The 55,781-nt window shown below is 66.0% G+C and carries 55 protein-coding genes and 5 pseudogenes (2 of these 60 running past the window's edge); 31 read left to right on the plus strand and 29 right to left on the minus strand.

Features of this window, described 5'->3' with window-relative positions; all coding sequences use genetic code 11:
• The 5 genes from ACRXBZ_RS02505 to ACRXBZ_RS02525 all read right to left on the minus strand — a co-directional run.
• On the minus strand, positions 1-350 hold the 5' portion of the coding sequence (locus ACRXBZ_RS02505) for an FAD-dependent oxidoreductase (protein WP_433877585.1). 1,732 nt of this gene lie to the left of the window's left edge; only the first 350 of its 2,082 coding nucleotides appear in the window; the start codon lies at positions 348-350; its stop codon lies beyond the left edge, outside the window.
• A gap of 234 nt (positions 351-584) precedes the next feature.
• Positions 585-716, minus strand: a complete 132-nt coding sequence (locus ACRXBZ_RS02510) for a hypothetical protein (RefSeq protein WP_433877586.1) — start codon at positions 714-716, stop codon at positions 585-587.
• A 40-nt stretch (positions 717-756) separates the two neighbouring features.
• Positions 757-1,626: a shikimate dehydrogenase gene (locus ACRXBZ_RS02515; RefSeq protein ID WP_433877587.1), complete on the minus strand. Its 870-nt coding sequence runs from the start codon at positions 1,624-1,626 to the stop codon at positions 757-759.
• Between the two features lie 58 nt (positions 1,627-1,684).
• Positions 1,685-3,037: an MFS transporter gene (locus tag ACRXBZ_RS02520; RefSeq protein WP_433877588.1), complete on the minus strand. Its 1,353-nt coding sequence runs from the start codon at positions 3,035-3,037 to the stop codon at positions 1,685-1,687.
• A 463-nt stretch (positions 3,038-3,500) separates the two neighbouring features.
• Entirely contained in the window at positions 3,501-4,286 is a 786-nt protein-coding gene (locus tag ACRXBZ_RS02525; protein ID WP_433877589.1) for an inositol monophosphatase family protein, read from the minus strand.
• Positions 4,287-4,345: 59 nt separating this feature from the next.
• Between ACRXBZ_RS02525 and ACRXBZ_RS02530 the strand changes: the two genes are divergently transcribed.
• Positions 4,346-5,341, plus strand: coding sequence for a LysR family transcriptional regulator (locus tag ACRXBZ_RS02530; RefSeq protein ID WP_433877590.1), 996 nt, complete (start codon positions 4,346-4,348; stop codon positions 5,339-5,341).
• Between the two features lie 1,071 nt (positions 5,342-6,412).
• Here ACRXBZ_RS02530 and ACRXBZ_RS02535 read toward each other — a convergent pair.
• Together ACRXBZ_RS02535 and ACRXBZ_RS02540 are read right to left on the minus strand one after the other, a co-directional pair.
• On the minus strand, positions 6,413-7,954 hold the full coding sequence (locus tag ACRXBZ_RS02535; protein ID WP_433877591.1) for an MFS transporter: 1,542 nt from the start codon (positions 7,952-7,954) through the stop codon (positions 6,413-6,415).
• Positions 7,955-8,039: 85 nt separating this feature from the next.
• Entirely contained in the window at positions 8,040-9,293 is a 1,254-nt protein-coding gene (locus ACRXBZ_RS02540) for an FAD-dependent oxidoreductase (protein WP_433877592.1), read from the minus strand.
• Between the two features lie 128 nt (positions 9,294-9,421).
• On the opposite strand from ACRXBZ_RS02540, the pseudogene ACRXBZ_RS02545 reads away from it, so the two are divergent.
• From ACRXBZ_RS02545 to ACRXBZ_RS02595, 11 genes and pseudogenes are all read left to right on the plus strand, one after another.
• Positions 9,422-9,598, plus strand: a pseudogene (locus ACRXBZ_RS02545) (LysR family transcriptional regulator); the annotation flags it as partial.
• A gap of 39 nt (positions 9,599-9,637) precedes the next feature.
• Positions 9,638-10,348, plus strand: a complete 711-nt coding sequence (locus tag ACRXBZ_RS02550) for a LysR substrate-binding domain-containing protein (protein ID WP_433883782.1) — start codon at positions 9,638-9,640, stop codon at positions 10,346-10,348.
• A gap of 412 nt (positions 10,349-10,760) precedes the next feature.
• Positions 10,761-11,582 carry a CoA transferase subunit A gene (locus ACRXBZ_RS02555; RefSeq protein ID WP_433877593.1) on the plus strand — a complete coding sequence of 274 codons (822 nt, stop codon included), beginning with the start codon at positions 10,761-10,763 and terminating at the stop codon, positions 11,580-11,582.
• A complete protein-coding gene (locus tag ACRXBZ_RS02560) occupies positions 11,579-12,352 on the plus strand; it encodes a CoA-transferase subunit beta (protein WP_433877594.1) in 774 nt (257 codons plus the stop codon). The genes ACRXBZ_RS02555 and ACRXBZ_RS02560 overlap by 4 nt, the downstream gene beginning before the upstream one ends.
• On the plus strand, positions 12,349-13,527 hold the full coding sequence (locus ACRXBZ_RS02565; RefSeq protein WP_190814412.1) for a thiolase family protein: 1,179 nt from the start codon (positions 12,349-12,351) through the stop codon (positions 13,525-13,527). The genes ACRXBZ_RS02560 and ACRXBZ_RS02565 overlap by 4 nt, the downstream gene beginning before the upstream one ends.
• Before the next feature lie 24 nt (positions 13,528-13,551).
• A complete protein-coding gene (pcaH, locus tag ACRXBZ_RS02570; RefSeq protein ID WP_433877595.1) occupies positions 13,552-14,298 on the plus strand; it encodes a protocatechuate 3,4-dioxygenase subunit beta in 747 nt (248 codons plus the stop codon).
• Entirely contained in the window at positions 14,298-14,870 is a 573-nt protein-coding gene (gene pcaG / locus ACRXBZ_RS02575) for a protocatechuate 3,4-dioxygenase subunit alpha (RefSeq protein ID WP_433877596.1), read from the plus strand. The genes pcaH and pcaG overlap by 1 nt, the downstream gene beginning before the upstream one ends.
• Positions 14,871-15,020: 150 nt before the next feature.
• Positions 15,021-16,361: a 3-carboxy-cis,cis-muconate cycloisomerase gene (gene pcaB / locus ACRXBZ_RS02580; RefSeq protein WP_433877597.1), complete on the plus strand. Its 1,341-nt coding sequence runs from the start codon at positions 15,021-15,023 to the stop codon at positions 16,359-16,361.
• The gene (gene pcaD, locus ACRXBZ_RS02585; RefSeq protein WP_433877598.1) at positions 16,358-17,119 is read left to right on the plus strand and encodes a 3-oxoadipate enol-lactonase; all 762 of its coding nucleotides are present in this window, start codon (positions 16,358-16,360) and stop codon (positions 17,117-17,119) included. The genes pcaB and pcaD overlap by 4 nt, the downstream gene beginning before the upstream one ends.
• The gene (gene pcaC, locus ACRXBZ_RS02590; protein WP_433877599.1) at positions 17,119-17,514 is read left to right on the plus strand and encodes a 4-carboxymuconolactone decarboxylase; all 396 of its coding nucleotides are present in this window, start codon (positions 17,119-17,121) and stop codon (positions 17,512-17,514) included. The genes pcaD and pcaC overlap by 1 nt, the downstream gene beginning before the upstream one ends.
• A gap of 23 nt (positions 17,515-17,537) precedes the next feature.
• Positions 17,538-18,191, plus strand: a complete 654-nt coding sequence (locus ACRXBZ_RS02595) for an IclR family transcriptional regulator domain-containing protein (RefSeq protein ID WP_433877600.1) — start codon at positions 17,538-17,540, stop codon at positions 18,189-18,191.
• Positions 18,192-18,636: 445 nt separating this feature from the next.
• On the opposite strand, the gene ACRXBZ_RS02600 is transcribed toward ACRXBZ_RS02595, so the two are convergent.
• Together ACRXBZ_RS02600 and ACRXBZ_RS02605 are read right to left on the minus strand one after the other, a co-directional pair.
• Positions 18,637-19,563: a methyltransferase gene (locus ACRXBZ_RS02600; RefSeq protein ID WP_433877601.1), complete on the minus strand. Its 927-nt coding sequence runs from the start codon at positions 19,561-19,563 to the stop codon at positions 18,637-18,639.
• A gap of 176 nt (positions 19,564-19,739) precedes the next feature.
• Positions 19,740-20,114: a hypothetical protein gene (locus tag ACRXBZ_RS02605; protein WP_433877602.1), complete on the minus strand. Its 375-nt coding sequence runs from the start codon at positions 20,112-20,114 to the stop codon at positions 19,740-19,742.
• Positions 20,115-20,237: 123 nt separating this feature from the next.
• Between ACRXBZ_RS02605 and ACRXBZ_RS02610 the strand changes: the two are divergent.
• The 5 genes and pseudogenes from ACRXBZ_RS02610 to ACRXBZ_RS02630 all read left to right on the plus strand — a co-directional run.
• Positions 20,238-20,476 (plus strand): annotated as a pseudogene (locus tag ACRXBZ_RS02610) (transposase); the annotation flags it as partial.
• 165 nt (positions 20,477-20,641) lie between these two features.
• A complete protein-coding gene (locus ACRXBZ_RS02615) occupies positions 20,642-20,869 on the plus strand; it encodes a chorismate mutase family protein (RefSeq protein ID WP_433877603.1) in 228 nt (75 codons plus the stop codon).
• A gap of 155 nt (positions 20,870-21,024) precedes the next feature.
• On the plus strand, positions 21,025-21,699 hold the full coding sequence (locus tag ACRXBZ_RS02620; RefSeq protein WP_433883783.1) for a class I SAM-dependent methyltransferase: 675 nt from the start codon (positions 21,025-21,027) through the stop codon (positions 21,697-21,699).
• 186 nt (positions 21,700-21,885) lie between these two features.
• Positions 21,886-22,803: an MFS transporter gene (locus ACRXBZ_RS02625; protein WP_433877604.1), complete on the plus strand. Its 918-nt coding sequence runs from the start codon at positions 21,886-21,888 to the stop codon at positions 22,801-22,803.
• Positions 22,804-22,918: 115 nt separating this feature from the next.
• Positions 22,919-23,218, plus strand: a pseudogene (locus ACRXBZ_RS02630) (transposase family protein); the annotation flags it as partial.
• Positions 23,219-23,759: 541 nt separating this feature from the next.
• Here ACRXBZ_RS02630 and ACRXBZ_RS02635 read toward each other — a convergent pair.
• From ACRXBZ_RS02635 to ACRXBZ_RS02665, 7 genes are all read right to left on the minus strand, one after another.
• A complete protein-coding gene (locus ACRXBZ_RS02635) occupies positions 23,760-24,923 on the minus strand; it encodes an aspartate aminotransferase family protein (RefSeq protein WP_433877605.1) in 1,164 nt (387 codons plus the stop codon).
• A 4-nt stretch (positions 24,924-24,927) separates the two neighbouring features.
• Positions 24,928-26,454, minus strand: coding sequence for an aldehyde dehydrogenase family protein (locus tag ACRXBZ_RS02640; protein WP_433877606.1), 1,527 nt, complete (start codon positions 26,452-26,454; stop codon positions 24,928-24,930).
• A complete protein-coding gene (locus ACRXBZ_RS02645; protein ID WP_433877607.1) occupies positions 26,451-27,632 on the minus strand; it encodes an NAD(P)/FAD-dependent oxidoreductase in 1,182 nt (393 codons plus the stop codon). The genes ACRXBZ_RS02640 and ACRXBZ_RS02645 overlap by 4 nt, the downstream gene beginning before the upstream one ends.
• 242 nt (positions 27,633-27,874) lie before the next feature.
• Positions 27,875-28,618, minus strand: coding sequence for a cache domain-containing protein (locus ACRXBZ_RS02650; protein WP_433877608.1), 744 nt, complete (start codon positions 28,616-28,618; stop codon positions 27,875-27,877).
• Positions 28,615-29,349, minus strand: coding sequence for a FadR/GntR family transcriptional regulator (locus tag ACRXBZ_RS02655; protein ID WP_433883784.1), 735 nt, complete (start codon positions 29,347-29,349; stop codon positions 28,615-28,617). The genes ACRXBZ_RS02650 and ACRXBZ_RS02655 overlap by 4 nt, the downstream gene beginning before the upstream one ends.
• 184 nt (positions 29,350-29,533) lie before the next feature.
• On the minus strand, positions 29,534-30,880 hold the full coding sequence (locus tag ACRXBZ_RS02660; RefSeq protein ID WP_433877609.1) for a flavin monoamine oxidase family protein: 1,347 nt from the start codon (positions 30,878-30,880) through the stop codon (positions 29,534-29,536).
• A 47-nt stretch (positions 30,881-30,927) separates the two neighbouring features.
• Positions 30,928-32,067, minus strand: coding sequence for an extracellular solute-binding protein (locus tag ACRXBZ_RS02665; RefSeq protein ID WP_433877610.1), 1,140 nt, complete (start codon positions 32,065-32,067; stop codon positions 30,928-30,930).
• A 101-nt stretch (positions 32,068-32,168) separates the two neighbouring features.
• On the opposite strand from ACRXBZ_RS02665, the gene ACRXBZ_RS02670 reads away from it, so the two are divergent.
• Both ACRXBZ_RS02670 and ACRXBZ_RS02675 read left to right on the plus strand, forming a co-directional pair.
• Positions 32,169-33,932 carry an ABC transporter permease subunit gene (locus tag ACRXBZ_RS02670; protein WP_433877611.1) on the plus strand — a complete coding sequence of 588 codons (1,764 nt, stop codon included), beginning with the start codon at positions 32,169-32,171 and terminating at the stop codon, positions 33,930-33,932.
• Positions 33,929-35,077, plus strand: a complete 1,149-nt coding sequence (locus ACRXBZ_RS02675; RefSeq protein ID WP_433877612.1) for an ABC transporter ATP-binding protein — start codon at positions 33,929-33,931, stop codon at positions 35,075-35,077. The genes ACRXBZ_RS02670 and ACRXBZ_RS02675 overlap by 4 nt, the downstream gene beginning before the upstream one ends.
• Before the next feature lie 56 nt (positions 35,078-35,133).
• On the opposite strand, the pseudogene ACRXBZ_RS02680 reads toward ACRXBZ_RS02675, so the two are convergent.
• The 5 genes and pseudogenes from ACRXBZ_RS02680 to ACRXBZ_RS02700 form a co-directional block, all read right to left on the minus strand.
• Positions 35,134-35,357: pseudogene (locus ACRXBZ_RS02680) on the minus strand (transposase); the annotation flags it as partial.
• A 397-nt stretch (positions 35,358-35,754) separates the two neighbouring features.
• Positions 35,755-35,943, minus strand: a pseudogene (locus tag ACRXBZ_RS02685) (SDR family NAD(P)-dependent oxidoreductase); the annotation flags it as partial.
• A 128-nt stretch (positions 35,944-36,071) separates the two neighbouring features.
• On the minus strand, positions 36,072-36,242 hold the full coding sequence (locus tag ACRXBZ_RS02690; protein ID WP_433877613.1) for a hypothetical protein: 171 nt from the start codon (positions 36,240-36,242) through the stop codon (positions 36,072-36,074).
• A gap of 26 nt (positions 36,243-36,268) precedes the next feature.
• Positions 36,269-36,544, minus strand: a complete 276-nt coding sequence (locus tag ACRXBZ_RS02695; protein ID WP_433877614.1) for a zinc-binding dehydrogenase — start codon at positions 36,542-36,544, stop codon at positions 36,269-36,271.
• Positions 36,545-36,632: 88 nt separating this feature from the next.
• Entirely contained in the window at positions 36,633-37,283 is a 651-nt protein-coding gene (locus tag ACRXBZ_RS02700) for a GntR family transcriptional regulator (protein ID WP_433877615.1), read from the minus strand.
• A gap of 100 nt (positions 37,284-37,383) precedes the next feature.
• Here ACRXBZ_RS02700 and ACRXBZ_RS02705 point away from each other — a divergent pair, with 100 nt between their 5' ends.
• The 6 genes from ACRXBZ_RS02705 to ACRXBZ_RS02730 all read left to right on the plus strand — a co-directional run bounded on the left by ACRXBZ_RS02705 (position 37,384) and on the right by ACRXBZ_RS02730 (position 41,962).
• Positions 37,384-37,464 (plus strand): putative leader peptide, encoded by an 81-nt coding sequence (locus ACRXBZ_RS02705; protein WP_433883785.1) that lies wholly within the window; start codon positions 37,384-37,386, stop codon positions 37,462-37,464.
• 75 nt (positions 37,465-37,539) lie between these two features.
• On the plus strand, positions 37,540-38,382 hold the full coding sequence (locus tag ACRXBZ_RS02710) for an ABC transporter permease subunit (protein WP_433877616.1): 843 nt from the start codon (positions 37,540-37,542) through the stop codon (positions 38,380-38,382).
• Complete coding sequence (locus ACRXBZ_RS02715; RefSeq protein ID WP_168589293.1) at positions 38,379-39,095, plus strand: ABC transporter ATP-binding protein; 717 nt, start codon at positions 38,379-38,381, stop codon at positions 39,093-39,095. The genes ACRXBZ_RS02710 and ACRXBZ_RS02715 overlap by 4 nt, the downstream gene beginning before the upstream one ends.
• A gap of 32 nt (positions 39,096-39,127) precedes the next feature.
• Positions 39,128-40,195: an NrtA/SsuA/CpmA family ABC transporter substrate-binding protein gene (locus ACRXBZ_RS02720; protein WP_433877617.1), complete on the plus strand. Its 1,068-nt coding sequence runs from the start codon at positions 39,128-39,130 to the stop codon at positions 40,193-40,195.
• The gene (locus ACRXBZ_RS02725) at positions 40,182-41,543 is read left to right on the plus strand and encodes an LLM class flavin-dependent oxidoreductase (protein ID WP_433877618.1); all 1,362 of its coding nucleotides are present in this window, start codon (positions 40,182-40,184) and stop codon (positions 41,541-41,543) included. The genes ACRXBZ_RS02720 and ACRXBZ_RS02725 overlap by 14 nt, the downstream gene beginning before the upstream one ends.
• Positions 41,543-41,962: an OsmC family protein gene (locus tag ACRXBZ_RS02730; protein ID WP_433877619.1), complete on the plus strand. Its 420-nt coding sequence runs from the start codon at positions 41,543-41,545 to the stop codon at positions 41,960-41,962. The genes ACRXBZ_RS02725 and ACRXBZ_RS02730 overlap by 1 nt, the downstream gene beginning before the upstream one ends.
• Positions 41,963-42,257: 295 nt before the next feature.
• Here ACRXBZ_RS02730 and ACRXBZ_RS02735 read toward each other — a convergent pair whose 3' ends face one another.
• Complete coding sequence (locus ACRXBZ_RS02735; RefSeq protein ID WP_433877620.1) at positions 42,258-42,986, minus strand: GntR family transcriptional regulator; 729 nt, start codon at positions 42,984-42,986, stop codon at positions 42,258-42,260.
• Positions 42,987-43,164: 178 nt separating this feature from the next.
• Entirely contained in the window at positions 43,165-44,127 is a 963-nt protein-coding gene (locus ACRXBZ_RS02740) for a dihydrodipicolinate synthase family protein (protein ID WP_433877621.1), read from the minus strand.
• A gap of 608 nt (positions 44,128-44,735) precedes the next feature.
• Between ACRXBZ_RS02740 and ACRXBZ_RS02745 the strand changes: the two genes are divergently transcribed.
• From ACRXBZ_RS02745 to ACRXBZ_RS02755, 3 genes are read left to right on the plus strand one after another with little or no spacing between them, the layout of a single operon-like run.
• Complete coding sequence (locus ACRXBZ_RS02745) at positions 44,736-44,894, plus strand: hypothetical protein (RefSeq protein ID WP_433877622.1); 159 nt, start codon at positions 44,736-44,738, stop codon at positions 44,892-44,894.
• A gap of 9 nt (positions 44,895-44,903) precedes the next feature.
• Positions 44,904-45,734 carry a dihydrodipicolinate synthase family protein gene (locus ACRXBZ_RS02750; RefSeq protein WP_433883786.1) on the plus strand — a complete coding sequence of 277 codons (831 nt, stop codon included), beginning with the start codon at positions 44,904-44,906 and terminating at the stop codon, positions 45,732-45,734.
• 14 nt (positions 45,735-45,748) lie between these two features.
• Positions 45,749-45,907, plus strand: coding sequence for a hypothetical protein (locus ACRXBZ_RS02755; protein WP_168584145.1), 159 nt, complete (start codon positions 45,749-45,751; stop codon positions 45,905-45,907).
• Positions 45,908-45,984: 77 nt separating this feature from the next.
• Here ACRXBZ_RS02755 and ACRXBZ_RS02760 read toward each other — a convergent pair whose 3' ends face one another.
• Positions 45,985-46,410 carry an SsgA family sporulation/cell division regulator gene (locus tag ACRXBZ_RS02760; RefSeq protein ID WP_210435410.1) on the minus strand — a complete coding sequence of 142 codons (426 nt, stop codon included), beginning with the start codon at positions 46,408-46,410 and terminating at the stop codon, positions 45,985-45,987.
• Between the two features lie 722 nt (positions 46,411-47,132).
• Between ACRXBZ_RS02760 and ACRXBZ_RS02765 the strand changes: the two genes are divergently transcribed.
• Entirely contained in the window at positions 47,133-48,602 is a 1,470-nt protein-coding gene (locus tag ACRXBZ_RS02765) for an aspartate aminotransferase family protein (RefSeq protein ID WP_433877623.1), read from the plus strand.
• Positions 48,603-48,710: 108 nt separating this feature from the next.
• Here the strand turns inward: ACRXBZ_RS02765 and ACRXBZ_RS02770 are convergent, their stop codons facing one another.
• The gene (locus ACRXBZ_RS02770; RefSeq protein WP_433877624.1) at positions 48,711-51,239 is read right to left on the minus strand and encodes an MFS transporter; all 2,529 of its coding nucleotides are present in this window, start codon (positions 51,237-51,239) and stop codon (positions 48,711-48,713) included.
• Positions 51,236-51,745: a MarR family winged helix-turn-helix transcriptional regulator gene (locus ACRXBZ_RS02775; RefSeq protein WP_433877625.1), complete on the minus strand. Its 510-nt coding sequence runs from the start codon at positions 51,743-51,745 to the stop codon at positions 51,236-51,238. Before ACRXBZ_RS02775 ends, ACRXBZ_RS02770 begins: the two co-directional genes overlap by 4 nt.
• 543 nt (positions 51,746-52,288) lie before the next feature.
• On the opposite strand from ACRXBZ_RS02775, the gene ACRXBZ_RS02780 reads away from it, so the two are divergent.
• Together ACRXBZ_RS02780 and ACRXBZ_RS02785 are read left to right on the plus strand one after the other, a co-directional pair.
• A complete protein-coding gene (locus ACRXBZ_RS02780; protein WP_168589302.1) occupies positions 52,289-52,627 on the plus strand; it encodes a TIR domain-containing protein in 339 nt (112 codons plus the stop codon).
• A gap of 9 nt (positions 52,628-52,636) precedes the next feature.
• Positions 52,637-53,575: a Ppx/GppA phosphatase family protein gene (locus tag ACRXBZ_RS02785; protein WP_433877626.1), complete on the plus strand. Its 939-nt coding sequence runs from the start codon at positions 52,637-52,639 to the stop codon at positions 53,573-53,575.
• A gap of 140 nt (positions 53,576-53,715) precedes the next feature.
• On the opposite strand, the gene ACRXBZ_RS02790 is transcribed toward ACRXBZ_RS02785, so the two are convergent.
• From ACRXBZ_RS02790 to ACRXBZ_RS02800, 3 genes are all read right to left on the minus strand, one after another.
• The gene (locus tag ACRXBZ_RS02790) at positions 53,716-54,084 is read right to left on the minus strand and encodes an arsenate reductase/protein-tyrosine-phosphatase family protein (protein WP_433877627.1); all 369 of its coding nucleotides are present in this window, start codon (positions 54,082-54,084) and stop codon (positions 53,716-53,718) included.
• Positions 54,081-55,325: a tyrosine-protein kinase domain-containing protein gene (locus ACRXBZ_RS02795; RefSeq protein WP_433877628.1), complete on the minus strand. Its 1,245-nt coding sequence runs from the start codon at positions 55,323-55,325 to the stop codon at positions 54,081-54,083. The genes ACRXBZ_RS02790 and ACRXBZ_RS02795 overlap by 4 nt, the downstream gene beginning before the upstream one ends.
• A 282-nt stretch (positions 55,326-55,607) precedes the next feature.
• Positions 55,608-55,781: the final stretch of an HAD family hydrolase gene (locus ACRXBZ_RS02800; protein WP_433877629.1), read on the minus strand. It continues 498 nt past the right edge of the window; the window shows 174 of its 672 coding nt (coding positions 499-672); its start codon lies beyond the right edge, outside the window; it ends in the stop codon at positions 55,608-55,610.

Raw genomic sequence — 55,781 nt, forward strand, 5'->3', positions numbered from 1 at the left:
ATCTCCACGGCGGCAAGTGCACCGGCGGCGTGGACCGCGTCGGTGAGGGCACGAAAGCCGGGAATGACAGCGTCGTCGTGCAGGCCAAGCTGGTGGGTGCGGCCCTTGCCGTCCGCGCGCACATACGTCGCCTCGGTCGTGACGATGGCCAGCCCGGCCCGAGCCCGCGTCACGAGATAGTCGGCGTACTGCTCGGTGATCCGGCCGTCGGTCGTGCCGTAGTTGCGTTCCATCGGCGCGCTCACGAGCCGGTTGTGGAGGGTGCGCTGCGCGCGGCCGTTGCGGCCGAGCGTGAGTGGCGCGCGGGCGGCCGGCGATGACGCTTCCGGCCATGTCTGGGGTGTTTCCACCGTGGGTGTTCCTCCTTAGAGCCTGTCGGCGAATGCCGTCCGCGCCTTTGGAAGCGGCGCAGCCGCTTGCATTCACCTTGCCAAGACGACCATCGGCGGGTTCTGAGAGGTTTTCTGGCGAGGACGGCCCCTCCGCCGCGTATTGGACATACATCAGGAGGGACACCCGCAGTCCAGGAAACCTCTCAGGTTCCGCTAAGCGACCACCCACCCAGACCATCCACCAACAGGCTCTTAGCGGACGGGGCCGTGACCCGGGCGGGCTGCACGAGCTGACCGGTTCGGGTACACGGCGAGCAGGATCCGCAGCGCGGCCGTCGCGTCGTGGCTGGTGATCATGGGCTCCCGACGGCGGTACCTGCCCATGGCGGTGTGCTCCTGTCTTCAAATGGTTTCGCTCGGTCGCTCAGGCGGCCTGGACAGCGGTGAGCCGCAGGAAGTCGGCCCGCATCCGAGCGCGGTCAGCGACGTGCCCCGTGAACAGTTCGAAGGAGTCCGCGGCCTGCGCGGCGGCCATCCAGCCCCCGTCGAGCACGGCACAGCCGACCGCACGAGCCGCTTTGACGAGCTGGGTCTCTAGCGGGCGGTAGATCACGTCGGCCACCCAGTGCCGCGGCGCGAGGGCGTCGACGTCCAACGGTGTCCCCGGGTGCCCGACCATGCCGACGGGAGACGCATTTACGACGCCATCCGCCCCACCGAGGCACTCCGGGACGACATCGACCGCGATCGACTGAACCGCGAGGTCCTCGTGGTGCAGCGCCATTGCTCGGGCGAGCCCGTCCGCCCGGGCGGCCTCGGCGTCGGCCACCAGCAGCGACCGCACCCCGGCAAGCGCGAGCGCGTGGGCGACCGCGGCCCCCGCCCCGCCCGCGCCCACCAGGACGACCGTACCCAGTGCGGCCCCCGGCAGCCCTTCCTGAAGCCCGGCACGGAAACCCGCATGGTCCGTGTTGTGGCCCATGAGCCGGCCGTCCTCGACGACGACGGCGTTGACCGCGCCGAGTGCGTGTGCGTCCTCGGAGATGCCGTCGAGAGCGTCGAGCACCGTGAGCTTGCACGGATGCGTCACATTGAATCCCGTGAAGCCGAGCCGCGCGGCCTCGCGGACAAGCCGCCCGGCATCGGCCGGTGTCATACGGAAGCAGTCGATGTCCAGCAGCCGGTAGGCGAAGCGCAGACCGTGAGCGGCGGCCTCGTGCTCATGGAGAAGCGGGCTGAGCGAGCCGCCGATACCGGCGCCGACGAGGCCGACAAGATGCGCGTCGGTGACCATGGGGATCCCTTTCGAGGAGTAGGAGTACCCAAGTTCTGAAGGGGTCCGGGCCCCGTGATCAGAGGGAGGACGGGGTGCGCGCAGTCTCACGTTCGATGTCAGCGCGTCGACGGCCGAGCTCGTTCTTGGGCACGCGGTAGGTCTCCCGGGCGGTGAACGCAGCGGCCGCGGCGACTGCGCACGCGAGAGCGGTCATCCATGCGATCGGGCCCCAGTCGGCGGGGTTGCCCGCTGTGAGCGCGGTTCCGATGACGGGGCTGAAACCGGCCATGACCAGGCCGAGCATGAGGCTCACCGCCATGCCCGTGTAGCGCGTGCGGGCCGGGAACAGCTCCGCGAAGAATGCCGGATAGACCGCGTTGCACATCCCGAAGCCGATGGTGTTGAAAGCGACCCCGGCCAAGAAGATAAGAAGCCAGCTGCCGGAGTCCACAGCGCTGAAGAACACGAAAACCAAAGCCGCGCACGCGAGGGTGCCCGCGATGAACACGGGCTTTCGGCCGATGCGGTCGGAAACGACCGCGAACAGCGGCTGCAGAACCACCAGAGAGACGTTCGAGACCGCGATAGCGGCGAGCATCAGGGGCTTGTCGAGCCCGGCCGTCTGGGTGGCATAGGTCAGCGCGAGGACCGTGAAGACCGTGTTGACCATCGTGACCACAGCGCACAAGGTGACACGCACGACGTTCGGGAAGTCGTAGCGCAGGAGCTCCACAAGCGGCAGGGCAGCGGTCTTGGCGCCGTCCTTGAGCTCCTCGAAGACCTCCGGCTCCTCGAGCTGGCGTCGCAGGTAGTACGCGACGAGGGTCACGAGTGCGCTCGCGAGGAACGGCACACGCCAGCCCCAGCTCATGAGCGCGTCCTGCGGGAGCATCATCACTGGAATGAAGACGAGGCTTGAGATGACGATGCCGAACTGGATCCCGCTCATCGTGAAGCTTGTGTAGAAGGCGCGCTTGCCATCCGGTGCATGCTCAAGGATGAGCGAGCTGGCGCCGGGGGACTCACCACCCGCCGACACCCCCTGGAGGAAGCGGAGCGTGACAAGCGCGATCGGAGCGAACACGCCCGCAACGCTGTACGTCGGAAGGCACCCGATCAGGAACGTCGACGCACCCATGAGCACCAGCGTCGCGAGAAGGACGTTCTTGCGCCCCATACGATCACCGAAGTGTCCCCACACGATCGCGCCGAGCGGCCGGGCGATGTATGCGACGCCGAGCGTCGCGAACGACAGAAGCGTTCCCGCCGCCCCGGCATCAGGGAAGAAAAGCTTGGCTAAGAACAAGGCGGCGGCCGAGCCGAAGATGAAGAAGTCGTAGTACTCGAGCGCGCTGCCGAGGAACCCGGAGACGGCCGCGATCCTTGCGTTGCTGCGAGGGCGTCCGGCTGCGGATGTCGACGCTGACATGGTGCTCCCTTCGGGGCGACGCCAATCACCGTTCGATTGGCTCCTCCAGCATCGCGGCTCAGATTATGTTCAGTCCAACACCTATTTCGTCTGACGCATTGTGCAAAATGAACATAGTTCTCGCGGAGGCCGCTCGCAGGAGGCCGCGCACGCGGCCTCTCCGTCCACGACGGACAGATCATGGACCACACCAGGACGCCCTTCGGGCACCACGAAGAATGCCGCCAGCACAGCAAGGACCTACTGCCAATGGATGTCGCGAGGGTTCTACTACTGGGCTTTGCACCGGCCGCTGATGCCGGACGGCCGGCACAGCGCCCACCTTTCTGCCGCGGCCTCTGAACAGCACACGTCGCGACGGATTGGCTGTCGTCCCGGGCCTACCGCGGCTCACCGGGGTGGCTCTCCACGCGGCTCGCTGCTTCTGCCGCCAACGTGAGTAGCCAGGAGTCGGCGGTGCATGTCAGTGCAGTAGATCGGTTGACGCAAGCAGTGCCGCGAAGTCCTCCCACAGTTGCGGTATGGCGCAGACGGCTAGCTGCGGCGTCGCCTCGCCTTCCGGCCCGGTGAGGACGAGACCGGCCTGCGAGGCGAGGAACAACCCGGCGGCGACGTCCCAGAGCCGCGTGCCGAAGACGACCCCGACGTCGAGGCGCCCGGCAGCGAGGTAGGCAAGCTGCAGAGCAGCGGGCAGCCGCCGGAGGTCGCCGACTTGCGGCAGCAGGGCGGCGAAAACCGGGCCGATTCGCTGTTTCGTCGCCAGCGAGGTGTCGTAGCAGATACCCGCGAGAGCCTCGGTCAAGCGGACAGCACGCTGTGCGGTTATCCCCTTCCCGTTGAGGCGAGGCGCCTGCTCGGCCACCGCGGTAAAGGTCTCACCGGCGACCGGATCATGCACGACGGCGAGTCGACTGTCGTTGCCTTCGCGGAGAGCGATCGAGATCGACCACGGGCCAGTGCCCGAAATGTAGTTGCGGGTTCCATCGAGCGGATCGATGACCCACGTCCAACCACTCGTTCCCGCCTGCGTCGCCCCCTCTTCGCCGAGCACCCCATCGTCAGGGCAACGGCGCAGCACACCGTCGACGAGCAGACGCTCGCTTACGAGGTCCACATCGGAGACCAGATCATTCGCGTGGGCTTTCGCGCCTTGGACGACGAGTGCGGCGCGCCGCTCAAGCTGCAGCCTCCCAGCCTGGTGAGCCAGGTCAACGGCGACATCCAGCAACGCCTCCAGATCACGGTTCACGCTGCACCCTTCTTCACTTGATCCCGAGCCGCAACCCAGGTGGATCCCTTACACTGGCTATGTTGATTTCACACTTAATCTGTCATTTACTACACCGGCAGAAAACTATATGGCCTTTAGAGCATGCGCAAGCCCCGCCGAAGGAGTCCCCCATGGAAAGCCGATGGCTGCAGGCGTTCGTCGCCGTCGCGGACGAGTTGCACTTCGGTCGCGCCGCCACGCGGCTGCGCATCGCTCAGTCACCGCTGAGCCAGATCATCCGCAAGCTGGAGAAGGAGGTCGGCGTTCCGCTGTTCGACCGCAACACCCGCAGCGTCTCGCTGACCGCTGCGGGGCGTGCCCTTCTTCCACACGCCTACCGCGTTCTCGACGAGTTGCGTTTGGCCAAGGAAGCCGCACAGTCCTCCCTCGGCACCATCTACGGCAACGTGAGCATCGGCTTCGCGGGCGCGCTGAACCACAAGACATTGCCACCACTGACGCGCGCGGTCCGTCAGCGGTATCCCAACGTCGCCCTGACCCTGATGGGACGGGTCATGACCCGTGACGGTGTGGAGCAGGTCGAACAAGGCGCACTCGATCTCGCGTTCGTTGGCCTGCCCCTGGACCCCATGCCGCCGGTGCAGACGCGATTGATCCGGCGTGAGACCTTCGGCGCGGTCCTGCCCACCGACCATCCGCTCGCCCGCCGAAAAGACATCGATCTCGCCGACCTTGCCGATGACGGATTCATCACGACTCCGGTCAGCGCGGGATCAGCCCTGCAGGACGCCGCGATGCAAGCTTGCGTCAAGGCAGGATTCCGGCCGCGAATCGTCCAGGAGATCACCGATCCGTACATGATCCTCACGCTGGTCTCGGCCGGCGTTGGCATCGCACTGATGACATCCGGCGTGGCCAGCATCCTGCCCTCCGGCTCGATCTTCCTGCCGCTTCGCGGCGAGCAGACCTACATGAACCACGGGCTCGCGTGGTCGGCGGAGAACCCGTCACCGGCACTGAAGGCTGTACTCGACGTCGCCGAAGAGGTACTGCCGACACCGAACGAAGACTGACCACACGGCACCGGAGCCTCGAAATGCGCGCGAAGTCGCACCCCATCCCCGATACGAAATGAGCTGCGGGGGTCCTCATCACTCAGCTGTTCCACCAAGGCGTGTGCAAGGTTGATCTGAGGGCTGCGGCGGATTTCTGTTCAGGTGGGACGCGAGACGAGGGCGCGGTTTCCGGTGGGAGATCATCGGGTTGTCCAAGCCGTGACGGTCTATCCAGGAGCCGCACTCTTGTGTTCTTGGCTTCCCTGGTTCGGGTTGTGCTTGACCGGCCCACCCTCACAGTCGAGTCCTCACGGGGTCGTGTGGATGGACTCTGGCGGTCTCTGGAGGCGGTGGGCGGCGAATCCTGTATGGGTTGCCGTTGCTGCCGGCCCTGCCGGCCCTGCCGGCCCTGCCGGCCCTGCCGGTGAACGCCGGTGCGAAGACGTTCATCGAGTCCGCCTCGGCGAAGAGAACCCGCAAGTTCCATTGAAATCGAACCTTCGATTTCAATGGAACTTGCGGAACGTCGGCGTGTCGCACCCCGACACGCCGATGCCTGTGGACAACCTCCGCAATTTCAATGGAAATCGTGGACGGATACGGACGTGCCAGGACCCGCAGCCTGAAAGGTCCTTGTTCTGAACGGAAACCTGCGAACCGATCTGCTCGGGCCCGGCAGGGCATCCGAATATGACACCGCCCGAACGGCAAAGCCGCCGGTATCGTTGTGGTTTCAGGGTTCGGCGTGTCGCCTTGGTCTATTGTGGACTGCCAGGAAAGCGCCGGTGTGCGATATTAGACGGTGAAGATGTTCACGCGGGGAGCCTCGCTTTCGCTGGCCACGCTCGATGAGGAGGCGCTCGTCGCGCGCTCCGTCGCCGACGTGCTCGGCATCCACGACGAACGGACCGAGACCCGGTGACCGTTCTCGTCGAGCTGCGCGACCGGCAATTGCGGCTGGTCCTGGACGACTGAAAGGCGCCTGGTGGGCGACGGCGGAACCGTCCTGGTGGCCGGCTCGGAACCAGGTGACCGAGCATAAGGCTCCGGTTCGCGGATCAGTACGGCGTGCGGCCGCCGCCCACCGGATCAAGACCGGGGTGCCGCTGTGGACGACACCGGGGACGTGGCCTTGAGCTCATCGCCGACTTTTGCCGTGCGAGATACGGTCGCCGCGACCGCAGCCAGCACACAGATACCGCCCATGTACAACGCGGCTGGAAGCCAGCCCGCCGACCCGTCGCCAATGAGCGCGTACGCGATAGTCGGAGTGAAGCCGTACAGGATTAAGCCGATCTGGGTTGCCAAAGCGACCCCGGTGTATCGCACGTCGGGTGTGAACTGCTCCGCGAAGAACGACGGCCACAGGGCGTTGGGGGCGGCATAGACCACACCCTTGAGCACGATGGTCATCACGAAAACCATGATGATGCTATTCGCTCCGATCGATCCCAAATAGGCGAAGATCAATCCGGCGCATAGCAGGGACCCAACCACAAACACAGCCTTCTTACCTACTCGATCCGCTAGAGCACCGAACAATGGGTGGAAGACGAGCGCGACGATCTGGCTGATTGTGATGGCAGCGAGGACGCTTGTGCGATCGAGCGAATGCTCCGTGGTCGCGTAGGAAAGCCCGAATACGAGGATCATCGGAGCAACGCAGGTCACCAAGGACGACACAAAGACGAGAATCGTGGGCGCGAGGTGGGAACGCAGGAGGGTGATCAAGGGATAGCGCGCGGCGAGCCGATCACGGTGATCGCGGACTGCGGCCTTTGCGGCGAATTCCGGCGACTCGTCGATGCCCCTACGCACCAGGTAAGTGATGAAAACCGTGATGACGCTCGCCAAGAATGGGATCCGCCAGCCCCACGACACGAGTGCCTCTTCGGGGAGTGCAGAGATCGGGATGAAGGCGAGCGTTCCGAGAATGGAACCGGTCGCTACACCGTTGAGCATCCAACTGGAGTAGAGCGCCCGTTTGCGTTGCGGAGCGTGCTCCATGGTCAGCAGGCTCGCGCCCACCGACTCACCGCCGGCCGAAATACCTTGCAGTAGTCGACACAGCACCAACATGGCGGGAGCTGCAGCTCCGATCATGCTGTAGGTGGGGAGGCAGCCGATCAGCAGCGTTGCGGCTCCCATGAGCAACAGCGTGATTGTTAGGGCGCTCTTCCTTCCGGCCCGATCCCCGATGTGCCCGAATATGATGGCCCCGATCGGCCGGGCGAGATAGCCGACCCCGAAAGTGGCGAGCGAAGCGAGCATTCCTGCGGTGGCACTGGAGCTGGGAAAAAATACCTTGTTGAAGACTAACGCGGCCGCTGTTCCGTAGATCAGGAAGTCGTAGTATTCGACCACACTTCCGAGGAAGCCGCCAATGACCACTCGCCGGCTCATAGACGGATTTGAGGCAACTCCTCCCGTGCTGGATTCATCTGCGCGATTCGACTGCTGTGACGGCATTGTCAACTCTTTTCGGTGGGTTCGCTGTGTATCGGCGGCAGAAAGAGGCGGCTCTTGGGAAAGGGCGCCGTTCTCGTGGTTTACACCTTCTATGGATGTCAGGCCGGATGGCAAGCTGAGGACGCCACCCAGCGGCAGTTCCTGGTGGAGCGGTTCAGCCACTTGTCGACGACGTTATGCCGGAGAAGGCGTCGGCGGACGACAGACGATGACTGGCCCGTGTCCTGGACCTCGCGGCGACGGCCGGTCACAGCAAAGCCCCTTGGGCACGTAGTCCCTCCTGCAGCACGCGGTTGTCGACCCGGCCGGTATCGACATGCAAAGCGGCCGCGACACCGCAGGCGTGCCCGGTAGCGAAAGCCGTGCCCATCACCCGCGTCGAACTGAAGGCCTGCCGATCGGAGCTCGTCAGGCGTCCGCCCGCCCAGAGATTTGCAAAAGAGCGCGAGCTGATACATCCGTAAGAGATGTCGAACCAGCCGCCGTCGCGGATACCGTCGTAGGTGATGAGCCCAGGAACCGCGTGGTCCTCCATCAGCCAGCCGCCCCGGGCGACCACGACGTCGGGCCGCTTGCGCCCGGAGGTGACGTCCAGTGCGGTCACCATGTCCTTGCCTCGGAGCCTGCGTGTCTCCCGCACTCCGATCTCTGGCCCGGTGGCCGCGAGGAAGCTCGCTTCCCACCCGGGAACGCCACTGCGCAGGGCTCGGAAGTAGTGCGCGGCGAGGGCGCGACCCTCGGACTCGGCCCGGGTAGCGTCGTCGAGGTCGAGCATGTCCCGGTGCTGGTCGGCGACGAGCACCATGACCTCGCGGGACACCGGTAGGCGGACCATACTGCCGTGGTCGCGAAGGAGTGCCACGCCGTAGCGTTCGCGGTAGGCGCGCACTGCCCGGGTCATCGAGGCAGAGCTGAGATTTGCGTCCTCGGCGACGCCGCCCACCCGCATGACCAGTGTGCTCGCTTGACGTTCATCGGGGGCGAAGACGACTGTGTCGGCCCCTGTGGCGGCGAGAAGAGCTCCGTCCCCACTGCAGTCCACGAACGCGCTGCCGGAGATGGTTGCACGGCCGCCAGGATGGATGACCTCGACGGCCGCCACTCGGTCCCCCGCCGTTGTCGCATCGAAGACGGTGGCGTGCAGGAACACCGTCACGCCGGCGTCGATCAACAGAGAATCAAGGACGCGTTTCGTCGTTTCCAGGTCGAGCAACACGACTTTGTTCCCCGAGGTCGCGGTTGTGTGGGTGAGGTACAGATCGAGCTCCGCCAGCCGATCGAGGAACAGCTGCCCGACTCCCGCGACGACCTGGGTGTGGGAGGCGTCGAAGAACCCGCAGTAGGTCAGCACCGAACTCGCGACGGCCGCGCCGCCGAGATAGCCGTGGCGCTCGATCAGGCAGACGCGGGCTCCGCTGCGTGCGGCACCGACTGCAGCCGCGACGCCGCCCGCTCCTCCCCCGACCACGACGACGTCAAACTCCTGGCACTGGGGCCCCATTCGAATCCTCCTCAGGAAAAACGAAACCACGCACGAACACGGGTGTGTCCATCGTGGACCGGGCAAAGTCACTCAGGAAGCTTCGTTGTGGGCTTTTCGGCTATGCCCTCAGGGCATACGGTGCCAGCATGGTTGAACTCAGACACCTGGTCTACTTTCGCACTGTCGCCCAGCTCGGATCGATCGCAAAGGCCGCGACCGCCCTCCACATGACCCAACCCACTCTGAGCCGGCAGATTGCCCAACTTGAGCGGACTCTCGGACACCAACTACTCCGCCGGACCAGCCACGGGACCTCGTTGACACCGGCTGGTGAGAGCCTGCGAACGCACGTCGGAGCGATCTTGGAGCTAACCGACCGCATCCCGGAAGTACTGCACCGCGCCGAGCGCGGCACGCGCGCAATCCACATCGGTATGCCACCCGGAGTACCGCGGGAATGGTTCGAGGCACTCCAAACCGCCCTGCGCGAGGCCCGGCCGGACCTGCGGATCTCTCTCCGGGAGGCGACAAGCGAAAAGCAACGAGTTCTGCTTCAGCAGGGTGTCATAAATATCGGCCTGCTACACACAGAGCCGCGCGAGCTGCAATCGGTGCAGGTGTTCAGTCAGCGATTCGGCTGCGCGGTGCGTGACGCCTCGCGGTTCGGCGAGCGGAGATCCGTGATGCTCGAGGACCTCGCGGGGTTGCGGGTCATGGCACATTCCGTTCAGGAGAGCCCGGGGAAAGAAACACGGCTCCGCGCCGCGGCGGAAGCCCGCGGGGTACAGATCGATTGGGCCTTCCGGGGGTACTGGGAGCACGCCGAACTCGTCGCGGACAGCGCAGAGGCCGATGTTGTGCTCGCCACCGCCACATCGTCACGACGTCATTTCCCAGCGTGGCGATGGATTCCGCTTGATGAGTCAGAAAAGGCTAACTCAGTGGTCCGCACATGGGCGGCTTGGTTGGATCCGGACCTACTCGACCTGGAGGCCTGCCTGTCAGCTATGCATCAGGCAGCTATCCGGACTGCGCCCGACACGATGCCAATCAACACGCCCACGGTGGAGTAGAAAACCACCAGTGCCATCTCACCACAGGAGATCACGAATTCGTCCTCCGCCAACGACAGCGATCAACCCCCGAAGAACTTACGGCCAACTTACGGCCCCACTGTTTGTCACCGCAGAAGCCGATCCGCCGCGACCGCGGCTTCCACTCGCTCCGGCAGCGATGCTCGCACGGTGCCGGTAAAACGTACGTGGATTCACGCCATTGCCCCGGCACCACTCGGCCACGTTGCCGATCTTCGCGCCAGCCACAACAGTCGCGTCCTTCAGGCCGAAACGCCGCAGTCGGCGAAGCACCCGAGCAGGCCTCGACCTGGCAAATCCGCCGCCCTTTCCTTGACCCGTGCCGTCGAACTGACGTATCGTTCGCAGAAAGCACAGACGTTCACTATGCGAACAGCGAGGAGTGGTCGGGGTGGCACGCATCCTGCAGCTCGACGAGGCCATCGCGGAGCTGGTCCATGACGGCGACACGGTGGCCCTGGAGGGCTTCACCCACCTGATCCCGGTCGCGGCCGGGCACGAGATCATCCGCCAGCGCCGCAAGGACCTGACCCTGATCCGGATGACGCCCGACATCGTCTACGACCAGCTGATCGGGGCGGGCTGCGCGCGGAAGCTGATCTTCTCCTGGGGCGGCAATCCCGGCGTCGGCTCGCTGCACCGCTTCCGCGACGCCATCCAGAACTCCTGGCCGGTACCGCTGGAGATCGAGGAGCACAGCCACGCAGGCATGGCCAACCGCTACGCCGCCGGCGCCAGCGGGCTGCCCTTCGCCGTGCTGCGCGGCTACGCGGGCACCGACCTGCCCGAGCAGACCGACACGATCAAGACGATCGAATGCCCTTTCACCGGCGAGCGGCTGGCCGCCGTGCCAGCGGTCAACCCGGATGTCGGCATCATCCACGCCCAGCAGGCCGACCGGGCGGGCAACGTGCAGATGTGGGGCATCACCGGCGTGCAGAAAGAGACCGTGCTGGCCTCGGCCCGTTCGCTGGTCACCGTCGAGGAGATCGTCGACGAGCTCACCCCGCGCCCCGGCGCGGTCGTGCTGCCCCAGTGGGTGGTCACCGCCGTCGCGGCGGTCCCCGGTGGCGCCGCCCCGTCCTACGCGCAGGGCTACTACGAGCGCGACAACGCCTACTACCAGCAGTGGGACCCGATCTGCCGGGACCGCGAGCAGTTCGAGAACTGGCTGGAGACCGAGGTCTTCGGCGCCGAGAGGAGTGCCCGATGAGCTCCCCCGAATTCACCGCCGACGAGATGATGACCGTCGGTGCCGCCCGGTCGCTGCGCGACGGCACGGCGTGCTTCGTCGGCATCGGCCTGCCCAGCACCGCAGCGAACCTGGCTCGGCGCACGCACGCCCCGAACCTGGTGCTGATCTACGAGTCGGGCACGCTCGGCGCCAAGCCCGGCCGGCTACCGCTGTCCATCGGCGACGGCGTGCTGGCCGACACCGCCGACTCGGTGATCAGCGTGCCCGAGACCTTCAACTACTGGCTGCAGCCCGGCCGCATCGACACCGGATTCCTCGGCGGCGCGCAGGTGGACCGCTTCGGCAACATCAACACCACCGTGATCGGCGGCGACTACGCGAACCCGAAGGTCAGGCTGCCCGGCGCCGGTGGCGCCCCGGAGATCGCCGCGTCCTGCCGCGAAGTCCTCATCGTGATGCGGATGAACCCGCGCAGCTTCGTGGAAAAGCTCGACTTCATCACCTCGGTCGGCTACGGCACCGGCAAGGGCGATCGGGAGGCGCTCGGCCTGCGCGGCCGCGGCCCGGTCAAGGTGATCACCGACTTGGGCGTGCTGGAACCGCACCCGGATACCTGCGAGCTGACCCTCACCCAGCTCAGCCCCGGCGCCACGGTCGAGCAGGCCCGGGAGGCCGTCGGCTGGCCACTGAAGGCCGTCGACGAACCCGCCGTGCAGCAGACCCCGACCGAGACCGAACTGGCGGTGCTGCGGGAGCTCAAGGCGACCATCGCGGGAGGCGCGAAATGACCGACGTCTTCGTGCTGGACGCCGTCCGCACCCCCATCGGCCGCTACGGCAAGGGCCTCGCCGGGATGCGCCCCGACGACCTGGCCGCGCACGTGGTGGGCTCGCTGGTCGGACGGCACTCCGGCCTGGACCCGGCCACCATCGGCGACATCCAGTTCGGCGACGCCAACGGCGCCGGCGAGGACAACCGCAACGTGGCGCGGATGGCGGCACTGCTGGCGGGGCTGCCCACGAGCGTGCCGGGCGCGACAGTCAACCGGCTGTGCGGCTCCGGGCTGGAAGCCGTGATCAACGCCAGCCGGACCGTGCAGGTCGGCGATGCGGACCTCGTGCTGGCCGGTGGCGTGGAGTCGATGAGCCGCGCGCCGTGGGTGCTGCCCAAGCCCGAGGGCGGCTACCCGCGTGGCCACGAGACCCTGCACTCCACCACGCTCGGTTGGCGGATGGTCAACCCGAACATGCCGGATAAATGGACGATCGCGCTCGGTGAGAGCGCCGAAATCCTGGCCGACCGCTACAAGATCAGCCGGGACGAGCAGGACGCCTTCGCGCTGCGCAGTCACCAGCAGGCGGCCGCCGCGTGGGAGGCCGGGCTCTTCGACGCCGAGGTGGTCCCGGTTCCAGGTACCGAGGTCGCCAGGGACGAGGGCGTGCGGGCCAACAGCTCGCTGGAGTCGCTGGGCAAGCTCAAGCCGGTGTTCCGCGCCGACGGCACGGTGACAGCGGGCAACTCCTCGCCGCTCAACGACGGCGCCGCCGCGCTGCTGGTCGGCAACGAGCGGGCCGCGCAGCGCATCGGGGCGGAGCCGCTGGCGCGGATCGTCAGCCGCGGCGCGGCCGGGGTCGACCCCGACGTCTTCGGCATCGGACCGGTGGAGGCGGCCAAAACCGCGCTGCGTCGGGCGGGCATCGGCTGGGGCGACCTGCGGGCCGTCGAGCTCAACGAGGCCTTCGCCGCGCAGTCGCTGGCCTGCCTGGCCGAATGGCCCGAGCTGGATCCGGAAATCGTCAACGTGCAAGGTGGTGCGATCGCGATCGGCCACCCGCTGGGCGCCTCCGGCGCTCGCATCCTCGGCAGCCTCGGCCACCAGCTCCGCCGCGCGGGTGGCGGCTGGGGCCTGGCCGCCATCTGCATCGGTGTCGGCCAGGGACTGGCAGTCGTCCTGCATGCCTGACAGCTTTGTAGCGAAGGAGCTGTGATGACCACACACGAGACCCGGTCGCCCGCCGGGCTGATCCTGCCGGCCTACGGTCGCGATGCCGATTCCCATCCCGAGCTGAACACGCCCGAGTACCGCTCGTCGGCGCTGCGCTACCCGAAGCAGCCGCTGCAGTACCTGCCGCAGTACCTCACCGAGGTCACCGGGCCGCTGCTGGGCCAAGAACGCTGCGGCGAACACGACCACGACCTGACCGTGCAGCACAACGGCGAGCCGCTTGGCGAGCGGATCATCGTCAGCGGCCGGGTGCTGGACTCCGGCGGCAAGCCGGTGCCGAACACCCTGGTCGAGATCTGGCAGGCCAACTCGTCAGGTCGCTACCTGCACCAGGGCGACCGGCACCCCGCACCGCTGGACCCGAACTTCTCCGGCACCGGTCGGTGCACGACCGACGCGAACGGCAACTATAAGTTCATCACCATCAAGCCTGGCGCCTACCCGTGGCGCAACCACGACAACGCCTGGCGCCCGGCACACATCCACTTCTCGCTGTGCGGGCAGGCTTTCACTCAGCGGCTGATCACCCAGATGTACTTCCCCGGCGATCCGCTGTTCTACCAGGACCCGATCTACAACTCGGTGCGCGACGAGAAAGCCCGAAACCGCATGGTCTCCAGCTTCGACCTGGACACGACGGTGCCGGAGTGGGCGCTGAGCTACAAGTTCGACATCGTGCTACGCGGCCCGGAGGGGTCAGTATTCGAGGACGAAGAGGAGGACGACTGATGGCTGCTCCCACTCCCCCGGCTACCACTCCGTCACAGACGGTCGGCCCGTTCTACGCCCTGCCCGGCGGCATCCTCTGGGACGACGGAGCCGAGGTGGTCGCCGCCGACCGAGCGGGCACGTTCGTTCTGCACGGGTGGCTCGCCGACGGCAATGGCGATCCCATCCCGGACGGCGTGATCGAGATCTGGCAGGCCGACGAGCAGGGTCGGTTCGACCATCCCGACGACCCGCGGCCGGAGTCCTCCGGGTGGCAGGGCTTCGGCCGGTGCCCGACCGACGCCGACGGCGGGTTCTGGTTCCGCACCGTCAAGCCTGGCCCGTTGCCCACCCCGGAGGGGGCGACCGAGGCGCCGCACATTGACGTGACCGTGCTGGCCCGCGGCATGCTGAACCGGGTCGTCACCCGCGTCTACTTCCCGGACGAGGAGCAGGCCAACGCTGCCGATCCGGTGCTGTCCGCGGTAGATCCGGCGCGGCGCGCCACGCTGGTCGCGGCGGCCGACGACCGCGGCTACCGCTTCGACATCCGATTGCAGGGCGATGACGAAACCGTCTTCTTCGCTCTTTGATGTTGCTTGGTGGTCCTGCAGCGGAACCTCAGACGCCTTCCCCGACGACTCTCGTCGGGCGTAGGTGGGAGAAGGCGGATTCGCCGCTTGGCTGCCGCCAAAATGAATTCCGAGCGCCCATTGCGCTCAAACTCATAGAGAGGCTTGGCTGTGGGCACCGACAGCCTGTTCGTGCCGATGTTCAGCACGCCTGCGGCGACCGAGCGAACCAGCGGTTCGGCGTGGTTGCAGGCGATGCTGGACTTCGAGGCGGCGCTGGCCGCGGCCGAGGCCAAGGCCGGCCTCGTACCGGCCGCTGCCGCCGAGGAGATCGCCCGACACTGCCGAGTCGCGCTGTTCGACGTCGCCTCGATCGCCGACCGCGCGACCTCGGCGGCGACCCCGGTGATCGCGCTGGTGCGCGATCTGTCCGCCCTGCTGAACGCGGACGCGAGGCTGCACGTGCACTGCGGTGCGACCAGCCAGGACGTGATCGACACCGCCGCGATGCTGGTGGCACGCGACGTCCTCGGGCCGGTCATCGCGGATCTGCGCGCTGCGGCGGACGAATGCGCCCGGCTGGCCGAGGAGCACCGGGACACGCTGATGATCGCCCGCTCGTTGCTGCAGCAGGCGCTGCCGACGACGTTCGGGTGCCGTTGCGCGGGTTGGCTGACCGCGCTCGACGAGGCCACCGCCGCGCTGGCGCGCGTCCGCGACGAGCGGCTGGCGGTGCAGCTGGGCGGGCCCGCGGGCACGCTCGCCTCGCTCGGGTCCGACGGCGTCCGGGTGGTCCAGCTGCTCGCCAACGAACTGGGGCTGGCCGAACCCGTGGTGCCCTGGCACACCGACCGCACCCGCATCGCCGAGCTGGCCGGCGCGCTGGGCGCGGTCGCCGGGGCGGTCGGCAAGATCGCGCTGGACGTAGAGTTGCACGCGCAGACCGAGGTCGGCGAGCTCGCCGAAGGCAAGGCCGGCGGCTCGTCGGCCATGCCGCACAAGCAGAACCCGGTGTCGGCGGTACTGGTCACCGCCGCGACCCGCCGGGTGCCGGGCCTGGTGGCCACGCTGCTGTCGGCGATGCCGCAGGAGTACGAGCGTGCCGCCGGGGCTTGGCAATCCGAGTGGGAACCGCTGACCGAGCTGCTGCGGCTGGTCGCTGCGGCGGCCGCGCGGACCCGGCAGTTGCTGGCCGGGCTGCGCGTGCATCCCGAGAAGATGACCGCCAACCTCGACCTCACCCGAGGGCTGGTGATGGCCGAGAGTGCGGTCGGCCCGCTGCTGGGCGCCCTCGGTCGCACCGAGGCGCAGGACCTCGTCTCCCGGCTGTGCCGCCGCGCGGTGCAGGAGGGCACGACCCTGCGCTCCGAGCTGCTGGCCGACCCGCAGGTGCGGGCGGTGCTCTCGGAGGCGGAGGTCGTCGCGGCCACCGAATCCGCCGACTACCTCGGCGCCGCACCAGCTTTCGTCGACCGAGCCCTGGCCGCACACGCCAAATTGGAGAGCCGGTGAACGTTAACTACGAACTGACCGGACCGGACGGTGCTCCGGTCGTCGTGCTGTCCAACTCGCTTGGCACCGACCTGACGTTGTGGGACGAACAGGTTCCCGCCCTGGCGCAGGAGTTCCAGGTGCTGCGCTACGACCAGCGCGGCCACGGCGGCACTCCCAGCAAGCCGGGTCCGTACACGCTCAAGCAACTCGGCGGCGACGTGCTGGCGCTGCTGGACACGCTCGGCATCCGCCGGGCGCACTTCGCCGGGGTGTCGCTGGGCGGCATGACCGGCATGTGGCTCGCCGAGAACGCGCCGGAGCGCATCGACCGGCTCGCGCTGATCTGCACCTCGGCCGAGCTGGGCCCGGCGACGATGTGGCGGGACCGCGCCGTGGTGGTACGGGAGAAGGGCACCCAGGCGATGGTCGAGCCGTCCCTGCCGAAGTGGTTCACGCCGGAACTGGCCGGGCGCGCGGACGTCGTCGAGAAGTTCGGCGGCATGCTCGTCGCCGCCGACGACGAGGGCTATGCGGGTTGCTGCGAGGCGATCGCCGACATGGACCTGCTGCCCAAGCTCGGCGAGATCACCGCACCGACCCTGGTCATCGCCGGTGCCGAGGACCCGGCCACTCCCCCGGCGCACTCCGAGCGGATCGGCGCCGCCGTCCCGGGCGCTCGCGTGAAGGTGCTCTCGCCCGCCGCGCACTTGGCCAACGCCGAACGGCCCGAGGACGTCAACCGGCTGCTGCTGGACCACTTCACGAGGAGCGCATGATGCCCGACCGGCTCGACGACGAAACCCGGTACGCGCAGGGCATGGGCGTGCGCCGTGAGGTGCTCGGCGACGAGCACGTGGACCGGGCCAACGCCAAGATCACCCCGTTCACCGAGGGCTTCCAGGACTTCATCACCCGCTACGCGTGGGGCGAGTTGTGGAGTGGCGACGGGGCCGAGCGGCAGACCCGCAGCATGTTGACGCTGGCCATCCTTGCGGCGGTGGGCTGCGAGGACGAGTTCGCGATGCACGTGAGGGCGGCGCGCCGCAACGGCGTGGAGCCGGAGCAGCTCCGCGAGGTGCTGATGCACGTCGCGATCTACGCCGGGGTGCCCCGCGCCAACAGCGCCTTCGCGATCGCCAATACGATCCTGGGCGAAGAGCAGAACGACTGATCGCCCGAGAGCAGGAAACGATCATGGAGTCCCTGTCCGAGGTGAGCGGCGGGTACGTGCAGTCGCTGGCGCGTGGGCTCCTGGTGATCCGCGCGTTCAACGAGTCACACCCGGAGATGACGCTGTCCGAGGTCGCCCGCGCGACCGACATGTCGCGCGCGGCGGCCCGCCGGTTCCTGCACACCCTGGTGCACCTCGGCTACGTGTGGACCGACGGCCGGGTCTTCGCGCTGACTCCGCGCGTGCTGGAGCTGGGCTTCGCCTACCTGTCCAGCGTGTCGCTGCCGGAGATCACCCAGCCCTACCTGGAACGGCTGGTGGCGGAGGTGCACGAGTCGGCGTCGGTGTCGGTGCTGGACGGCCCGGACATCGTCTACGTCGCCCGCGTGCCCACCTCACGGATCATGACGGTGTCGATCAAGGCGGAGCTCGGCAGCATCCGCGAGCAGGGCTGGGCCCTGGTGGACCAGGAACTCGAGGCGGGCCTGCGCTCGATCGCCGCCCCGATCCGCGACCGGTCGAACCGGGTGGTGGCGGCGGTGAACATCTCCTCGCACGTTTCGCGCACCAGCCCCGAAGACGCGCGCCGGAAGCTGCTGCCGCCGCTGCTGGAGACCGCGGCCCGCATCGGAGCCGATCTCGCCGTAGCCCCCGGCTCCCGCGTCGCGTCCCGCTGAGTTCGCCGAGCGGCTGGGGCCCGCCGACGATGCCTGCGCCACCGCGGAATTATTGGTGACAACCAACTTGATTACATTGCCCATGACGCAATCCTTATCGTCGGTGACCGCAGACCGCTGTGGTCTCGGCTAACGCATATCGGCCGCCGCCGGAGCACGCTCGCGCGTTCAGACCGTAATCGCGACATCCTCATTCATATGGGAATCTTTTTACCTGTCGGTCCATCGGGTCAGCGTTTCGTGTCAGTGGTCCCGGTAACGGGAAGTCCGCACCGATGCCCACTCCAACATCAGCAAACTAGAAAGAGGTCATCCATAACACAGACGACGCCAGACCGACTTTCAATTAATTGAAGAACTTGAAACAAAGGCGAGTAAATTCCTCACCACGAGCGGCGCCCAGCACAGTGCCGTTGCGGCTCCTTTGAAATCATTTTGTAGCTCCCTAAAGCCATGGCACCACCTGCACATCTATCGCGCCAGCCGGTTGGTGTGCCCCACATAGGCCAAACTGCGTTCCTGAACGTGAAAATCGATGTGCTCGCCCGCAAGGCAGGTCGCGGCAGCCGAGGTCGGCGTGGATCTGCTCAACCCGCAGCAGCGCAGCGCACCTCTCGTCCGGCCAGTCATGGACGACGTCCCGAAGAACGTACAGGTCGCCCCCGGAGGGGACGGATTCGAAGAAATCCCCGATGACCACCTCGCAGCGCTGCGCGAGTCCGGCGGCGGCCATGCGACTTCGAGCCAGCTGCGCCACTGAAGCCGTTTCCAGCACTACGCCGCGGGATTCGGGACAGGCGGTTAGCACGTGTTCGAGCAAGGCACCGTCCCCCCCACCCACATCCACTACGGTGCGGTAGGACTCCCAACCGACCACGACCAGCTCCGCCAGCGTGATCTCCAGATCAGCCGCCTGGGAGCGGTAGAACACACCCTGCAGGTCCGCCTCGCCGTCCAGGTAGCTGAACACGTCGACGCCGAACGTTGCGTCGAACGCCGGTTCACCGGTGCGTACGGCCGCCAGCAAGTGGTCCCAGCACCGGCCAATGGGACCTCCCACGAGAAGCGCGGAGTGGCGGGCCGTTCCCGGAACGTTCTCGCGGAGCGTGTTGCCCAACGGAGTCAGCGTCAGCACGCCGTTTGCCGGATCCTCGCTGATCACCTCGAGGTTGATCAGCACTCGGACCAGCCGCCGCAGGGCCGGTTCATTCACGTCGAGGTGGACGGCCAGCTCCTCCGCGGTACAGGGGTCTTCGTGCACGACGTCGGGAATCCGCAGGACGACCGCCGCGTGCAGCGCGGACGACACGAGACGGCCGAGGAGCAGCTGACGCATCACGATCTCGTACGGAATTTCTTCCGAAGTGTCCATCGTTCTCCTATCGAAGGTGACGGCCGGATACCTGGATTTGCCGATTCGGACCGGAAATCAGATCTACACCCACGCGAACGAACTAAGTCGTCGACGGCCACCGCTCGCTCCACGCGAAAGATCACGACGAAGATCTATCGGATGATCAACGCCGGGAACTCCCGGATACTCACAAGTCACCCGACCGGGACAACAAGATCGTTGATGTGGCTGAGGCCAGAACCGACCTTCAGATAACCGGCACCCTGTCGAAGACGGTGTTGACCGTGTTTGAGGCCGGTCGCGATCGCCGACACCGTTTTGGGTTGACAGGTTGCCCGTTTGCGTTCCAGATAGGCGATCACTGTCTCGCGGATCGGCGGCTGGAGGTCGGCGAGCCGGTCGGCGAACGGGACCGGCCCGCTTGAGCGAGGCGGCTCATCGACGATTCCCAGGTGAAACAACAATACCCGTTGGGCATTGCGGGCTGCCGCCAGATAGTGCCTGTGGCCCTTGCCAGTTCGCGTGTCCCGCTCCTGGCAGGCAGCCCGGAACTCGTCCAGATCGGCCACGGTGAGCCGATCCAGCCCTCGCCCGGTTGGATCAGCAGCCGGACGGGAACTTGGGAGCCGGTGGCGAACCGGCCCCGTTCGGTGAACCCGAGCTCGGCGGCCGCGGCCATGAACCGATCGAGATCCGTCGCCACCGGGGTTCCGGTCTGCTTCTGCAACCCGGCCAGCCCTTGGCAGCGCGGCTCCAACGAGAACACGAACGGCCTCCTGCGCCAGTACTTCCCAAAAGGCACCGACTCGTCCGTCACGCCCCGGGGCACCTGGACGCCGTCGCCGCCGAACTCAACGGCCGCCCACGCAAAACGCTCGGCTGGGACACCCCAGCCGAGCACTTCGCTATGCTCCTGGCCGAAGCCCGTTGACCAATTGTGTTGCAACGACCCCCGGAATTCGCCCAATGTGAGGACATCGTGCTGATAACGCCCACACATCACGACCTGCCATCCGCCCGGAACGATGATCGCGGATGCCTCGCCACCCTGGACGCCCGCGCCGACTCCCTGCAAAGGCAGGTTAGGAACGGGGACATGGAGATCATCGCCCTGATCCGTCAACGCACCCACCTCGCCGCATTGGCGGCCGCCGCGCATCGGCGTGACTACCACACAAGTTTCAGCCACCAACGCGACCTCAATGCCACGCGGCGTTACAGCCAACTCGGCGCGTGTGGGCGCGACATCGGCCTTCGCCTGCTCGACCTCGCGCGCGCCAGCCACAGCCGGGTGCCCACACAGCAGTCGGGAGACCTGGCGTGACTGACACACGAGCACACCGCGGTGCGGCTTCGGCGTTAGCGCACTCCGAGTGGCTGCCCACCCGCTACAGCGACGGCGTCTTCAGTCACGCGCTGGCGACCGAACACGAACGGCTGAGGCTGCTCGAGTCCGTCCTCGATCCCCATACCGAGGACATGCTGAGCCAACTGGGAGTCGGTCACCGGTGGCGATGCCTGGAGGTCGGCGCAGGCGCAGGCTCTATCGCCGTATGGATGGCCCGACAAGGCGCCTCCGTGACCGCCACCGACCTGGATACCACGTACCTGGACCGCCTCGATGAGCCGTCGATCACGGTGCGGCAGCACGACCTGTACACCGACGATTTCCCATCCGAATCGTTCGACCTCATCCACACCCGATACGTCCTGACCCACCTTCCTGACCAGGATGAGGCGATCTCCCGGCTGGTCGGCTGGCTCGCCCCCGGCGGCATACTGCTAGTGGAAGAACCGGCGTTCTTTCCCATCCAGAACGCACCGCACCATGCCTACCGGACGGTGCTGTGCGCGTTGCGCGACTATTTAGAGGACACGGTCGGCACCCGAACCGAGTGGGCCAGAAGCCTGCCTACGCCCCTATTCGGAAAAGGGCTCACCGGCATCGACATGCGGGCGCGCTTCCAACAGATCCGCGGAGACGACGCCGAGTCCCAGTGGTGGCGCCTTAGTCTCGAACAGTCACGCCCCGGCATCGTCTCCGCCGGGCTGGCGCCGGACTCCCTGTTCGAGCGCGCGTACGCCGAACTGAGCGACCCAACCTTCCGGGACCTCTCACTGGCCGTTTTCACCGCATGGGGCCGCAAGGAGTAACACCCCGGCTGTGTGCCCAGGGTTCTCCGGAGGTAGATTCTTGGATTCTTGTGCCACTCGATCCTGAGAAGGTGGCATGGGGCTGTGAACTGTCGAGTCGAGGATCAAAACGTGCCAATGTGATGCATGCGACGCTTCGTCGCGAAGAAATCCGGTCTTGCCGCAGCCACCTAGGAGCGCCACACCGTGAGCACGTCCACCAATGAATCAACGGTTCCCGCCCGCCCCGACCGCACAGCGAAACGCCGGGTCCTGCTGTCCAGCCTCGCCGGCACGACCATCGAGTGGTACGAGTTCTTCATCTACGGGCTCGCCTCAGCCCTGGTCCTGAACAAGGTCTTCTTCCCGTCCTTCGACTCGGTCGTCGGCACCCTGCTCTCGTTGTCGACATTCGCCGTCGCGTTCGTCGCCCGCCCAGTCGGCGCGGCCATCTTCGGTCACTTCGGAGTCCGCCTCGGCCGCAAGAACGCGCTGGTCATCACCCTCACCATGATGGGTGGTGCCACCTTCCTCATCGGTCTCCTGCCGACCTACGCCACGATCGGTGCGCTCGCCCCGATCCTGCTGGTCTTATTGCGTCTGGTGCAGGGCCTGTCGCTGGGCGGCGAGTACAGCGGCGCCGTCCTGATGTGTGTTGAGCACGCCGGCCCACGACGGCGCGGACTGTTCGGCGCCATCGTCAACTCCGGCTCGGCACTCGGACTCATCCTGTCCAACCTGGTGTTCATCACAGCCTCGGCGATCGCCGGACCCAGCTTCCTAACCTGGGGCTGGCGGCTGCCGTTCCTGGCCAGCGCCGTCCTGGTCGTGCTCGGTCTCGTCGTGCGGCTCAAGGTGGAGGAAAGCCCCGAGTTCGTGGGCGGTGTTGGTACTGGTCAGGCTACTGTTGGCGGTGATGAGGCGGCGGCATGCACGACGCCCGGTCCTCCCAGGTCTCATCAACGAATACGAACCCGCAGCATGAAACCGCAGATCAGCCCCATCGGCCGAGTATTGGAACCTCCGGCAGCTCTGACCGGTCCAGCAGGGCCAGGATGTCGGCGGCCGGATTTTCCGCTACCAATCCCACGCACCGCCGCGACGAAGGTCGCCACCTGGCCGTGAGTGATTTTGGGCGCCATAGCACCGAAAACCGCTCACGGACCTCGGTCCCGCACCGCACACACCCAATCATCCGATGTGGACACCGCACGACCGGCTGCCCCAGACGTCGCGACCGCGATATCACGATGAGCGTCGCTGGATTCGGCATATCCACAGTGATCAGCAATGGCGTGCCCTGTTCCCCGTATCCGCCACAGCAGTCCGGATACAACAAGCGTTTGAGGAACGCGGAACCATTGCTATGCAAAGCGATTATCACACTGGCCGCGTGCTGTCCATCCTGGTTCGACGACCTGTGATCACAGACGCCACGCCCGTTCCGTGCGGCGTGTCCCGCGAGACCGTCAAGCGTTCCGATCTCGCGGGACACGCCGGTTACGGCTACTGTGCGTCACATTCCCGCTGGTACTGGGGCGAGTCTGCCGAACGACAGGACCTCCCGCAGGGCCGGTTCGCAGAGAGAGCCCGCAACGAGTGAAGTGAGTGCGGCCCGCGTAAGACCAAGCCGCCACCGGCGTCGGCCGCCGCGGGCGCACCGGCCTAGGTCGCCGGGCCCACTGATGATCCCGAGGCCGCCCCGGTTGGCCGTATCCGCCGGCGACCGGCCGGTGACCGCACGCACCTCGCACTTCGCCAGTACACAGCCGGTCGGTTCAGCCACCCAGAGCACGACGCACAGCGGCGCTGCGGTGTGGATAGGTGGGTCAGGAGGTGGTCTTCCAGGGATGTCGACACCGCCCGCACCAGAGCATCGCCAACATCCGCCCGCTGAACCCCTTATCCACGCCTATCGCAGATCCCGGCAAGATCGCTTGCCTGAACATACGCCGACGCGATCGCCTCGGCGGCATCCTCCACGAGTACGAGCATGACCTGCACGGATGAGGTTTTCGGCAAAGGCACCGCCATACGGTGCCGCGTACCAGGAACATCTACCCGCGATTCGCCGTTTCCGGTCATGCCGATGACATCGCGCCGATTACTCGGTTGGCGATCGTGGCGACATCTTCTTCCTGCATGGGTGTGGAGAGGGCGAGCAGCCCGTTGGTTCCCACCAAGACTCCGGCTTCGTAAAGCTTCCACCACCCGGCCTGGTAGTCGTCGAGGATGAGCCGGCTCAACGATCCAGCGCCGTTGACCCGCAGCCCTGCCGAGGCGAGCTCCTCTCGAAAGAGATCCCCGAGCTTGTTCAGCCGCGTCATCTCGTCGTGGGCGAACAAGCGGAGTGCGGTCTGGCCGGCGCGCATGCTCACCGGATTCGCACTGAACGTGCCACCCCAGCTCACTCGACCATTCGCCGTCGGGTTGAAGGAACGCAACACTTCCGGCGTTCCTCCGACCGCGCCCACCGGGAAACCGCCACCGATGATCTTACCGACTGTGGTCAGGTCCGCGTCGATGCCGTAACGCGAACGCAGACCGCCGATGCCCAGTCGGAAGGTGATCACCTCATCGACAATCAGCACGATCTCATGGTCGGTCGCAAGGTGCCGAACGAGAGAAGCGAACTCGGTAGTGACAGGTCGTAGCCCGGCCCTGTTGGGCATGAGGTCGATGAGGATGGCTGCGACGTCGTCACGATGCTCGACGATGGCGTTCCGCAACGCGGTGGCGTCGCCCTGTGGCAGTACTAGGACATCGGATGCCACAGAACGTGGCACGCCTGCGGTGGTGGGGTCAACGACTTCGTTACCGGTGCCGTGATAACTGCCATGGAACCGGATGATCCGGTCCCGCCCGGTGGCCGCGCGAGCGGCCCGGATCGCCATCGTCACGGCCTCGGTACCTGAGTTGCAGAACCGCCAGAGCGGAACCCCAGTGCGTTCGCTGAGAATCTCCGCCAACTCGATCTCTGCTTCAGTCGGCAACCCGAACGCGGTGCCGGAAGTCAGCGCCGCTGACGCGGCTCGGATGATGTCTGGATGGGCGTGTCCGTGCAGCAATGAGGTGTAGTTGTTGTTGCAGTCGTAGACCTCGTTTCCGTCGGCGTCACGGACGATGCAGCCTCGACCGCTGACCGCATAGGGAGGGTGTGGCGGAACGAAGACCGTACTGCGGGTGTTCCCGCCCGGCAGGACCCGTCCGGCCCGCTCATGCAGATCGCCACTTCGCGAAGACATGGCTCTATGCACAGACGGTGCGGCTCTGCTCGCGGCAAAAGCCGGGCAGGTACCACGGACCGAGTCCGCCCTTGCCCACCGATCCGCTGGCCTTCCAACCGCAGAACGACTGGATTCCCGGCCATGCCCCGGTTGTGGCGCCCTCTCGCCGATTGACGTACACGATGCCGGCCTCGATTTCGTTCAAGAAGCGCTGCCGTTCGTCGGCCTCTTGCGTGAAGATGCCGGCGGACAGTCCGTAGTCCACGGCGTTGGCCTCCTCGATGGCTTGATCCAAGCCATCGACCGCGGTGACGGTGAGAAACGGACCGAACAGCTCGTTCCGGGTCAGCGGATGCCCCAGGGGCAGGTCGGTAACGATGACGGGTGCGAAGAAGTAGCCGGTGAGGCGGCCCCCGGTCCGGACATTGCCGTCGCGGGCGGCGGTGACGAGCGCGTCATCGATCCGGGACGTGATCGCGTCGTCGATGACGGGTCCCAGGTGCGTCCTAGCGTCCGCGGAATCTCCAATGACCAAGGCAGCCGTTCGCTCAACCAGCTTGCTCACCAGTTGGTCATGCACACTGCGGTCAACGACAACCCGTCGGCATGCACTGCATTTCTGCCCGGACAGTCCGAACGCGGATCGGACGATGCCTTCGGCAGCAGCGTCCAGGTCTGCGAAAGCGGTGACGATTGCTGGGTTTTGACCTCCCATCTCGGCGAGCACAGGACGCGTCCAAGAACGCTTGGTTTGCTTCCGTACCAGGTTCCAGCCGACCTCCGCGGAGCCGGTGAATGCGATTCCGTCCACCGCAGACTCGACCAGCGCCTCTCCAGCGGGTATCCCGCCGTGCACGAGGTTGAGCACGCCCTCGGGAAGGTTCCTTGCCAGGATGTCAGCGGCGGTCGACGTCGAGCGAGGCGTTTTGTCGGACGGTTTGAGTACCACGGTGTTCCCGGTGACCAGTGCCGCGGTGGTCATGTTGACGGCTAGTGCCACGGGGAAGTTGAACGGAGCGAGAACGGCGAAAACCCCGTAGGGTAGTAGCAGGTCGGTATTGATTTCGTCGGATTGAGAGTCCATCGGGGTGACGAAGCCCTGGTTCTTCTCCAGTTGTACGCAGTAATGTTCGATGAGATCGACAGCTTCCTGAGCTTCAGCGATGGACTCGAGCCGCGTCTTGCCCGTCTCGGCAGAGATGATGCCAGCGAGTTCGATGCAACGGTCGGTGAATTCGGCCTTGGCGGACCGAAGAAGCGCGATCCGGTCCTGGTAGTCGCGGATACGCCACTCACGCGCGGCCGAGCGCGCGGCGGCCACGGCCGCGTCGATGACATCGTTGGACGCGGTATGCGCGGCGGAAACGACGTTGTCCGGGATTGCCGGGTCACATCGCTCGAAAACCGTGCCGGTGGCATTGGCGACCCCGTTCACGAGATGCGGAAGTGGCTGGACCGCGCCATGTCGAGCTGAAGTCAGGGCGGCTTCGAATGCCCGGTTGAGTTCCTCGTTGAGGTACGAGGATGAGTAGTTCACGGTGGCAGTCATGTGTCGTTCTCCTGATCATGCTGGGGTGAAGGAACCTGCAGCCGGTCTGGTGACCAACCAGGGTCTGCGGAGAAGGCCGTTGAACGGCCGTGAACGATCGTCTCGGCCGCGACACGAGCGATTGCGGGGGACAGCTGAATGCCGGAACCACCGGCGCCCAACGCGCACATCACGTCGCTCGCTTCGGGGTGGAAGCCGACGATCGGCGTGTTGTCCTCGGTCATCGGGTAGACGCCGGTCCAGCTGCGCCCGACCGTGATTCCGTCGCAGTCGGTCAACCGCGCAGCCATGAGAGTCGTAATGCGTTCGACGACGCTGTGCGAGACCGGACCAAGTGGTGTGTCTGGCGGGACTGCCTCGTGGATCGCCTCATCGGTGTGAAGGCCGGCGATCAACTGATCCGGTCGCTCGGAGCGGAAGTAGATCCCGTCAGTCCGCGAGCCGGGGACATAATCCATCACGAATGGCAGCAGTGGGCGCCAAGGTTCGTCCAGTTCTATCGCGACAGCACCATGTAACTGTGGCCTCATCGGCACCGGTGCACCGAGAAGGGTGCCAACATTGCCTGCCCAGCCACCGGCGGCGTTGACGATCAGGTCGGCCTGGAAACGTCCTTTCGCGGTCACCGCGACGCGGCCATCCAAACCCGACTCGACGTCGCGCAGGCCCGCGCCCGACACCACGCGCCCACCGGCGGCCTGGACTAGCCGGACAAGCAGCGTGCACACCTCATATCCGTCGACGTACGCGTCCGACGGCCCGAACAGGCCGCCGGCCCGATCGTGCACGGCAATGCGCGGCCACCGGCTGGCGATCTCCGAAGGGGCTAGCACCGTCGAATCGCGTATGCCCAGTTCCGCTTGGATGGCAACACTTTCCGATAAGCGCACGAGGTCGGCTGGATCGTGCGCCAAACGCAGGTATCCGATCCGCGCCATGCTCAGGTCGTGATCGCGGTGCAGGGCAGCGAATCTTTCCAGGCCGAATGCCCGCACCTCGATGGCGGAACGTTCTATGTACTGGGTTTCGACCATTCCAACGGAACGCCCCGAAGAGCCTGCTCCGGGATGTCGTTCCTCGAGCACGGTCACGTTCTGTACGCCGAGGTGCAGCAGCTCGGCGGCGGTGAACAAGCCGATAACCCCACCGCCGACGATCACCACCCGTACGTCACTCATGGTCGGTCTCTTTCACAGGTAAAGCACCCTCCATGGCAGCCGAGGCATGCAGGCAGAAAAGGACACACCAATGCCCGGCAAGAATCGAATTTAGCGACCGCCACCCCGACCAAGGCCGGGTTGGCCGGATGCGACGGACCGACCCGGGAAGATCTGCGATCCCGCCTCACGGCTGTAGGCCCGCCACTTACGCTAAAAGATATAGTGCTGTCGTTTACGTGTCAATGGCGCCAGACGACTGATCAGGATGACAATAGGACGACAGCCCAGCCGTAGGCCGTTGCGAACCGTGCCAGCTCGGGCTGACGCTCGCCCCCGCCGACCCGAGGATTCATTCGCAGTCCTGTGGAGAGATGGGGAATGCCCGACGCGACGACCCGATCCTCACCGTTGACTAGCACCGCAGGAGTGTCGATTGCCCGCAGCTGCGCTGAGATCGCCCTCTCCAGCCGGCGCACGGCAAGATCGGCTGCGACGACACCGGCGAAGGATCCGTGCACTCGCACCGGCATGGCTGCCGTGATAGTGAAATCATCGGTGCCCCAGGAATCTATATATGGCCCGGAAACGCAGCGTTCATCCGTTCGGCGAGGTTTGTCGAACCATTCGGCGTGCCGGTAGTCGTAGTACGCGTCGGAGGACGGATTCAGGGTGTGGTGCTTCTGTTTGACGGTGCCGTCGCGCTCAACCCACCATGCCATCCACGGCTGCGACGGCAGCACCTGACCATACTCGGACGCGAAGCCGACGCCGGCCACGGACACGTTGCGCCTGCCGTCGAGAATCGCTCTGCCGGGAGTCTCCAGCGCGGCCCACACCATGTCCGCGTACTGTCCCGGCTGGCTCGTGGTCATGGCATTCTCAACGGTGACGGCCAGCGTCGACAGGTCGTCGAAGATGCCATGAATGAGTGTGGTCACGGTGTTGACCAGCTGCTCTACCCGGCTGCCTGCGCCGCCCAGGCTCGCGTTCATCGAATCGCTCATGAAGAGGACTCCTCTCCAAGGCCTCTGATCACATCGACGCGTAGCTCCAGGAGCGAGTCCCTGGTGAGTACCACTACTTGCTTCGTCAAGACTCGCGCGCGTTCGGGCTTTCCGTCACGGACACATGCGGCGATGCTGCCGAAGAGCTCAGCCGCTGAGGCTCGGGCTGCCGAGTCCTGGTAGACGAGTGTGACCAGCGGGGCGTAGTCAACCTGCAGGCTTATCGCCGCGCCGCTGAGTCGAGCCGACTGGGCCGCAGCTGCCAGCTCGATGTGGAATCGCGAATCAGCACGTCGCGCGGACACCTCGTCCGACGCGTCAGCCGCCTGGTGGGCGGTCGTCATCAACATTGCTACGTTCTGGTCGGAGGCACGTTCAGCGGCGAGCTCTGCCGCGTACGCCGAGATCGCGATACGCCAGTCGGCGAGGTCGCGCAGATCCACCGGCGACAACGCCGCGAGTCGAGTGCGCGCATGCTCCAGATGCAGCCGGTCGGCACGCAATACGAAGGTACCGCCCGCGCGGCCGCGCCGGGTCTCGACGATCCCCTCGGACCGCAACGCACCAAGTGCTTCGCGGAGGGTCACGGGTGAAACATTGAACTGTGCCGCTAACTCCGCCTCGGGCGGGAGCTGTTCGCCTTCGCCGAGTACCCCGAGCGCGATAGCTGTGCGCACTCGATCGAGAACCGCCTCGGTCCGCCCTGATGACTCCAGTGGTGCGAACAGCACTTTCCTGGTCAGAGTCAACAACAGATCTTGAGGAACCGTGATCGCGCGCTCCTGAGCGTTGTTACAGCCCTTCGGCTACCGGATGTATTGTGAAGCTACCACATTCTGTCGACGGCTTCCGCCAGTCTCGCCACGAGTGTGACTCGCGGAGAGACTGACGGAGGGCTGACGATTGGGCGTGCACCTAGGCCAATACCGCGCGCATCTCCTCGCTCGCGAGCTGCGCCGTCCAAAGTGCGCCTTCAAGTCCCTGACGTCGGTCAAAGTCGGACCCGGCGAAGACGATCCGGCCTCGCCGCTGGCGGGCCGCCGCGCGGACGGTGGTTTGTCCTGGGCGCAGATATGACCACGTGCCGCGGGAGAACGGATCGCCATGCCAATCATGGGTCGCCACCGATTCGACCACGATGCCTGGTGAATATTCACGCAGCTCGCGTTGCACGGCGGCCATGTCGCTGACATCGAGTGGGCCCGGCCCTGCGGTGAACGCGACGACGGCGGCGCGGTCGTCCTCGTGCCAGGTCGTCGATGCGTGCGAGAATCCATCAGCCGAGGTGAATCCACGCGCGAGGAACGGACGGGGACAGTGTGACACGAAAGCGGTGACCTTTGCTCCGCGACCGGTTACGCCTTGTTCGGCGAGTGGTCGAAGGTCGTCCGAGAGACTCGGTTCGAAAGTCACCGATGGCAGTACACCGATCGGAAGGGCGCAGACCACGCCGCGCACGTTGATGTCGCCGCGGGAGGTCGCGACGTTCACCCGGTCGCCAGAATCCCGCACACTGGTGACCACCGTCTCGAGCAGCACGTCCGCCGATGAACCGCCCGCCATCGCCTCGAGCAGAGACACAGTGCCCCGGGCGAGCTGCGGACCGAGAGTCCGGGCCATCGGTGTCTGGACCGGCGCGGAGACGAACAAGGCCGCCATGAGCGAGCCGGCCCTGGCGACGCTGTGCAGCAGGGGCAACGCCGACGGCACTTCCCACGGATCGCCGGACACGCCGGCAACGTGTTCCCGCCAGAGGTCGATGGTGTGCGGCTCGAGCTTCAGGGACTCGAGAAGCCGCGGCCATGGAACGTCAAGTTCCGCGACATCCTGCTCTTCAATCGGGCGATTCGGGTCGATGCGTGCCGCCAATCCGTTGACATGCAAGACAAGCCGCTCGAGCGACGGCAGCTCGTCGAACGGCACCGGCAGCGCGCCCACGCGTCGTTCTCCCTTGGTGATCCAGATGAGGTCGGTAGGCTGGGGAGAGCCCCAGGCGAGCGGTAAACCGGCATCGTTCACCTCCTTCCACGTCAGGGGGTAGCTTTCGGGGTCGAGTATGAATGCGCCGCCCAGCTCCGCCTGGTGCCCCTCCCAATAGTCCGGAACCGTCCACATTCGACCAGCGAGCCGGTCGCGCGCCTCCACGATTAGCACGCTGTGGCCAGCGCGGCTCAACGTCCGCGAAGCCGCCATGCCCGCGAAGCCCCCGCCCAGCACGGCTACGTCGTACGCGCCGGCGGGCTGATCAACTACCTGCACCATGGAATTCATTCCTCCGTAGCTGTTGACCTATCTACCCGGTTCGTTTGTCACCTGGCCTGGAATGACGCAAGTGCGGCGGAGAGCTCCGGCAGGTGTTTGGCGTAGTACTGGGAATCCTCGGTGACGGTGTCCTCGACATTGCTACCCGCGGCGAGATACCGCCTGACCTGCGGCGAGTAGGACTCGGGGCCCAGCCCGATGATCGGTGTGGTGTAGGTCGTCTGGTTGACGAAGCCGATCTGTCCCTTGCGATCAAGGATCCACATGGCTATCGCCGCGTTACCCAGCTCAGGATTCGGCGCGTTCTTGGGGATTCCCCAGTATGCGGCAGTTGTCACGCCGCCCTTCCAGGTAAAGTCGAGTGGCAGTTTCTGGTTCTCGATGGCGTCGAAGACCCGGCCGCTCCATACCAGCCCCATGGAACACTCGCCGTTGGTGAGCAGCTGGATCACGGTTGACCCCGAGTTCCACCAAACGGTTCGGTCCTTGATGGTTGCAAGCTTGTTGAAAGCGCGCGGTACATCCAGTGGATAGATCTTGTCTGGGGGAACACCATCGGCCCGGAGCGCGACCTCGAGCGTACCGGCACTCTTCGGGTGCTTGTAGAGACAGCGCTTGCCCGGGTAATTGGCCGTGTCGAAGATGTCCATCGTAGACGTCGGTGTCTTGCCGCCGAGGGCGTTCTTGTTCCATACGAGTACCGCGCCGTTCTCCTCGACGCGGATGCCGTGTGGCGTGACGGCGGAGGGAGGCAACTTGTCGACCGGAACCTTTGTGGTGTCGAGCTTCTGCAGCAGGCCGTCGTTCTCGGCCTGGAAGAAGTCGCCACCCGTGCCGAACTCGACCAGGCTCCACGGAACGTTGCCGTTCTGTTCGGCGGCACGGAGTTTCGTCGTTTGACCGTTGTTGTACTCCGCCTGGACGGGCACACCGGTCAAGCTTGTAAAGTTCTGCCAGACCGTGTTGTTCTTGGCTTCGGTGGTCAATCCGCCTGAGGAATCGTACCATGCCAAGGTACCGCTCAGCTCGGAAAAAGTGGAGCGGGGAAAGACCGCGGGGTCAAAGCTGTTGGCGCCGGACGCCGTCGGCGCCTCGGAGTTTCCGCACGCCGCAAGCGTGGAGCAAATCACCCCAGTCAGTGCGGCAGCAACAGCGCGGCGGCGGTGGCGCAACCTGGTGAGAGTCATGGGCCGAATCCCTTGCAGAGGACTGTTGGACGGACTGTTGGACAAAAACCAATAGTGCTGTATCTTTAGCACCTCAGCCGTCCGAAGGGAAGACCTGACCAGTGGAAGAACTGTTGGAGCTCCGGGCGCAGGCGACGAGTCGGAGCAGAAACCGTACCTCGCATGCATGGCGGAACGCTGTCCCGCTGGGTATCCTCGCCGTCCTCTATGGCGTCTTCTTCTTTTGGCCCATCGCGAGTATCGCTGTGCGCAGCTTCAACCCGGACGGTGCTAGCTCGCTCGGTGGCGCCACACTGTCTAACTATCAGTCCATTGTCCGCGACCCGCTGTTACGCGACGTCATCGCGAACACGGTTCGTGTCTCGATAATCTCGACACTCTTAACCTTTGTACTTGCCTTTCCGACCGCGTACCTGATGTCCCGACTCCGGCGCGTCACGGCAACCGTGCTGCTGTTGCTGGTACTTCTACCGTTCTGGGTGTCGATTCTCGTACGCCTGTTCGTCATGCTCGAGCTGCTGTCCACCGACGGGTTGGTCAACAGCGTGCTGGACGCACTCGGTATCGGCCGCCAGTCGTTGCTGTTCAACACGACCGGCACGGTGATAGGAATGGTCAACTATCTCCTGCCGTACATGATTCTCATCTTCTACTCAGCGATGTCCGGAGTCGACACGAACCTCGTCCAGGCGGCGAAGTCTCTTGGGGCAAGCAGCTGGAGTGCCTTTCGTAAGGTTTATCTACCGATGGTCCGAAACGCGGTCGTGGGTGGGGTGCTGGTCACGTTCATCCTCGCTTGTGGATTCTTCCTTACGCCGGACATCCTTGGTGGCCCCAAGGACGTTACGGTGTCCACGTACATGGCTCAGCAGGTTCAGAACTACCAGTGGGGTCCGGCAAGCGCGTTGGGCATCGCGCTGCTGGTGGTAACCGCCGTAGGCTTCGCCGTTGGCGGACGACTCTCGGGTATCACAGGCGGTACGGGTGTTGCACTTGGCGGGACGAAGGGTGCGGCCCGCGCCGCGCCAATGCGTTTCGGCCCGACGAAGGTCGTCCTGTGGGTGATGGCCGGTCTGGTACTTATCGTGCTTCTTGTGCCACTTCTGCTGGTGTTTCCCTTGTCCTGGGGAGTCGACCGCACGATCACCTGGCCGCCGCGGGGATTCACGCTTGACTGGTACCGCGTCGCGTTGACGGACACGCAGTGGACGTCGTCGATCATCAAGAGCATTACCGTCAGCATGGCGGTAGCCGCGCTGAGCCTTACGCTCGCCGTGCTGGCCGCACGTGCCATTGCCGCGTTGCGCCGCCGGCCGACGCTGCAGTCGATTCTTGTGAGCTTCCTCTGCCTGCCGCTCGTGGCGCCGGTGATCCTGCTCGCCATCGGAACTTTCGACGTGCAGGCGCGGATCGGCGCGATCGGGTCCTGGTGGGGGCTGGTCATGGTCCAGACGGTGCTCGCGATGCCGTACACCTACTTGGTCGCGTCCGCGGCGCTCGCCAACATCGACCCAAACCTCGAAAAGGCGGCCTGGACGATGGGGGCGAGCCGGTTGCGTGGCCTTTGGCGGGTCACCTTGCCGCTCTTGGTGCCCGCTCTCATCGGCGCGGCATTGCTCGCTTTCATCAACTCGTGGGATGAAGCCGTGGTCGCGCTCTTTCAGACCAGTTTCGACAAGACTCTCCCCGTGAACTTCTACTCGTTCGTAAAGAGTGGATCCACGCCCGTAATCGCCGCCATCGGCGGCATGTTGATCCTATTCATAGTGGTGGCCGGGGCCCTCGTGCTGGCGCTCAATTCCCGCGGGCGGAAGCGCGGCGACTCGGCGGCTGCTCCTGTCTCATCTCTGGAGGAATCCTCGTGACCGGCCTGTCAGCTTCGATCGCGCCGGCCGCGATCGAAATCCGTTCCCTCCACCACAAATACGACGGCGTCACGGCGCTGCACGACGTGTCGCTGGACGTGCGTCCGGGTGAGTTTCTGACGCTGTTGGGCCCGAGCGGGTCCGGTAAGAGCTCGATATTGCATATCTTGGCTGGTCTTGTGGAGCCAACTGAGGGGTCGATCCTGCTGGATGGCGAGGACATCACCAGTAGGCCGCCGCAGCGTCGCGATATCAGTCTGGTGTTCCAGAATTATGCGCTTTTCCCACACATGACGGCACAGGAGAACATTCGTTTTCCCCTTCAGATGCGAAAGTCCGGCCAAGCGGAGACTGCCGCTCGAGTCGAAGAGATACTGGAGCTGGTGCAGCTCACCAGCCTGAGATCGCGACGGCCTGAGCAGCTCAGCGGCGGTCAGCAGCAGCGCGTCGCTGTTGGTCGCGCGATCGCGGCCACACCGAGAGTATTGCTGCTCGACGAGCCCCTCGGCGCACTCGACCGAAAACTGCGCCAACAACTCGGACGTCAGATCCGCTCCGTGCAACGTGAAACGGGAATAACCGCGATCTACGTTACGCACGACCAGGAGGAGGCATTCACCATGTCTGACCGCATTGTCGTAATGGACCAGGGAAGTGTCCGACAAGTCGGTACTCCTGAGGAGATCTATCTCGAACCACGTGATGCCTTCGTAGCCGGCTTTGTTGGCGAAGTGAACCTCGTTCCAGTGACGCTGCAGGAGATCTCGTCGGGGCGAGTGAAGGTCCATACGGATAGCAGCGCCATCTTCGAGGCCAGTATTGCCAACAGCGAGCAGCCGAAGGGGCCAGCCGTCGTCGCGGTACGACCGGAGCGTGTGTCGGTGTGGGCGCGGGAGTCGTCACCGCCCGCCGGTGTCCAGGCGATTGGCGCCGGACGGGTCATGTCTTCGGATTTCCTCGGCAGCTGCCGACAGGTGGTGGTTGAGTCGGACATCGGCCCCGTCCGGGTTCTCGAGTACGGCGACGCCCCAGCTCGCCGCAGTGGCGACGAGGTGACCTTCGGCTGGCGGGCAACCGATGCGCGGGTTGTCGAGGCCGATGTGACCGCCCCCAGCGAAGGCAGGACGTTGGAGCTCGCTGGCTGATGGCCATACAGTGGCTGCGCCTCAGGTGCTGACCACGATTCCAGTGGGTGTACGGCCAGTCCCAGGAAGGCTTCGTGGATGTCGTCGCGGCGTTCCCAGCGGATGCGCAGGCGTCGCATGCCGTGGTACCACGCTATTGTTCGTTCGATGACCCACCTGATCGTGCCGAGTCTGGAGCCGTGCCCGGTCCGCGTTCGGCGATCTGCGGGTCGATTCCCTTGTCGCGCAACTCGTTCCGGTGGTTTTCGGAGTCGTAGGAGCGGTCGGCGTAGCGGGCCCTGGCGAGCAATGGGTTCCAACCTGCCCAAAGCACTGGGGTCCAGACCCTCCATTCTGGACGCTCTCATCGAGACGCTTGGCACCCTTCCCGTGACCGGAGTCGTCGCGATCGGTAAGGACACGCGACGCTCGACACCGTCGCCGACGCACCCAGCCAGGTGCTGACCGACAACGGATTCCACAACCGAGCCAAGGCACTCCAGCGCGCAACCCTCACGCTCCCACCCGCCGACCATCTCATCGACGATCTGCAATCCTCGCTCCGATACAACCAGGTGAAGATCCGCCACTCGCAAGCACGACAACCCCACCGAGGCATACGGCCAGCGGTGCTTGCCCGCGGCCCTGACGATGTTGATGATGCGCCCGAGCCCTGCTGGAGCGACGTCCGTTTCCCAGAGCGGCCCCACCGGGCCGGCCACACCTGCGTTGTTGACCAGGACATCCACCGTGCCGAAGGTGTGCACGGCTCGGCTTACGGCCCGGGAAGGGGAATCAGGGTCGGTGACGTCAGCTTGGCAGGCCAGCACGTGAGCGGTGCGGCCGGACAGCTCCTCGGCCACCGCGCCGAGAAGTTCCGAACTCAACGGCCATCGTCGTTACCTCCGATTTCAGACCTGAGTGCAGCCGGGCGATTTCGCGCGAAATCGCCGCTTCTCCAGCGTGCAGCCGGGCGATTTCGCGCGAAATCGCCGCTTCTCCAGCGTGCGGTCTGTCAATTTCGCGCGAAATCGCCGCGGTCAGATGCGGACCGGTGCCTTGATCGCGGCGCGTTGGACATGGCCAGGTATGCGGCGGGGATGCCGCCGAGATCGACGGTCATGCCGAACACCGGGGACGGGTCGAGCTCGCCGGGCATCACGTCGTCGAGGAGCGTCGGTGTCACGTCCCGGACCGGTGTCAGCCCGCCGGTCAGGGTGAGGTTGCGGCGGAAGATGGGGAAATGTCGTCGACCGGGCCGTGGGGACCGCCGACCATCGCGATCGATCCGCCATCGCGAACCACGGCCAGTGCGGTGTCGAGGGAGGATCGGGTTCCGACGCATTCCACGACGCAGAGCGCTCCTCGCCCACCGGTCAGGCCCCGAACTCGTTCCCCGCCTCGGCGCCGCGCTCCGAGACGATGTCCCGTAGCTCCGAACAGTTTGGGCTCACCGAAACCCGAGACTGGTGCGGGAAAACAGTCCATACCGGGCGGTCGCCGACCTGCGCGGAAAGCGGATCGCGACGCCACCCAACAACAGTGATGCCTACCGTTGCGCGCAGCTGGCCGCGGCTCAGCTGCCGTGGCGGACGAGGGTCGCGATGCGCAGGTCGCGCGCCCTCCCCTGATGCGCCGTCATAGCCGCGCGTGCCTTCTCTGCGTCCCGGTCGCGGACCGCGTCGAAGATCTCGCGGTGCTCGTCGAGGATCCGCTCCAGGTTGTCCGGCGCGGACGTGGACCGAGAGTCGTGGGCGGCGAGCCGGGCCTCCAGACCGTCGAGCAGGCGGCTGATCGTCTTGTTGCGGCCGGCCGCCCGCAGCGCGAGGTGGAACTCGTGATCAAGGCGCAGCCGGGTGGCGATGTCCTCCGCGCCCGCCGCCTGTTCGAGGAGATGCTCCAGCCGCGCGAGGTCCAGTTCCGAGACGTGCTGCGCCGCCGCCTGCGCGGACGCGGCGTCAAGGGCGATGCGGGCATCGCAGATCTCCAGGATCTCCTCGGCCGAACGCAGCGGGACGCGGTAGCCCGTCGCGGTGCGCTCGACGAGTCCTTCGAGTTCGAGACGGCTCAGTGCCTCCCGCACCGGTGACCGCGACACCTGCAGCTCGCACGCAAGCCCGCTGGCCGTGACAGTGCTGCCCGCGATGAGCTCGCCGTCCAGGATCCGGCCACGGATCTGCAGATAAGCCGTCGTGTCACCGGCCGGCACGGTCACGGAATTCGCCATGTGCTCATTCTGTCCGACGTGTGGACGACTGTCGTCAGGTGTATTCATGTGTCGCCGATCGCATTGACACGTCGTTCACAGATCGGCGAGGGTATGCGCCATGAACCCCATCGCCGGACTGCTGCTGACCAGCCGCCGGCACATCGACCTGGTGCGTACCGCTGGCGCGTTCTGTCGCTGAACCGCGGTCGCGCCCGCGTGCGCATTCGCCGCTTTCCGGTCTCCTTTTCGGTTCACCCTCACCGAAGGCTGCGCGATGTCCGAACCCGTGCTCACGGTCGATTCTGTTTCCACTCCCTCAGCCCCCGCGCGCCGCGCGCGGCCCGGTCGCGTCTGGCGCGCCGGGCTGCCGTGGGTGGTGCCTGTCGTCCTACTCGTCGTGTGGCAGACGGGCTCGTCCACGGGGCTGATTCCCGAGGAGGTACTCCCGCCGATCAGCGAGGTGCTCGACACCGGTCGCTACCTGGAAGGCACCGGCGAACTGCAGCGGCACATCCTGACTTCCTTGCGGCGCATCTCGATCGGCTTCGGCATCGGCGCGGCGACCGGGCTGCTGCTGGGGTTCGCGGTCGGCATGTCGCGGCTCGCCGAGGGGTTGTTCGACCGCTCGTTGCAGATGGTGCGCACGATCCCGCACCTGGCGCTGGTGCCGCTGATGATCGCCTGGTTCGGCATCGGCGAGCTGCCCAAAGTCTTGCTGGTCGCGCTCGGCACCCTGTTCCCGGTCTACCTGAACACGGTCAACGGGATCCGTGGTGTAGAGCCGAAACTCGTCGAACTCGGCCGCTCCTACGGCCTCGGCCCGCTCGGCGTGATCCGCCAGGTGGTAGTGCCCGGCGCGCTGCCGTCCATCCTGACCGGAATCCGCTACGCACTCGGCGTGGCGTGGCTGACGCTCGTGGTGGGGGAGACGATCGCCTCGCGGGATGGGATCGGCTTCCTCGCGCAGAACGCACGCGAACTGCTGCGTACTGACCAGATCGTATTGGCGGTGCTGCTGTACGCGATCGCCGGCTTCCTTGCCGACGCGCTGATCCGCGGCGTCGAACGGGTCACGTTGCGCTGGCATCCCCATTTCCGGCGAGGAGCTTCCGCATGACGACGACGGTGTGCCTACGTGGCCTGACAAAGACCTACGACCATCCCGTGCTTGCCAGTCTCGACCTCGACGTCGCGGCAGGCTCCTTCGTGTCGCTGATCGGGGCGAGCGGAACTGGAAAGTCCACTTTGCTCCGCCTGGTCGCCGGGCTGGAACGGACCGACGACGGCGAGATCGGTCTCAGCCGGCCCGAGGGCGGCGAGCCGCGAGTGCGAACGATGTTCCAGGAGGACCGGTTGCTGCCGTGGCAGCGGGTCGAGGCCAACGTACGGCTAGGTCTCCCGCGCGCAGCCGACGTGAGTGAACTGCTGAACGCGGTCGGGCTCGCCGGGCGGGAGCGCGCCTGGCCCTCGGACCTTTCGGGTGGTCAGCGGCAGCGCGTCGCGCTCGCCCGCGCGCTGGCCCACCGGCCGGATCTGCTGCTGCTCGACGAGCCCTTCGGTGCGCTCGACGCGCTCACCCGTGTCCGCATGCAGCTCCTGCTCGAAGGGCTGTGGCAGGAACGCGGCAGCACCGTCCTGCTGGTGACGCACGACGTGGACGAGGCGCTCGCATTGTCCGACCGCGTTCTCGTACTCGCCGGCGGCCGAATCGTCCGCGACCTGGCCGTCGACCTGCCGCGCCCACGGCGGCGCGATGACGAACGCCTCGCGCGGTGGCGCGCCGAACTGCTTGACGAGCTACTCGCGCAGGAAACCGTCACTACCGCCTGACTTTTCCCTTCCCCACGAACGGAGTTCTTGCCATGCCCGCAATTTCGCGCCGCAGGTTCCTCGGCCTGAGCGGCGCCGGCGCCGCCACGCTCGCCCTCGCCGCTTGCGGTTCCGCACCCGTCGGCCCGGTCGGGGCCGGAGCCCAGTCCGCGCCGTCCCAGCTGCGGTACGCAGTGATCGGCGACGGCCGCCTCGGCATCCCGGCCGCGTTGCGCGCCAAGCTCGGCGGTCTCGACCTCGAAGCCGCGCTCGGTGGCGTGAAAGCCACCTGGCAGCCCGGATTCACCGCCTCGCTTCCGGTGATGGAGGCGCTGAAGGCCGGGGAGATCGACTTCACGTTCGCCACTGCGACCGCCGTGATCTACGGTGTCGGCGGCAAGGTTCCGCTCGTCCCGCTCGCCGCATTCCCGCTGCCCGGCGACGAGGTGGACATCCTGGTACCCAAGGGCTCCCCCATCACCGGCGCTGCCGACCTGCGTGGGAAGCGGATCGCTGACCAGCAGGGCACCACCGGCACCTACAGCCTCATCAAGTACCTGCAGACCGCCGGGCTGACCCTGCAGGACGTGCAGTACCAGAACCTCGCCGCCGCCGACGCCGAAGCGGCGTTCGCGAATGGGTCCGTCGACGCCTGGATCAGCTGGCAACCGCAGATCGAGCTAGCCAAACGCCGTCACGACGCCGTCGCGCTCCCCGGGGTACGCACCTACGACTACGCCTACTTCATCACCAGTGAGGACTTCGCGGAGTCGCATTTGGACACCGCGGTCAAGGCGGTGCGGGTGGTCCGCGACTCGCAGAACTGGATCAACGCCAACCCGGATGCGGCCGTACAGGCGTTCGCGGCCGCAGGTGGCTTCGGCAACGACCAGCTCACGCAGGAGGTCTACCGCGACCTGATCGTCGCGCGGCGGCTCTCCGAGTCCCTCGTGGGCCCCCAGCTCGGCCCCATCGGCGACGCGGCGGCCGCGAACACGCAGGAACTGGCGGACAACTTCCACTCCCTCGGCGTCTACCCGCAGCAGATCGCCGTCCGCGACTGGCTTGCGGACGGCCGGTTCGACCACGTCAAGAAAGCGGTTTCCGATGTCCTCGCCTGAGCAGCAGATGCACCTCGCCGCGTTCGTCACCGCCGGCCCGGGACGGCCCGGCGGCTGGCGGCACCCGAACTCGGTCTCCGACTGGCGTTCGGCGAAGTACTACCAGCGGATCGGCCGCACCCTGGAGCGGGCTAAGTTCGACCTGATCTTCTTCGCCGACATCCTCTCCGTGCCCTACCGCTATGGCGACTCGCTCGACCCGCAGCTGCGCTACGGCGCGCTCGGGTCGATGCGCCTGGACCCGACGCCGGTGCTCGGCGCGCTCGCGGGCGCCACCGAGCACCTCGGGCTCGCCGCGACCGTGTCCACCACCTACGTCGAGCCCTTCACGGTGGCTCGCTCGTTCGCCACGCTCGACCACCTGTCCAGCGGGCGGGCGGCGTGGAACATCGTGACCTCGTTCCAGGACGCCGAGGCCCGCAACTTCGGCAAGGACACCCACCTCGACCGCACGCGACGCTACCAGCGCGCCGAGGAGTTCCTCCAGGTCACCGCGAAACTGTGGGACAGCTGGGACGACGACGCGCTGGTGCTCGACCCGGCGGCACCTATTTTCGCCGACCCCGAACGCGTGCATCGCGTGGACCACCACGGCGAATGGTTCAACGTGCAGGGCCCACTCAACGTGGCGCGACCGCCACAGGGATACCCGGTGCTGATCCAGGCCGGCGCCTCGCCGTCGGGGCGGGATTTCGCCGCGCGCTGGGTGGACGTAATCTTCTGCAGCCACGCCTCCCTCGACGCGGCCAAGGACTTCTACGCCGACATCAAGGGCCGCGCTGCCGCGCACGGTCGCGACCCGAGACAGATCAAGATCCTTCCCGCGATCACCCCCGTCGTCGCCGAGACCGCCGAAGCCGCGAGGGAGAAATCGCAGCAGCTTTCGGACCTTGTAGTACCGGAGGCTGGTCTGTCCACATTGTCCTATCATCTGGACATCGACCTCGCACCGTTCCCGCACGACGAGGTGTTGCCCGAGATGCAGGTGCCGGGCGTCCAGGGGCATTACCAAGAGGTGCGCGAGCTGACCGAGAAGCACGGAATGACACTGCGGGAACTCGGCAAGCAGTACGGCGGCACCCACGAGGGCGACTTCGTCGGCACCGGCTCCGAGGTGGCCGACGCGCTCGAACAGTGGTTCACCGAGGACGCCTGCGACGGGTTCACCGTCAGCGGTATTTATCAACCCGGCGCGTTCGATGAGTTCGGTGACGAGGTCGTGCCGCACCTGCAGAAGCGCGGTCTGTTCCGCACGGAATACACCGGTTCGACGCTGCGCGAGAATCTCGGCTTGGACCGGCCCGCGAGCGGGGACTGGCACCAGCGCGCGGCGCGTGAGGAGGACTGATGACCACGGCACACAACGGTGTCGCCACTGTCACCGGAACGCTGACCCCGACGGAGGGACGTTTCCTGCTCAGCGCCGGAACGAACCATTTCGTCTCCGACGCGCGGGTCGGGCCGGGCGAGGCGGTGACGGCGGGCGAGCTGTTCATCGCCGCCGCGGTCTCGTGCGCGCTTGCCAACGTCAACCTGCACGGCCGCAACCTCGGCGCCGACCTCACCAGTGCGTCGGTCAGTGCTCAGTCCGAACGCGATCCCGATGACCCCACCCGATACCGGTCCGTGGTGCTGACCCTCTCGCTCCCGCGCGTCCCGGAGGTGGTGGCCCGGGAGATCCTGCACCACTTCACCACGACGTGCCCCATCTACAACACCATCCGCCGCGGCGGAGCCATCGAAACCGTACTGACCGCCCAGGGCTAGCCGGTGAACCCGGTCGGGCACAGAGGTAGCGGGAGCTGAAGGCCGGATAGCCAGCACCGCCAGGTGACGCCGTGACGACCGCCTGAGCCGATGGTTCGACGTTGAAGGCACAGAATCCGACACGTTGCGGGGTGGTCCTGAAAGAACAGGACCACCCCACCGGAGCTGTTCCATCGGACGTCCACCGCAAACTCGCCCGCGACGGTTTCACCACCGCCCGTCCATCTCGAGCGTCAGCCGTCTGCGTGGCGCGATCGCCCTAGGCAAAGCCGGAATGGCGATGGAACGGCGCGGGTCAGTGCTTCGAATCGTCTCCAGGTGCCTCGTCCGCAGCTTCCCCGGCGCGTTTCTCGCTGGCCCAGATGCCGCGGACGTGGCCGATGTGACGCCGCATGAGTTCTTCCGCACCGTCGGCCTCGCGGGCTTCGATGAGGTCGAGCAGCTCGGCGTGTTCGTGCGACGACGGGATCAGCTCGTTGCGTTCAGCGAGGGTCTTGAGGCCGTAGATGCGGGACCGTGCGCGCACCGACCGAACTGTCTCAACGAGGTGTGCGTTGCCAGCAAACCCGAGCAGGGTGAGGTGGAAATCCATGTCGATCGTGACGTGGGCGATGAAGTCATGGCGGGTGGCGGCGTCCTCGATCCCTGCTGCGAGGGGACGCAGACGCTCGATGTCCGAAAGTGCTACCCCTGCTTCGGCAATCCGGCGCACCGTCGGGACCTCGATGAGCAAGCGGAGTTCGGTGAGGTCATCTAGTTCGCGCTCGGTCGGCTCGGTGATGCGGAAGCCCTTGTTGCGGACGGTATCGACGAGGCCTTCCTTGGCCAGGTCGAGCATGGCCTCGCGGACGGGCGTAGCCGACACGCCGAACTGCTCGGCCAGGCTAGGTGCCGAGTAGACGACACCCGGACGTAGTTCGCCCGAGATGACCGCTCCACGCAGGGTCTCGATGATTTCTTGGCGCATGCTCCGGCGGCCCTCGAAGGAAGGCAGCGTGAGGGCTGCGCCATCATCTGCGGTCATCGTTTTCTCCATTGGTGATCTTTTCTATCCGACGTTTACCAGCATAAGCAACGGTTCGCGCTGACGTTCCAGAGCAGCACGTGGGAAACAAGCGCGAGCCGCTGCGCCTTGCTGTGGTGACTCGGGCAGTCGGCGGATGTGGTCGAGGTTGTCGACCCGGCTGCTGCGCATGGTCAGCTCAGTCCTTCCGCGAGAGCCTTCTCCGTGGTATGGCGCACTGCGCTTTCCTGTGTGTCGGTGAGCGGAACGCGCGGGGTGCGGCAGTGCACCACCGCGTCATCCACGTAGCGTTCGAACGGGATTTCGGGGTGCTCCCTCGACACGGTGCGCCGTAGCGGCCCACGATGTCCATTCTGAGCTTGATCGCCTGGACGAACTCGGTCTTGGAGTCCCACCGCAGCAGCGGGTGCAGCGTGCGGTAGAGCGACAGGGCATCTTCCAGATCACCGGTGCAGGCTGCCTCCCACAGGTGGACTGAGGCGCGCGGGAAAGCGTTGGGACCGCCCGAAAACCAGCCCGGCGCGCCAGCAATGGCCAGTTCCAGCACGAGGTCGTCGGTTCCACAGAGTACGTCCAGCTCCGGGGCGAGTTCGGCGATCTGGTAGATCCGGCGCACGTCGCCGGAGAATTCCTTGACGCCGACGATTAAACCCTCGCCGCACAGCTCGGCCAACAGCTCTGGGGTCAGGTCCACCTTGGTGTCGTGGGGGTTGTTGTAGGCCACGATCGGGAGTCCGACCTCCGCCACCGCACGGTAGTGCTCAACGACCGACACGCGATCGGCCCGGTAGGCGTTGGGCGGCAGCAACATCACCGCAGGAGCTCCAGCCTCCGCGGCCGCCTCGGTCCAGCGCTGCGCATCATAAGATCCGTACGCGGCCACCCCCGGCATCACGGTGAAGCCTTCCGGAGCCGCTTGAATGGCGGTGGTGACTACTCGGGCGCGCTCCTGCGGCGTGAGCGACTGGTACTCCCCCAACGATCCGTTCGGGGTCGCACCGTGGCACCCGCTGCTCGCCAGCCATGCAATGTGCTCAGCAAAGCTCTCGTAGTTCACCTCGAGCTTGCCGCACTGACCCTCGCGCAGCGGCAACGCGGTCGCCACCAAGACACCGTGCCAAGGCTTGACCTGCGCGCTCATCTGCCCTCCACCGTTGAAGTATCTCGAACCCCTTCACACAGTGCAATATTACATTGCATTAATATCTGTACGTGTGTCACGTGTGCCATTGCACTGTTCTTGGCATGGCTGGAAGCGATATAGGACACACAAAGCCGGGGGCGTCCCGTGCGCAGCTCGCCGCGCTGGTGTCAACATCGCCTTCGGCACGGACCTCCTCGGGGCCATGCACCGGCGACAATCCTAGGAGTTCGCTTTGCGGGCACGGGTGCAGTCCGCCAAGACGATCCGGCGCTCGGCCACCACCGTCACCGAAAGAACTGCTCCGGAGCGAAGCTGAACTCGGCGTCGTCCGCACGGGGGCACAGGTGGACGCCGAAGCGATGTCCCGCCTGCTGCGCTCGATGGCGCACGGCGCCATCGAAAGCGCGCCGAGCTGACGCCCGCATCACCAGGAGCCGCGCCAATTTCGCGAGAAATTGACCGCCACCTGGGGGAACGCACTGCGAACCAGGACGGAGCGTGACATCTGGCGTCACCCGAGGCCGTGCCAATTTCTCACGAAATTGCGCCCTCTCCGGGTGACGGGGGATGCTGATTGCGGCCCGCCGGGGCCGGGTTGAGACTGGGTGGACCCGGCTCTGGTGCCCTCGCGATGCCGCAGGAGACTGGCAGACATCCTGCTCGCTGGCGGGAACCCGCTCCAGGACCTCAACGTTCTCGCCCATCCGGAAAGCGAGATCGCCGCCGTGATCAAGGCCGGCACCATCCGCATCAACAGGTTCTAACCTGCTTCGCTGCCTGGACGGCCAACCGGACATCCAGGCAACGAAACACGGACCCACAGCCGAGCAGTAGTAGGCGCACGCGGCGCCCGCCGCTGGACCGAGCAGGCCGCCGAGGCCGGCACGCCCGCGGTCATGCTGCTGCCGCCGAACGCCTACCGCGCCGACCGCCACGCGATCGTGGAGCACTACCGGATCGTCTCGAAGGCCGGCCTGCCGATCGTGGCCTACAACAACCCGCACGACACCAAGATCGACCTCACCCCGGACCTGCTGGCCGAACGGCACGGCGAAGGCCTCATCGTCAGCGTGAAGGAATTCTCCGGAGACGTACGGCGCTACTACCAGATCACCGAGCTCGCACCGGAGCTCGACGTGCTGTGCGGCACCGACGACGTCGCCCTGGAGTTGGCCATCGCGGGCTCGCCCGGCTGGATTTCCGGTTACCCCAACGCGCTTCCGCAGGCATCGGCGCGGCTCTGGAAGGCCGCATCCGAGGGTGACCTGGAGACCGCGCTCCCGCTGTACCGCTCCTTGCACCCGCTGCTGCGGTGGGATTCCCGAACCGAGTTCGTCCAGGCGATCAAGCTCAGCATGTCCCAACGAGCTCGCGGTCCACTCCGGACAGCGAGTCACCGTGCGTGCCCACCCGCGGGACGTGCACGTCTTCGAACCCGAAGGCACCAACCTCGGGACAGCCGACGAACTGCTGGCCACCCGGGAGTTGACACCGTGAACAACCCCGCTCTTGGCCTGTTCGACTGGCACGGGAGGCCAGACCGGGCGCGGGGCAGCTGCTCGCCACGCTGCGCGCACCGGGGCTTTGACTTCCAAAGCGGATGATGGGTGCTACGTGGGTGGCGGCCGGTTCCAGCGCGGTGCACCTCGTCACGGTCGTCGAGAAAGTGGTGGTGCCTGCGCTGGCGTCCCCCCTCGCGCTGGCGGCGGGCGCCTTTTGGGTGTCGCGACGAAATCCGATCAATGCGACGAACGTCAACGAAGTTCCCGTGAGCTGAGAAGGGCGGTGTTCAGGGCCACACCAGGTCCCGCGGCTGGGCCGCCTGGCGTGCGGCGCTTCGGGAGAACCGGGCCACTACAGGTTGTGCGAGAGCAGCCGGCTCAGCGCCTCGTCGAAGCTCATCCACCGGTGTTCGTCACCGGGTGCGACCGCGTCGTAGGTGTCGTTCAAGAACTCCGCAAGCTGATCAGCATTCACTTCGAAGGCGGCCTGCCCTGACGGCGAGCTCAACTCGATCACGACCAACCCCGGATCGTCCAGTCGAGGGCGGATTCGCACGTCGCCTTCGCCTGCCTCGGCGACCAGCCCGTCGGCCAGCAGGTCGCGGGCGATCACCCAATCCACCTGACCGGCCTTGCCCACGTTGAGCTTCATGCTGACCTCGTACGGGTTGCGGCTGTCGTACCCCAGTTCCACGCCAACCGGCGCGATCACACCCGCCGGGGCTACCAGGTTGAAGACCATGGTGGCGAGCACCGTGCCGTGATCGTTTGCCATCATGTCCGCACTCCCAAGCGTCGGCTTCACTTCCTAGATACCAGCATGCCCAACCCGGGTTCATGTCTTCTTCACGATGTCTTCAGATCCCTGGCGGCAATCCACCCCCGGGCTCCCAGCGAGGAACCTTGACGGGCCCCGCCCCTTCATGGATGACCGGCCGGGGCCCGGTCCAGCAGGCGATCGAGCGCTGCGCACTCGCCGCCGTGAGCGCTATTGGGTGCTATAGCACCCACAAACACTCACGGCCGTTCTGCCTCCTCGGTTGCTGCATGACCATCGGAGTCGGCGCTGCCGTGCACGGTGCTCAGATCACTCCCGTCGAACGAGCACTGGCGGCGGCCACGGACCTCCACACCAGCAGTCCCCGTTCGGCCGCGCGTTCGCACAGGTCGACGATGAGCAGGCCGCCCAGTCCTCTGCCCTGCTGGTCGTTGTCGACGAACGGTAGTCGAATTCGCCTTCACCGTCAGTGCTGCGGCCCAGAATCATCAGCAGGGGCTGGTATTCGCCCTGGAAGGCGATACTGGAACGAACCAGCGCGGTCAGCAGTGGGAGGTCCTGCGCGGTGGCGTCGTCGACGATCGTCTTAAACGGACGTTAACTCGCCCGCCAGGATGGGTAACCAGGCGGGAGACGACACGCCCGCGAGTCGTGTGGGGGGACAACGCCAGCGGGACCGAGGCGCGTGTACCAAACGACGGCGCGCTTACCTCGGAGGCTTCGTGTTGATCAGAGAACAGCTGATTCCCGCACACCCGGAGCTGCTCAGCGTCGACGAGGCGACGCGGCTCGGTCAGGACACGGTCGCCGAGATCTACCGGCAGTACATCAGCCCAGGCCAGTGGACGGCGTTCGGGCTGCTGGGATTCGACCGGATCGCCATCGACCACGCCGAGAACGTGCACTACGTCGACCGTTCCGGCCGCCGGATTCTCGACTTCTTCGGCGGGTTCGGCGCGATGGCACTCGGGCACAACCATCCGCGTGTGCTAGAGGTCCGCAGGCGCTTCCAGGAACAGCAGCGCCATGAGCTCGGGCTGACCCTGCCGTCGCAGTACGTCGCCGCCCTGTCGCGGAACCTGGCCACACTGGCGCCGGAGGGCCTGGACCGCGTGATGCTCCACTGCACCGGTTCGGAGGCGGTGGAGGCTGCGCTCAAGCTCGCCGAGCGGGCACAGGGCCCACGCCGCGCCAAGGTGGCATACGCGCGCAACTCCTTCCATGGCAAAACGATCGGCGCGTTGTCGGTCACCGACTCGGAGTTCTACCGGGGACGTTTCGAAGTCCTGCCGCACCGCCAGGCCGTTCCCTTCGGCGACGCCGCGGCGCTGGAGGAACTGCTGCGTCGCGACCGAGGCATCGGCGTGCTGATCCTGGAAACCGTGCAGGGCGGCGCCGGAGTCGTGCTGCCGCCACCGGGCTATCTGGAGCAGGTACGACGGTTGTGCGATCGCTACGGGGTGCTGTGGATCGCCGACGAAGTGCAGTGCGGCGTCGGCAGGACAGGCCGGTTCTTCGCCTTCGAGCACGCCGGGGTCACTCCCGACATCGTCACGCTGGCCAAGGCACTCGGGGGCGGCAAGACAGCGATCTCGGCCGTGCTCGCAGGCCACGAGATCCACGACCGCGCATACGGCGGTGCTCGCAACGCGCTCGTGCACGGACCGGCGACCTTCAGCGGCATGGGCGAAGCCTGCTGCACAGCGATCGAAACGCTGCACGTCCTGCACGACGAGAACCTGCTGACCAACGCCGCTGAGCAGGGCAAGCACCTACTCAGCGGGTTGCGCTGGCTGCACCGTCGCCACCCGAAGCTGATCCGCGACGTTCGGGGCAGCGGGCTGATGGCCGCCGTCGAGTTCGCCGACCTCAGCGGCTGCCTCCCGGGTCTGACCGGACGTGTGGCGGGGGTGCTGGACCGGCCGCTGCGGGGCAGCGTAGCCATGCTCGCCGGCAGTCAACTGCTCTCGGAGTTCGGCATTCTCGTGGCCTTCACCGATTACAACCGCAACGTCGTGCGGCTGGAACCGCCGCTGACCATCCGCCCGCAGCACGTCGACATGCTGGTGGAAAGCTTCGACGACCTGCTGGCGCAGGGCCTGAAGGGCCTGGCCGCCGGATATCTCCGCCGCCGCTACCGGTCGCAAATCAACGAGCCGCTGGCCGCCTGCTCCAGCGCCGACATCCCGTAGTGGCACGGAAGTGGCGGTGCCCCTCCCCGCGCCACCTGATCTCGTGATCCAGACCGCCAACGGCGGTGGGAGCGGGGCCCGCTGCCCCTTGGCGTTCAGCGTGCGAACTCAGGGCTGTTCCGCCGGCTCCTCGGCAGCGTCGTAGCTGAGGTGCACGTCGTGCGTTGCGGCCTCGCCGAGCAGGTTGACCCGGCTCGACACCGGCGGATAGCCGCTCGCCACCACCGTGTAGTCACCCACCGGAAGGTCGCTGATCAGGTAGCGGCCCTCGGTGTCGGTTCTGGCCACCGCCGCTGTTTTGCCATCGGCGTCGATCACGGTGATCAGCGCGTCCGGCACGATACGGCCGTCGTTGCGCGCCGTGCCGCGCAGCGGCACCGCACCGACCAGTTCGATGTCGCGGTGCAGCAGTCCGCTATCCGGCACGGTCAGGGTCACCGCGATCGGGCGGTAGCGATCCCCGCTGGCCACCAGCGTGTAGTTGCCCGCTCCCACGCCGCGGAACGAATACGCGCCGTCTTCCTTGGTGACGAATGCGCCGTTCACTTCGCCGCGCTCATCGGTCAGCGTCGCGGTGATGCCTTCCAGCGGAGTGCCACGACCGGACGACCGGACGACGCCGGCCAGTTCGCCGGAGCCGGTCAGCGTGATGTCCAACGTCGTCGAAGCCTCCGTGACAACCACGCTGGACGCCTGGGGCTGGCAACCGGTCGCGGAAACGATCAGCACGTGGCTCCCCGCACCGGGGACGGCGACCGTGTAGCTGCCGTCGGCGGAGCCGACAGCCCTGGCCACCTGCCTCCCGTCCTGGTCGATCAGGGTCAGAACTGCGCCTTCAACGGAGGTCCCGTCCTGGCGACGCACATGCCCGCTGATCGACCGAGTCGCCTCCAGGTCGCCCGACATCGCGGCAGCGAACCGGGGTCGGTACTCGCCGTGCCCGTTCGACAGGGCGTGCTTGCCCGCGTCCACCAATTCGTTGTCCGATTTGGACTCCGGCTCGGTCCAAACCGGCTTGGTCGGCTCCTCGTCGAGCAGCGCTTCGCCGCCCTCCACCGCCGACGCAGCAGGCGCCGGGCCACCGGCGAGCGGGATCTCCTTCATGAACAACAGGACGAGGCAAGCCAACAGCGCGACCCCGGCCGCGACGTAGAACACCGTGGTGATCGACTCGGTGAAGCCGATCAGCACCGGAATCCGCAGCTGGTCGGGCAGTTGTGCGATCACACCCGTGTTGGACTGCAGGGCGCCCAGTTGTCCGCTCGCGGCGGCCGGCAGGTTACCGCCGAAGGCCCTCTCGATGTTTCCCGGGAGCACGTTGAACAAGACGGTCAGGAACACCGCGACACCGATCGTCCCGCCCATCTGCCGGAAGAACGTCGCCGCCGCGGTGGAAACACCCATGTCCCTGCGTGGCCCCGCGTTCTGCACCGCGATGATCAGCGTCTGCATGCAGTTTCCGAGGCCGAACCCGATGATTCCCGCGGCCACCAACGGCAACCACAGCGGGCTGTCGTACTCGACCTGGGCGAACACCACCGCGCCGACCGCGACCAGGAACGTGCCGATCACCGGCAAGAACTTGTACCGCCCGGTGCGCGAGGTGACCTGCCCCGAAATGACCGACGCGGACATGATGCCGGCCATCAGCGGAAGCGTCAGCAGCCCCGACTCGGTGGGCGTGTAGCCCTGCACGACCTGCAGGTACTGCGGAATCATCGTGATCGCACCGAACATCGCGACGCCGACGATGACCCCGCCGAGGATCGCGACGGTGAACGTGGAGTTCTTGAACAGGCGCAGCGGGATCAGCGCCGCATCCTTCATCACGTACTCGATGAAAAGGAACAGCACCAAGCCGACCGAGGCGATCGCATAGCAGATGATGGCGTCGGTCGAGCCCCATCCCCACTTGTTGCCCTGCTCGGCGATCAGCAGCAGCGGCACCACGGTGGCCGCCAGGGCCAGACCGCCCCACCAGTCGATGCGGTGGTTGTGGCGCTGGTGCGGCACGTTGAGGACCTTGGCGACGACCAACAGCGCGATGACGCCGATCGGCACGTTCACCAGGAACACCCACCGCCAGCCGTCGAGGCCGGCCAGCTCGTCGATTCCAGCGAACAGCCCGCCCAGCACCGGGCCGAGCACCGTCGAAACGCCGAACACGGCCAGAAAGAAGCCCTGGTACTTCGCGCGCTGACGCGGCGGCACGATGTCGCCGAGGATGGTCATCGCCAACGACATCAAGCCGCCGGCACCGAGCCCCTGAACGGCGCGGAACGCGGCGAGTTCGTACATCGACGCAGCGATCGTCGACGCCGCGGATCCGATCACGAACACCGAGATCGCGATCAGGTAGAGCGGCTTCCTGCCGTAGATGTCGGAAAGCTTGCCGTAGATCGGCGTCGCGATCGTGGAGGTGATCAGGTAGGCGGTGGTGATCCACGCCTGCAGGTCGAAACCGTTGAGGTCGTTGGCGATGCGGACGATCGAAGTGCCGACGATGGTCTGGTCCAGCGCCGCCAGGAACATCCCCGACATCAAGCCGATCAGGATGGTGACGATCTGGCGGTGGGTCAGGTTCGGCCCTTCTTCGGCCGTTTCTAATCCCCCTGGACTCTTTGTTGCCGTTTTCATTCGTGGCCCCCCTTGGCCTGTGGCGCACACGTCGGCTCGGCGAGGCTCGGAGTGCGTGCTTCGATATCGGTGTTGAGTCGAGCGAAAAGGCTGGTCAGCGCCTGGCGGTCGGCCTGCGACCAGTCGGCCAGCACCTCTGCCAACCACCTGGCGCGCTGGTCGTGCGCTTCCCGGAAGATCCGTTGCCCCTCGGATGTCGGCGCCAGCAGGCTGGCGCGGCCGTCATCGGGGTCGGCCTGGCGCTCCACCAGGCCGTGGTGGACGAGCGCGTTGCTCTGCCGGCTGATCGTGGAGATCTCGGAGTGCAGCGCTTCGGCGAGCCGGCCGGTGCGCTGCGGCCCGTCCTGGATGAGGCGGAACAGGATCGCGTACGCGGACTGCTCGATCCCGTCCGGTCCCTTCTTCGTGAATTGGGATTTGGCGCGGTGGACCAGCCGGACCAGGCGGGTGAGCTGGGCACCAAGCTCCTCTGCGGTGTCGAGCTCAGCGTTGGTGTGGTGATCCATTGGTCGGTCTTTCGGTTCGTATGTCGCTTTTGTAGCGATTTGCTTGCCGTCTACAACAAGTTGCTGACTACAAGCATGCATCCGAACGGCCCTGCCGCACCACTCAATTAGAGGATGTGTGGCCGAGCGCACCTTAGTTGCCCAGCGCAACGATGCCAACCGCATCCCCGGCGGAACCCCAGCAGAGAACGGGAGACGCTGCTAGTAGCTCACTCACCGGGCAGGTCAGCATTCGCCCCTGCCAGCCCGCATACTCCGCCGGAGTTTCCAGGCGCAGCACGTCACCTGGTGCCCGCAGGCCCGGGCGGCCATTCGACGCCTACTCCTTCCCGTGTTGTCAACGGACGGGCTTTCGCCTGGTCGGCACGGATCGTTCACTTAGATGGCGGTTTCCTGTTACCACAAGTGAAATCTGCAGGCTTCGAGGATGCACGATGCCGACAGCGGATCACACTTCTTGACCTGACCGCCTCGAGACCGCTTCTCTATTCTCAGGCCGTGCGGCTGAGCCGCTGTCCGGGCATGTAGATCGAAAGGCGGGCAATGCACGCTTACTACTGTGCGAAGTGCAAGAACGAACAAACTGATCCTGCGGATGCGCTGAAGTTCGCGGCGTCGATCGGCTTGGAGTTGTGGCTGCCGAAGGATGAGGTGACGTTCGACTTTCCCCGCGGCGCGCAGCAGTGCCAGACGGCGATCGAGAAAGCGGAATGTGTGATCTGCCAGCCTCCGATAGGCAACGACTGCTCCTGGGAACTCGGATACGCCATCGGGATCGGCAAACCGGTCTACGTCATCGGAACGCTGGCCGAGCAGGACTGGATGACCAAGCTCGACGTCACTCACGTGGACCCGGTGTCGTTGGCTGTCGAGCAGAAATGAGAGCCTGCCGTGACTCAGCACGGCCGTCGGCCCACCGGCAAGGAAGTGGGGCGCCGCAGAGTAGCGGCGATCGACTGCGGGACGAACTCGATCCGGATGCTGGTTGCCGACCTCGGTGCCGACGGGCATTTGACGGAAGTCGCGAAACGGTTCGACATCGTCCGTTTGGGTCAGAGAGTCGACGAACACGGCTCGATCTCCCGCGAATCCTTCGAACGGGCGCGCGCCGTGCTGGCCGAATACGCAGGAATCATCACCACGGCCAGTGCGGAGCGCGTGCGCATGTGCACCACATGGATCTCCCGACGAGCGTCCAACAACGACGAATTCCGCACACTGGTCCAAGAGACACTCGGCTGCGCCCCGGAAGGCATCACCAGCGACGAGGAGGCACGGCTCGCTTTCGCCGGGGCTACCAGCGGTCTTCCGCAGGCGAGCTACCTGGTCGCCGACATCGGTGGCGGGTCCACACAGCTCGCGCTGGGAACAGCGGGTGTCGTGGACAGATCCGTCTCCGTCGGCCTGGGCTGCGTACGGCTGACCGAACGCCACCTGCGGTCGGATCCGCCAGCCTCGGGCGAACTCGCGGCGGTACAGGACGAGATCACGGCACTGGCCGACCAGGCACTGGCGGAACTTCCCGATTTGTCGGGCACTCGGCTTCTCGGCGTTTCAGAAGCAGTCGGCACAGTTGCCGCCCTCGCACTTCCTGGACGAAGGCTCCATCACGCACGAATGACCTACGACCAGGTCGATTACGTGACAGAGCGGGTGCTGGGAATGTCCTTCGCCCAGCGACAAGCGCTGCCCGGAATCCACACCGGTATGGCCGACGTACTACCCGTCAGCGCGCTCGGCGTGCGTACGGTGATGCAATGTTCTCGGGCCAAGGAGCTGATCATCAGCGAGCACGACATCCTGCACGGAATCGCTTACTCCCTGAGCTAAGCAGGATCAGATCCCAATGCCGAACAGCATCACGGTGAGCGGGCAATCGAATCCACCGACGCTCCGAGTCCCGGACACCCTGCCGCCCCGGCAGGGTGTCCGGCCGGTAAGTGTCCACGATGTCCTGAAAAATCAGTTGTTCACGATGTCCTGAACTCCGGATTCTGCAACGGAAGACCGGCTGTCCGGCACAGCCCGAACGGTCGGTGCAGCGGCGACTGCTTTTTCTCCGGTCTCCGCGTGCGGAGCCACGCCGCAGTCTGCGCCACTCCGTCGTGCAAGCTGATCTGCGCTTCCCAACCGAGGAGCCGGCGCGCCTTCTCGACCGAGGGCCACCGCCGCTGGACGTCCACCTCGAACGACGGCAAGCGCTCGAGGTAGGCGGCCGCACCAAGCGCTACCGGCAGCAACTTGCGGAAGGCGATCTCTGCGGTCGGCGAACGGCAGAGGTTGCCGATGCACACGAAGTGGATCCGAAACCGTCCGTCGGTGGCCGATGCCGGGGTCATCGATCCGGCCCCCCGTCCGCCTGGTCCGCAGGCCTGGAAGGAACCGGAGCCACCTGCTTCACGTCGGCCGGCGGGATGTTGCGCACGACGTCTTCCAAGCGAGGTGAGTCCTCGTAGTAGGGATAGTAATCCGAACGTTTGCCGACCTCGGGAACCACCGTGAGCACTGTTCCCAGGACGCGGGCGGGCACCGCTGTCAGGGCGGCCATGGCATCGGTGACCTGTCGCCGACTCGTCTTGCCGTATCTCACGACCAGGAGAACACCGTCGGTCTGCGATGCGAGAGCGGCCGCGTCGGCGACGGGCAGCAGCGGCGGAGAATCGATCAACACGATGTCGTAGCGGCGCGCGAGCTCCGCCAGCACCGCCGCCATGTGTTGACCCCCGAGCAGCTCGCTGGGGTTGGGCGGGAGCGGCCCGCTGCCTATCACGTCGAACAGGTGACCACCCCAGCGCTGCAGCACCGTGTCCAGCTCCAGCTCACCCAGCAGCACGTTGGTGAGTCCGACGCCGCCCTCGATCCCGAAATAGTCGTCCATCCGTGGCTGGCGCAGGTCCGCGTCGACCACGGCAACCCGCTTTCCGCTCTGCGCCAACGTGATCGCGAGGTTGCACAGGGTGGTGCTCTTCCCCTCACCCGGTACCGCGCTGGTCAGCAAAACGGTCTTGCACGGCTGGTCGAGATCCGCGAACTGAAGGTTCGTCCGGAGCCGGCGGAAGGCCTCCGAACCGGGAGACTTCGGATCCTCGTGCAGGATCAGCGGTCGGCTGGGGAATCCCTCGTTGAAGGCGACGCTGCCGAGGACCGGGGTGCCGGTCACCTCCTGCAGGGACTCACCGGACTTGATCGTCGTGTCGAGGATGTGTCGCAGTAGGGCAGCGCCGTATCCGGCGACGATACCCAGAGTCGCTCCGAGGATGAGGTTGAGCAGCGGCCGGGGTGAGACTCGATCGATCGGGCGTTCGGCCGGGGCAACGACGCGGGCGACGACACTCGGTGTTCCCCCCGGGTTGGTCGGGGAGGCCTCAGTGCGCTCCAGGTCACCAACCAACCGGATGAACGAATTCACCACGGCGTCGGTAAGAATCCGGGCCCGTTCGGGAGACTCGTCCCGCACCTTCACCGTGAGCACAACGGTGTCCGTCTTCGCCTCGGTGGTGATCTTGCCCTCGAGGTAGTCCGGCGTCAGGTTGAGTCCGGACGCTCTGACGGCGTCCTGGCGGACGCGCTCGCTGTTCATCAGCTCGACGTAGGACTGGACCTTCTGCTGCGACAGCAGAATCCCGTGGTATGCGTCGTCCAGGCACAGAGCCTGTGCTCTGCGCCGAAACGAACAACGTCACGTCCGCCGTGTACTGATTGTCGCTGAGGAGGGTTATCCCCGCAGCCACGCTGAGTCCGGCGAGGAGTGCGGTCACCACGAGAGCCCACCCCTCCCGCAGCACCCGAAAGTATTGGCGAAAGTTCATCCCGGTATCCCTGTCGTCCTGGTGGTCATCAACGGAGGCGGCCATCGTGAGCCTCACCGTTTCTGGCCGAGGAATGAGTCGAGGTCGTACAGATCCGTGACCTCGTGGTCCACGAAGGCAGGCGTCGCCGATTCCGCGTGGAGTCCACCCTGCCTGCGGATCCGAATGGTTGCCCACCCCAGGTGGTGAGGGCCGTCGAAGTCCTTCCGCGGATTGTCCGCGACGTA

The organism is Saccharopolyspora hattusasensis, assembly GCF_050972075.1.
In the GTDB taxonomy this organism is placed as follows: Bacteria; Actinomycetota; Actinomycetes; order Mycobacteriales; family Pseudonocardiaceae; genus Saccharopolyspora; species Saccharopolyspora hattusasensis.

What these genes read in the sequence shown, in the direction of transcription:
- ACRXBZ_RS02510 (WP_433877586.1), bottom strand. Translation starts at nt 716, where the DNA reads ATGGGCAGGTACCGCCGTCGGGAGCCCATGATCACCAGCCACGACGCG.
- ACRXBZ_RS02515 (WP_433877587.1), bottom strand. Translation starts at nt 1,626, where the DNA reads ATGGTCACCGACGCGCATCTTGTCGGCCTCGTCGGCGCCGGTATCGGC.
- ACRXBZ_RS02520 (WP_433877588.1), bottom strand. Translation starts at nt 3,037, where the DNA reads ATGTCAGCGTCGACATCCGCAGCCGGACGCCCTCGCAGCAACGCAAGG.
- ACRXBZ_RS02530 (WP_433877590.1), top strand. Translation starts at nt 4,346, where the DNA reads ATGTTGATTTCACACTTAATCTGTCATTTACTACACCGGCAGAAAACT.
- ACRXBZ_RS02540 (WP_433877592.1), bottom strand. Translation starts at nt 9,293, where the DNA reads ATGGGGCCCCAGTGCCAGGAGTTTGACGTCGTCGTGGTCGGGGGAGGA.
- ACRXBZ_RS02560 (WP_433877594.1), top strand. Translation starts at nt 11,579, where the DNA reads ATGAGCTCCCCCGAATTCACCGCCGACGAGATGATGACCGTCGGTGCC.
- ACRXBZ_RS02565 (WP_190814412.1), top strand. Translation starts at nt 12,349, where the DNA reads ATGACCGACGTCTTCGTGCTGGACGCCGTCCGCACCCCCATCGGCCGC.
- pcaH (WP_433877595.1), top strand. Translation starts at nt 13,552, where the DNA reads ATGACCACACACGAGACCCGGTCGCCCGCCGGGCTGATCCTGCCGGCC.
- pcaG (WP_433877596.1), top strand. Translation starts at nt 14,298, where the DNA reads ATGGCTGCTCCCACTCCCCCGGCTACCACTCCGTCACAGACGGTCGGC.
- pcaC (WP_433877599.1), top strand. Translation starts at nt 17,119, where the DNA reads ATGCCCGACCGGCTCGACGACGAAACCCGGTACGCGCAGGGCATGGGC.
- ACRXBZ_RS02595 (WP_433877600.1), top strand. Translation starts at nt 17,538, where the DNA reads ATGGAGTCCCTGTCCGAGGTGAGCGGCGGGTACGTGCAGTCGCTGGCG.
- ACRXBZ_RS02600 (WP_433877601.1), bottom strand. Translation starts at nt 19,563, where the DNA reads ATGGACACTTCGGAAGAAATTCCGTACGAGATCGTGATGCGTCAGCTG.
- ACRXBZ_RS02615 (WP_433877603.1), top strand. Translation starts at nt 20,642, where the DNA reads ATGGAGATCATCGCCCTGATCCGTCAACGCACCCACCTCGCCGCATTG.
- ACRXBZ_RS02620 (WP_433883783.1), top strand. Translation starts at nt 21,025, where the DNA reads ATGCTGAGCCAACTGGGAGTCGGTCACCGGTGGCGATGCCTGGAGGTC.
- ACRXBZ_RS02635 (WP_433877605.1), bottom strand. Translation starts at nt 24,923, where the DNA reads ATGTCTTCGCGAAGTGGCGATCTGCATGAGCGGGCCGGACGGGTCCTG.
- ACRXBZ_RS02640 (WP_433877606.1), bottom strand. Translation starts at nt 26,454, where the DNA reads ATGACTGCCACCGTGAACTACTCATCCTCGTACCTCAACGAGGAACTC.
- ACRXBZ_RS02645 (WP_433877607.1), bottom strand. Translation starts at nt 27,632, where the DNA reads ATGAGTGACGTACGGGTGGTGATCGTCGGCGGTGGGGTTATCGGCTTG.
- ACRXBZ_RS02650 (WP_433877608.1), bottom strand. Translation starts at nt 28,618, where the DNA reads ATGAGCGATTCGATGAACGCGAGCCTGGGCGGCGCAGGCAGCCGGGTA.
- ACRXBZ_RS02660 (WP_433877609.1), bottom strand. Translation starts at nt 30,880, where the DNA reads ATGGTGCAGGTAGTTGATCAGCCCGCCGGCGCGTACGACGTAGCCGTG.
- ACRXBZ_RS02665 (WP_433877610.1), bottom strand. Translation starts at nt 32,067, where the DNA reads ATGACTCTCACCAGGTTGCGCCACCGCCGCCGCGCTGTTGCTGCCGCA.
- ACRXBZ_RS02695 (WP_433877614.1), bottom strand. Translation starts at nt 36,544, where the DNA reads ATGGACTGTTTTCCCGCACCAGTCTCGGGTTTCGGTGAGCCCAAACTG.
- ACRXBZ_RS02700 (WP_433877615.1), bottom strand. Translation starts at nt 37,283, where the DNA reads ATGGCGAATTCCGTGACCGTGCCGGCCGGTGACACGACGGCTTATCTG.
- ACRXBZ_RS02705 (WP_433883785.1), top strand. Translation starts at nt 37,384, where the DNA reads ATGAACCCCATCGCCGGACTGCTGCTGACCAGCCGCCGGCACATCGAC.
- ACRXBZ_RS02710 (WP_433877616.1), top strand. Translation starts at nt 37,540, where the DNA reads ATGTCCGAACCCGTGCTCACGGTCGATTCTGTTTCCACTCCCTCAGCC.
- ACRXBZ_RS02715 (WP_168589293.1), top strand. Translation starts at nt 38,379, where the DNA reads ATGACGACGACGGTGTGCCTACGTGGCCTGACAAAGACCTACGACCAT.
- ACRXBZ_RS02720 (WP_433877617.1), top strand. Translation starts at nt 39,128, where the DNA reads ATGCCCGCAATTTCGCGCCGCAGGTTCCTCGGCCTGAGCGGCGCCGGC.
- ACRXBZ_RS02725 (WP_433877618.1), top strand. Translation starts at nt 40,182, where the DNA reads ATGTCCTCGCCTGAGCAGCAGATGCACCTCGCCGCGTTCGTCACCGCC.
- ACRXBZ_RS02730 (WP_433877619.1), top strand. Translation starts at nt 41,543, where the DNA reads ATGACCACGGCACACAACGGTGTCGCCACTGTCACCGGAACGCTGACC.
- ACRXBZ_RS02735 (WP_433877620.1), bottom strand. Translation starts at nt 42,986, where the DNA reads ATGACCGCAGATGATGGCGCAGCCCTCACGCTGCCTTCCTTCGAGGGC.
- ACRXBZ_RS02740 (WP_433877621.1), bottom strand. Translation starts at nt 44,127, where the DNA reads ATGAGCGCGCAGGTCAAGCCTTGGCACGGTGTCTTGGTGGCGACCGCG.
- ACRXBZ_RS02760 (WP_210435410.1), bottom strand. Translation starts at nt 46,410, where the DNA reads ATGATGGCAAACGATCACGGCACGGTGCTCGCCACCATGGTCTTCAAC.
- ACRXBZ_RS02770 (WP_433877624.1), bottom strand. Translation starts at nt 51,239, where the DNA reads ATGAAAACGGCAACAAAGAGTCCAGGGGGATTAGAAACGGCCGAAGAA.
- ACRXBZ_RS02775 (WP_433877625.1), bottom strand. Translation starts at nt 51,745, where the DNA reads ATGGATCACCACACCAACGCTGAGCTCGACACCGCAGAGGAGCTTGGT.
- ACRXBZ_RS02780 (WP_168589302.1), top strand. Translation starts at nt 52,289, where the DNA reads ATGCACGCTTACTACTGTGCGAAGTGCAAGAACGAACAAACTGATCCT.
- ACRXBZ_RS02790 (WP_433877627.1), bottom strand. Translation starts at nt 54,084, where the DNA reads ATGACCCCGGCATCGGCCACCGACGGACGGTTTCGGATCCACTTCGTG.
- ACRXBZ_RS02795 (WP_433877628.1), bottom strand. Translation starts at nt 55,325, where the DNA reads ATGAACAGCGAGCGCGTCCGCCAGGACGCCGTCAGAGCGTCCGGACTC.